The sequence below is a fragment of the Lactiplantibacillus garii genome (genome assembly GCF_003885105.1).
Classification (GTDB): Bacteria; Bacillota; Bacilli; order Lactobacillales; family Lactobacillaceae; genus Lactiplantibacillus; species Lactiplantibacillus garii.
In genome coordinates this window covers 1-57,671 of sequence record NZ_QWZQ01000009.1, presented here as the reverse complement: position 1 = coordinate 57,671, position 57,671 = coordinate 1, and the positions used below count along the sequence as shown (strand labels likewise).

Below are 57,671 nucleotides of genomic sequence, written 5' to 3'. Positions count from 1 at the left end.
GCGCGCCACTGGGAGTATTTTTGTGATGGGTGAGGTGGCTGGTGCTTTGGAAGCCGGCTATCCGGACCATAATGACGCCGTTATCGTTAGCGCGCTGACCACGGTACCCCGCGTGCGGGTTGGTGAATTGTTAGAACTTGTGGATGCCGATAAAACGGTAGCTGGTACAAACGTTGTTTATATTAACGACATTCAAGCGTTAGATTACCAACCATTGGATCAATTAAAACGGGTACGACCGAAGTTGTTTACTCGGAATGGAGGACATATTTGATGGGAAAAGCAATTGTCATCACTTCTGGCAAGGGCGGTGTTGGTAAAACAACGACCACGGCCAATTTGGGAACGGCCTTAGCCTTGATGGGCAAAAAGGTTTGCCTAGTTGACTTAGATATTGGGTTACGTAACCTGGACGTGATCTTAGGGCTCGATAACCGGATTCTGTACGATATCGTAGACGTCGCTCAGGGCCGGGCCCAGTTGCGTCAAGCTCTGGTTAAGGATAAGCGCTTCGACGACTTACTATTCCTATTACCAGCGGCACAAAACGCGGATAAGAACACGCTAAACCCTGATCAGGTTCGTTCGATTGTTGACGAATTAAAGCCCGATTTTGATTACGTTTTACTGGACTGTCCAGCCGGAATCGAACAGGGCTTTATGAACGCGATTGCGGGGGCCGACGCGGCAATTATCGTGTCAACACCCGAAATCTCAGCCATTCGTGACGCGGACCGGGTCGTTGGTTTGTTAGAACAATATCCGTTGAACGAAGCCCCCCGACTGGTGATTAACCGGATTCGGCGGCGGATGATGCAGGACGGTGAAACCATGGATATTGACGAAATTACGCACCATTTGTCAATTGATTTACTGGGGATCGTCTTTGACGATGACGCCGTGATTCGGACGTCGAATAACGGGGAACCAATCGTGTTGGACCCTAAAAATTCCGCTTCACAAGGCTACCGGAACATTGCCCGGCGGCTTGAAGGCGAAACGGTACCGCTGATGAATATTGAAGTTCAGAAACCAGGAATGTGGTCCCGAATCACCGGAATTTTTCACCGAAACAAGTAAAAAAGACTTGACGGTGCCGTTAAATTCGATTATTATGAGAACAACATTAAAAAACAAGGAACAGAAGAGTAGTTGACGTTAAGATGTCCAGCGAGCTGTCGGTGGTGGAAAGACGGTCCTTAACGTGAACGAACCACATCTGCGAGTTGAGTGGCTGAAATCATAGTAAGCCGTTCCGGTTGGCCTCGTTATTGGCGGAGTTTAGTGATAAACTCGTTGAGTTCAATGGTGTGAGCCATTGATAAATATGAGGTGGCACCGCGATGAAATCGTCCTCTTAGGCTTTAGGCCTAAGGACGATTTTTTTATTATCACTAAACTCCCTGAGGCAGTGACTGTGAGGTCACTGCGAAGTGAGGTGGCACCGCGCGTAGACGTCCTCTTAAGATCATTGGATCTTAAGGGGATTTTTTTGTTGCCAAAAATAGGAGGGAAAGCACATGCACTATATTTTAGAGATTTTGCCATCGTTAGTAGCCGGCGCCGGAATGACGCTAAAGATTTTTATTTGGACTTTGATTGGATCGTTGCCGTTGGGGTTAGTGGTTAGTTTGGGACTGATTTCCAATTTCAAACCGTTGCAGTGGTTGCTGCATTTTTACGTTTGGTTAATGCGGGGGACACCGTTACTGTTACAACTGATTTTTGTTTTTTACGGTTTACCGCTGGTTGGAATTGTTTTTCCGCGTTACTACGCCGCGTTGTTCGCGTTTATCTTAAACTACGCCGCGTACTTCGCCGAAATTTTCCGTGGCGGCTTACAGTCCATTGATGATGGTCAGTATGAAAGTGCCCGGGTATTACGGTTAAGCTATGGTCAGACCATTCGTAAAATCGTCATTCCCCAAGTCATCAAAATTGTGTTACCTTCCGTTGGGAACGAAGTCATTAATTTAGTTAAGGATTCTTCGTTAGTTTACGTGATTGGCTTGGGCGACTTGCTCCGGGCCGGAAACGTGGCAACGGCGCGTGACGTAACGTTAGTTCCACTAGTTCTTGTCGGGGTCATTTACCTGTTGTTAACGGCGGTCACCACGTTTATCCTGGGTCGCATTGAAAAGCACTACAGTTACTGGAAATAGGGAGGTCACAATATGTTAGAACTCAAAAACATTACGAAAAGTTTTGGTGACAAAACAATTATTAACAAGTTAAATTTAACCGTTAAAGACGGTGAAATTTTAAGTATCGTAGGGCCTTCCGGAGCTGGTAAAACGACGTTGCTACGGTGTATTACCGGGCTCGAGAAGGTAAACGCCGGTGAATTCTTCATTGACGGACAGGCCTTTGATCCGTATACCAACCGCACCAACGAGAGTGTAATCGGGGTTGTTTTTCAAAACTTCGAACTGTTTCCAAATTTAACGGTGATGCAAAACATTACCTTAGCACCAACAATGGTGTTGAAACAGTCCCAAGCTGAAGCGCAAAAACAAGCCAACGAACTGTTGACCCGTTTGGCCTTAGCTGATCACGCTGACCAGTACCCGTACGAGCTCTCAGGTGGGCAAAAACAACGGGTGGCCATTGCGCGGGCTTTGGCTATGAAGCCCAACGTCCTGTGTTATGACGAACCCACTTCGGCGCTGGATCCGAACCTTCGGCAGGAAGTTGAAAAGTTGATCATGGGCTTAAAAGCGGACGGCATGACTCAAATTGTGGTCACCCACGATTTGACGTTTGCGGAAAACATCGCGGACGAAATGTTCCACGTTGAACCGAACAATTCGAAGTAGGGGGTGCGGCGATTGAGAGTTAAAAAACGATTAATTTCATTAAGCTTATTACTAGTCATGCTAATCGGACTGGCCGGCACCCTCAGTGGTTGTGGGGAGTCCGTTACCAAGCGGGCCGATACGCAGGATACGTGGTCAACGATTAAAAAACGCGGCACCGTGGTCGTTGGGCTAGACGATAGCTTTGTTCCGATGGGGTTCCGGGAAAAATCTGGTAAGTTGGTCGGTTACGATATTGACCTGGCCCGGGCCGTTTTTAAACTTTACGGGATCAAAATTAGCTTTCAGACCATTGACTGGTCGATGAACGCGACCGAGCTTCGTAACGGGACGATTGATTTAATTTGGAACGGCTACACGAAGAACCCGCAACGGGAAAAAGTTGTGGCGTTTAGCAATACTTACTTAAAGAATAAACAAATTTTAGTTTCACTCAAGAAAAATAAGATCAATTCCTTTAACGACATGACCGGTAAAACCTTAGGGGTTCAATCCGGATCGTCGGGTTACGAATCGTTGGAGAATAACCCGAAACTTTTAAAGGATAAAATCGCCAAAAAGACGCCGGTACAGTACGATACCTTTACCAACGCGTTTTTGGATTTAAACGCCGGTCGGATCCAAGGGTTGTTGATCGATAGTGTGTACGCGAACTACTACATTAAACACGAAGCTAACTCAGCCGACTACAACGAAACGCAGGGAAACTTTAAATCCGAAGACTTTGCGGTCGGAATGCGTAAGGGTGATAAGACCATGCGCCGCAAAATCAATGCTGGTTTGAAAGAATTGAAGCGTAACGGGACCCTCGCCAAAATTAATAAGAAATGGTTTGGGAACCAAAAGGTGGAAAATTAAGCAAGCGTTCTATAAAGGTGTGAGCCAAAAGTCGTTTAGCTTGTAAGTATTACCGTGAATTTGGCAATTATTTCTGGCTTTAAAGTGTCGACGAATTTACGTTAAGCGGGACCAACTGACTCTTGGCACCATCGCTAAGGAACAGTAAGGCGCATAAATTACTCAGTTTATTTTGAGTAATTTATGCGCCTTAAAGCTGCCTTACAAATACTCGTCCGGGAGGCGGAGCGCTAGGTACAGGTAGACCCAGAAAAGGAGACTGCCACCGAAGAAAAAGATGAGGCGAACGACGGTTGACGAGATTCCCAAGGTTTCGGCAATGCCCCCGCAGACCCCGTAAAAGACCCGGTCGTCTTGTGATTTATGTAAAGCCATTTGCTTGCTCCTCCAATCATCAATGCGTTAGTCAGACGGTTCATTAGACAGCGCGGCCCCCGCGGTGTCTAACTGATTCATGCTCATTATAGCAAACTTAGCCAGCATTAGTGAAACCGTTTTCAAAAGCCGCGTGCTAAATAAAAATTAACACCCGGACAATTAAGGCCCGGGTGTTAATTTTAACTCCCTATTGGGGAGGGGTTATTTAAAAAACTCGTCGTAGAGGGCGACGACGGCTTGGTCAGCGTCGCGGTCGTGAATACCAAACATAATGGAAATTTCACTGGCACCCTGGTTAACCATGATCAATTTAATGTTGTGATCAGCAAGGGCGGTCGCCGCGCGGGACATGATTCCGACGCGGTTACGCATGCTTTCACCAACCAGCATCAAGATTGAGTAATCGTGGGTGAAGTAAATCTCATCCGGGTGGATCGCAGCCGAAATTTCGGCCACCAACGTTTTTTCAAGTTCCGGGGTGAGTTGGTGTTCATCAAAAATAATCGTTAAGTCATCGATCCCGGAAGGCATGTGTTCATAACTAATGTGGTGGGTCTCAAGGATCGTTAAAATTTTACGTCCCAGCCCGACTTCCTTGTTCAGTAAATATTTGCGGAGGTAGAGCGAGCAAAAACTAGACGAACTAGCAATCCCGGTGACCGGGTAATGGGGGTTGGGTTCGCGCGTAGACTTGATCAGGGTACCCGGTGCTTCCGGGTGATTCGTGTTTTTGACGTTCACGGTGATGTCGCCCTGAATGGCCGGAATTAACGCCTCGTCGTGGAAAACGGAAAAACCGGCGTAAGAAAGTTCACGCATTTCCCGGAACGTCATTTCTGAAATGGCGGCCGGTTGTTCGACTAGCGACGGGTTAACGGCGTAGATGGCGTCAACGTCGGTGAAGTTTTCGTAGAGGTCGGCGTGAACGCCACGGGCAACGATGGCCCCGGTAATGTCGGAACCACCACGGGAAAACGTACAAATTTGACCGTTACGGTTGTAGGCAAAGAAACCGGGAATCACCAGGATTTGATCGGTATCGGCCCACCGTGCCAGCTGGTCGTAACTGCTAGCAATGATCTGAGCATCATCGGGCACGTCGGTAACGACCATGCCGGCATCTTTCGGATCAAGGTAGCGGGCGTTTAAGCCGGACTGCTGAAAGACCGCCGCAACGAGTTGGGCGTTTAGGCGTTCCCCGTGGGCTTTAAAGGTTGCCATGAGGTACGTATTGTCCGCGTACGTTTGGTTTGGTAAGTTCCGAATCGTTTCAAAAATCGGGGTCAGCTGGTCCTCTGCGACGTTAAACCCGTGGCCAATTTCCGCGTAACGCTCAATAATGGCCTGAACAACGGCGGTGGTATCCTGATGGTGAATGGTCTGACGAGCATACTGGATAAGCAAATCGGTGACCTTGGTATCGCCATCGAAACGTTTCCCGGGTGCCGAGACGATCACGTATTTACGTTGGTCATCAGCTTCGACGATCGACAGGACTTTTTGCAGTTGGGTACTGCTGGCTAACGAACTGCCACCAAATTTAATTACTTTCACATTAAATCGCTCCTCAATTTGTCAATAATGAAAAGAATAGCAGACAAACCCTGAGTTTGCAACGGTAATCGCTCCTCACGGGAATCTAATTTTTGCCTGGAAATGACCTTGATTTATTAAAATTTACAATCAATAGGACGGAAAGTTGCGTCAAACCGGGCTTTCGCTTATTATTTATTACATATGCAAGGAGGATTTGAATTGCAAACTCAGTTAGCAAAAGGGGTTCAATTGACGACGGTTGTGAGTCATCAATTTAAAACCAATCAAATTATCGTGAATTTCCGGGCACCGCTGCGGCGGGACACCATCACGAAGCGGGCGTTACTTTCCAACTTATTGGAAACGAGTGCCGCGGATTATCCGGATCAGCGGGCACTAGCGAACGCGTTAGCGGCCATGTACGGTGCGGCGTTCGGTGCGGGAGTTAGTCGCAAAGGACCGACTCACAACTTACGCTTAGCGTTAACGGTGGCCAACGAACAGTATTTAACGACTGATCAGCCACTGACCCACGAAGCCATTCAATTTTTACAAAACGTTATTTTAAAACCATTGGTTACTGGTGACCAGTTTGATCAACCCACGTTTGACCGGCAAGTGACCAATCTAAAGGCCGCCATTAAATCGGTTGCGGACGATAAGCAGTATTACGCTGCCCAACGGTTAAACGCGGCGTTGTTCCAAGATGAACCGGCGCAACAAGTGCCGAGCTACGGGACCGTGGCGGACTTGGAAACGATTACGGCCAAGGAATTGTTTACCTATTATCAGTCCCTGCTTAAAGACGACCAAATTGACATCATTGTCATGGGCGATGTCGATGAGGCGGCCGTCCTGGCACAGTGGCAGGCGGTGGGCTTTACCGACCGTTTAACGGCGCGCCCCAAGCCGTTCTACCGCCATCAAAACCGGCGCCAATACGTTGAAAACAGCGAGATTCAAGCTTTGAGTCAAGCTAAACTGAACTTAGGGTATGACTTGCCCGTCTTTTACCGCGGGGATCACTATTACGCGGCGCTCGTGTTTAACGAATTATTCGGTGGGTCACCACTGTCGAAACTGTTTATGAACGTCCGTGAAAAGGCTAGTTTGGCCTATTACGCCAGCAGCTCGTTGGACACTTTTAGGGGCGTGATGAAAGTGCAGGCGGGGATCGATAGCAAAAAGCACGACCAAGTTTTGGCAATTATTGGGGAACAGTTAACGGCCATTCAAAATGGTGATTTTACCGACGAACTGGTTGATCAGTTGAAGTTAGGCTTGATCAACGACTTTGAATCCAGTTTGGATAGCCAACGGACCTTTGCAATTCAAGCATTGATCGACGATTTGACGCAACAGAGCCTACCGGACGCCGAATGGTTACAAAGGATCCAGGCGGTGACTAGGGAGCAGATTATCGAAGTATCTAAGATGGTAACCCTAAACGACGGGTTCTTCTTGAGTGGGGCGCAAACATGCAAGTAAAAAAATATGAGCAATTTAACGAAAGCTGTTTCCAAACGAAGCTGAGCAACGGGTTGACCGTGACCATGCTTCCTAAGGCCGGCTTTCATAAAACTTACGCAACCTTCACGACCAACTACGGTTCGATTGACAATACGTTTGTTCCGGCTGGTGGGGATGAGTTGCACCGGTTTCCGGACGGTATCGCACACTTTTTGGAACACAAAATGTTTGAAAAGGCCGACCACGACGCATTTCAAACGTTTGGGGAATACGGTGCCAGTGCCAACGCCTTTACGAGTTTTACTAAAACAAGCTACTTGTTTTCAGCGACCCGCAATCTGAAGGAGAACCTGGAAACGTTACTTGATTTTGTACAGGACCCGTACTTTACGACGCAAACCGTCGAGAAGGAAAAGGGAATTATTGGCCAAGAAATTGAAATGTATAACGACGACCCCAGTTGGCGGTTATACTTTGGCATGATTGGTAACTTGTACCCGAACCACCCATTACAGTACGACATTGCGGGGACCACGCAGTCCATTGCTAAAATTACCGCTGAGGACTTGTACGCGGCTTACCGGACGTTTTATCATCCCGAGAACATGACCCTGTTTATTGTCGGTAAACTGGACCCCGACGAAGTTTTAAGTTGGATCGAAGCAAACCAATCCGCTAAGACGTTTGCCGATTTTAAACCCATTGAACGTAAGATTCCGGCCACCGCCGAAGACGGGCACGATATCATCCCTTACCGGACCATTGAAATGCCGGTTAGCCGGGCCAAGTCAATTGTAGGGGTCAAGGGCCTACAGCCAATTACGGCCGGAATGCCAGCCCTGAAGTACCGTGCGGCCGTGAACGTATTACTCGAGATGTTATTTGGTGATACGTCCCAGAATTATTTGCGGTTGTACGACGCGGGCGTTATTGACGATACCTTTGGCTACGACTTTGAACTTCAAAGTGGGTTTAACTTCCTAACCTTTAGCGGGGAAAGCGATGATCCGGCGAAGTTTGACGCGGCGGTTATTGACGTCTTGGAAAATTGGCAAACGGCCATTACTGGTCAAGAAGACTTACTGGCCCTAGTCAAAAAAGAAATGATCGGCCGGGTCGTTTTCATGACTAATTCGCTTGAAGCGATTGCTAACCGGTACGATCAACGGTTATTTGGTTCGGTAACTTTATTTGACGAACCGGAAGTGCTTAACCAGTTAACCTTAGCGGACGTGGAATCCGTTGCGGGCCAGTTATTGAAGTCCCAAGCAATCAGCGAGTACCAGATTCGGCCCCAAGCGGAAGAATTAAAGAAATCTGAAAATTAATGGTACGGCGACGGTTTACTAAAGTGGCTGTGATATACTAAGATTCGTAAGATTATGAAAATAGACTTAGGGTGGAGAAAAGGTCAATGAGTGAAAATAGTGAAGAAAAAAGTACGATCGGCGCACGCCTAAAGGCGGCCCGCATCGCCAAAAGTTTAACAATTGACGATTTGCAACAAATTACTAAGATTCAAAAACGGTATTTGATTGCGATTGAAGACGAACAGTTTGACAAGTTGCCAGGCGATTTTTACGTCCGCGCGTTTGTGAAACAGTACGCCGACACCGTTGATTTGGACGGTAATTCTTTACTGGAAGAATACAGTGACGAATTACCCACCACGCACGCGGAAACTTACGTCCAAAACGTAGATGAAGTTCAACTGACCCGCAGCGCGAGCCGCGAGGACCCTAACACGCCAGCCGGCCGAGTTCGTAACTACCTACCAACGATCATCGTAACGGCAATCGTCGTGATCATTCTACTTTTCATTTGGTTCATGGCTGCCCGGACGCACACCACGTCTAGTTCGGCAACCGCAACCAGTTCGTCGGTTGAAGTTTCCAGTTCGAAAAAGTCCAGCAGTAAAGCTAGTTCTAAAGCAAGCAGTAGTGCTAAATCTAGTTCGAAGAAGACGACGACTAACAAACAAACCATCAAGGCTAACGGTAGCAGCGACACGGCCTACACGTTAACTAACGGTGCAACGAAGAACAAGGTGGTCATTAAGTCGACTAAGGCGGCCTGGACGTCCGTAACAACGAACGGGAGTCAAACTTGGCAAGGAACCTTGACGGCAAACGGCTCACACACCGTCACGTTACCAAGTAACGCGTCCACGGTTAAGTTCCAATTTGGTAACGCGGTTGCGACGTCGGTTACGATCAACGGGAAGAAGTTTAACTTTAACCCGAATAATAGTACGTCCCAAGTCCGGACGATTACGTTAACCATTAAATAGACCGTGACGGAGGAGTATTATCGTGAATTTACCCAATAAGTTAACCGTTTTTCGTATTATTCTGATTCCCGTGTTTATCCTGATTATGGTATTACCATTAAGTTGGGGACAAGTTGTGTGGGCGGGGACGACCATTCCCGTAACGCAGGTCGTGGCGACGGTCATTTTTGCAGTGGCTTCGTTGACCGACTTGGCGGACGGTAAAATTGCCCGTTCCCAACACCTGGTGACCAACTTTGGTAAGTTTGCTGATCCGTTAGCGGATAAAATGTTGGTTATGACGGCCTTTATTATTTTGGTGCGGTTAAACGCGGCGCCGGACTGGGTTGTGGCCATTATCATGTGTCGGGAATTGGCCGTGACCGGGTTACGGTTATTGATCGTTGAAAACAATGGTAAGGTCATGGCAGCAGCCATGCCGGGCAAGATTAAGACTACGACTCAAATGATTGCCATTATCTTTTTGTTATTAAACAACGTGTTGTTTGCGGCGATCCACGTGCCGTTTGCGCTGATTATGTTGTACGTCTGCCTATTCTTTGTCATTTACTCGGGCATCGATTATTTTGTCCAGAATCGGGATGTTTTTTCAGACGGATTTAAATAGACTAAGTAAACAGCGTGTGCCAAAAGTCGGTTAGCTGGTGAGCATTAACGGCGGATGGCGAATAATCCTGGGCTTGGATTGTTTGACATACGGGGTTAAGCGGAGCCCGCTGACTTTTGACACCCGTTTAGGCAATAATTATTCAGAGATGGAAAGAGGCTGTGACTTTTGTCACAGCCTCTTGATTTTTATTAAGCAGAACAAACAGGCTTTTGACACCCGTTTCGGCACCACGGACGAGCAAAATGGCGCTCGTCTTTGTGCAAATTTAAGTCGTGAAGCTGAGCTTTAACCGTTTTGGCCCATACTCTTTTTACGGCAACCTTTTTAATGGGCGCTCAAATTTTTTTCGTATATACTTAGTGTAGACGCTGGTCGCAAGCTAGTCGGACTAACGCCGATACTGAACATAGTCTGATGATGGCTATGAGGAGGCTTTTAATTATAATGCAAGCAGAAATTATTGCGGTCGGTACCGAGATCTTACTCGGGCAGATCACCAATACCAACAGTACCCACATTGCACAGGGGTTAGCTGAATTAGGCATTGATAGTTATTACCAAACGGTTGTTGGGGACAACCCCAAACGCTTAGCAACCGTGATTGAAATTGCGGCCCAACGTAACGACCTGGTCATTTTGGCCGGGGGACTCGGGCCGACGAAGGATGATTTAACAAAACAAACGTTAGCTCAATATTTAAACGTGCCGTTGGTGGAAGACGCCGCGGCCATGCGAGTCATTACCAACCGCTTTGAACAAACGGGCAAAGTCATGACGGCTAATAACCGGTTGCAGGCACTGTATCCGCAGGGCGCAACGCCGCTCACTAACCATAACGGATTAGCGGTCGGGGCCTTTTACCAGTCTCCGGATTCAGCCGACTTTTTGCTGTTACCCGGGCCACCCCGTGAAATGACGATGATGTTTGATACGGAGGCTAAGCCTAAATTACAAGCGGCTTACGGCCAACAATCCCAAATCTATTCACGCGTCTTACGCTTCTTTGGCATCGGTGAATCTCAACTAGTTACCGAATTACAGGCCATGATCGATGAACAGGGAAGTGTGACGATTGCGCCGTACGCCAAGACGAACGAGGTCACGTTGCGTATTAGTGCTCAGGCTGATACGCAGGCGGCGGCCAAGGCGGCCCTTGACCACGTTGAAACGCAAATTAAGGCTAAGGTGGGCCCTTATTTTTATGGTTACGGCGACGATAACTCGTTGGCCAAAGTTGTCATCAACGCGATGATTAAGGCTAAGCTCAGCATTACCGCCGCGGAAAGTTTAACAGCCGGTGAATTTCAGAGTACGATTGGCGGCGTGCCCGGGGTTTCCGCCATCTTCCCCGGGGGCTTTGTCACCTACGCTAACGCGGCCAAGCACCAGTTAGTAAACGTGCCCCAAGCTACGATTGACCAAGACGGCGTTGTGTCGGAAGCGACGGCGATTGCCATGGCGGACGGTGCCCGGGCCCAACTGGGGACGGATGCGGCGTTGAGCTTCACCGGCGTGGCCGGACCGGACGCACTTGAGGATCAGCCGGCTGGTACGGTTTGGATTGGCCTAGCTTACCGGGATCAACCGACGATTGGTAAGCTATACCACTTTGCCGGTGATCGGCAAAAGATTCGTGAACGGAGTGTGTTGGTCGGTTTGGACTTGTTGCGGCACGCGCTAATGGCTGATCACCAGCTTTAAAAATAATACGAACTTTTGTTCGCTTTTTGCTTGCATTTCTTAGTTTGAACCGCTATGATATTAAGAGTGAAAACGAGCACCAAAGGAGGAAATAATTTGGCTGATGCACGGCAAGCGGCACTCGATGCTGCTTTAAAGAAGATTGAAAAAAACTTTGGTAAGGGCTCCATTATGCGGATGGGCGATGCGGCTCAAACCCAAATCTCCACCGTTTCAAGTGGGTCATTAGCCTTAGACGATGCGTTAGGCGTAGGGGGCTATCCCCGGGGCCGAATCGTTGAAATCTACGGTCCAGAAAGTTCCGGTAAGACGACCGTCGCGTTACACGCCGTTGCGGAAGTTCAAAAGCAGGGTGGTACCGCAGCGTATATTGATGCGGAAAACGCGTTAGATCCAGTTTACGCGGAACACCTCGGTGTTAACATCGACGACCTGTTACTCTCCCAGCCCGATACTGGTGAACAGGGACTTGAAATTGCGGACGCTTTGGTTTCAAGTGGCGCCGTGGACATTTTAGTAGTCGATTCAGTGGCGGCCTTAGTTCCGCGGGCTGAAATCGAAGGTGAAATGGGTGACGCCCACGTGGGGCTACAAGCCCGGTTGATGTCACAAGCGTTACGGAAACTTTCCGGGACGCTAAACAAGACGAAGACGATTGCGTTATTTATCAACCAAATTCGTGAAAAGGTCGGGGTGATGTTTGGTAACCCCGAAACCACGCCTGGTGGCCGGGCCTTGAAGTTCTACGCTACGATTCGCCTAGAAGTTCGGCGGGCGGAACAAATCAAGGACGGGACCGATATCATCGGGAACCGTGTGCGGATTAAAGTGGTTAAGAACAAGGTAGCGCCGCCATTTAAACGGGCCGAAGTTGACATCATGTATGGTCAAGGAATCTCGCAGACCGGTGAAATTGTCGACATGGCTGCCGATAAGGACATCGTTAAGAAGAGTGGTTCTTGGTACTCATACGGTGATGACCGGATTGGTCAGGGACGTGAAAATGCCAAGAAGTACTTGGTTGAACATCCTGACGTGATGGCGGAAATTCGCCAGAAAGTTCGTGACGCGTACGGTATGGACGCGGCTAGTGATGCCGAGGATGAAACGGCGGACAGCCAAGCGGATCCGACCGCGTTGGACTTGGGTGACGATCAAAACGATAAATAAAGATTCAGAAACGCCTAAAGCGGTTGCTTTAGGCGTTTTTATCATTTAAAACGGCGCTAATGCCCGTAGTCTTACCGGTTCACATAGGACTTTAAGTTGACACTCCCCCCCGCAAACATTAGAATAACAAGTGTGTAAATAATCAAAATATAACATCTGAAAATTTGTAGTTGATTTTATGTTAACTGGATTTTGGTGATGCGGAGGTGGAAACATGAATGTTTTCGGTATAATCCTCGCAGTCATCGCAATTGTTGTCGGTTATGGGATTGGTTACTATGTTCGTAAGAATGTCCACGAAAAGGAATTGGACGTAGCTAAGAACACCGCCGAAGGTATTATTTCTGAGGCCAAACGGTCTGCGGAGACTCATAAAAAGGAAAAAATCCTGGAAGCTAAAGAGGAGAGTCACCGTTACCGGACCGAAGTTGAAAATGAATTGAAGCAACGACGGAACGAAGTGCAAAAGCAAGAGGACCGTTTGCTCCAACGTGAAGAAACTTTGGATCACAAAGAAAATACTTTTGAAAAACGCGAAGACGTTCTGGGCAAGAAGGAAGATAAAATTGCCAGTGAACAAAAACGCGTTGAACAGCAGCAACAAAGTGCAGCTTCACTAATCACGCAACGTCAAGCTGAGTTAGAAAAGGTCGCGGCTTTGTCGCAAGACCAAGCACGTGAACAGATTTTAACCCAAACGCGGGAACAATTAACGCATGAACGGGCCGTAATGATCAAAGAAAATACGGACGAAGTGAAAGCGCAATCTGAAAAAGAAGCCAAAAACTTAATTGTCCAAGCGATTCAACAAAGTGCGGCCGATATGGTCTCCGAAACCACCGTTTCAGTGGTTTCTTTACCAAATGACGACATGAAGGGCCGGATTATCGGACGGGAAGGTCGAAACATTCGAACGTTAGAAACGTTAACGGGAATCGATTTAATTATTGATGATACTCCCGAAGCGGTCGTTTTGAGTGGCTTTGATCCGATTCGTCGTGAGATCGCAAAAATCGCGCTGGAAAAACTGATTCAAGACGGCCGGATTCATCCGGCACGGATTGAAGAAATGGTTGAAAAGGCACGTAAAGAAATGGATGAAAAAATCCGTGAGACCGGTGAACAAACCGTCTTTGATCTCGGGTTACACGGGATGCATCCCGACCTGATCAAGTTAGTCGGCCGGTTGAATTATCGGACCAGTTATGGTCAAAATGTTTTAAATCACTCAATTGAAGTTGCGAAGTTGGCGGGCGTTTTGGCCGCTGAACTTGGTGAAGATGTTACACTCGCGAAACGCGCAGGATTATTACACGATATTGGTAAAGCCGTCGATCATGAGGTCGAAGGATCACACGTTGAAATTGGCGTGGAATTAACAACGAAGTACAAGGAAAGTCCAGTTGTAATCAATACGATCGCGTCCCATCACGGGGACGTTGAAGCAAAATCGATTATTGCCGTACTGGTTGCCACGGCTGATTCAATTTCAGCCGCCCGGCCAGGTGCTCGGAGCGAGTCGCTGGAGAATTACATTCACCGACTTGAAAAACTTGAAGCGATTGCTAACGATGAAACGGGTGTCAAGAAGAGTTACGCCATCCAAGCTGGTCGTGAAATTCGAGTTATCGTTAAGCCAAACGAGATTTCTGATTTACAGGCAACCGTTTTGGCTCACGATATTAAAAAGCAAATTGAAAATGAACTTGAATATCCCGGACACATTAAAGTTACCGTTATTCGGGAAGTTCGAGCAGTTGACTACGCTAAGTAAACGAGTAAGTCTGGGAAAAGTTTCCCAGGCTTATTTTTTCGATTAGCGCCGTGTAAAAATGGATGACTATCGGGATATTGCGTGTGAATTTTGAAAGAACGTACGTAAAATTCAGGCCGGTTTTCTGGCGTAAATAATGCTAAAATAGTTGGTATAACGTTAAACAAGGGAGCAATCTATGCGAATTTTATTTGTCGGGGACGTCATGGGTAACGTTGGCCAAACCGCCGTTGCCACGTACTTACCTAAATTAAAGCGGCGCTACAAGCCGCAAGTGACCATCGTTAATGGTGAAAACGCCACGCGGGGCCGGGGCATTAGTCAGGAAGTTTATAAGGATTTTCTGAGTGCTGGCGCGGACGTGATTACGATGGGCAACCATACTTGGGACAATAACGAGATTTTTGATTTTATCGGTGGGGCCAAAAAGCTGGTGCGACCACTGAATTTTCCGCCGGCGACGACTCCCGGTCAGGGCTATACCGTTGTGAAGGTGAACACGGTCAAATTAGCCGTGATCAACTTGCAGGGCAACGTCTTTATGGGACAGAATTTAGCCGACCCGTTTACGACCGTTCAACCGCTGATTGCGGAACTTCGCCAGACGACGCCGAACATCTTTATTGATTTTCACGCCGAAACCACTAGTGAAAAAGAAGCCTTGGCCTGGTATTTAGACGGTCAAGTTAGCGCGGTCGTAGGGACCCACACCCACGTTCAGACGAGTGATGAACGGGTGTTACCGCAGGGCACGGCCTTTTTAAGTGACGTCGGATTTACCGGCCCGTATAATGGCATTTTGGGGATGACCCGGGAAAACGTCATCCAACGGTTTTTGGAACAGATGCCGACGCGCTTTAACGTTCAGGAAGATAGTCCGGCCGTGTTATCCGGTTGCGTTATTGACGTGAACGAAAAGACCGGCCACGCGCAAAAGATTCAACGAATTTTGATTAATCCCGACCACCCGTATTTTGATGATTAAAGTTTGGAATAAGAAAGTAGGAATGATTCGTGCCACAAAAAACTAAAGATACGCCAATGATGCGTCAATATTTTGCCGTTAAAAATCAATATCCCGATGCGTTTTTGTTTTATCGACTCGGTGACTTTTACGAGATGTTTTTTGATGACGCCATCAAGGGAGCACAGTTACTCGAACTGACCCTGACGACGCGGAATCATTCGGCGGAGAACCCCATTCCCATGTGCGGCGTGCCGCACCGCGCGGTCCAAAATTACATCGACATCCTGGTTGACAAGGGCTACAAGGTTGCCATTTGTGAACAGATGGAGGATCCCAAGCTTGCCAAGGGCATGGTTAAACGGGAGGTTATTCAGCTCGTCACTCCGGGGACGACGCTTGAACGCGGTGCTGAGCAAGCGAAGTCGAATAACTACTTAACGGCCCTGATCCAAAAGGGGTCGCAACTGGGGTTTGCGTACGCCGACTTGTCAACGGGTGAACTAAAGACCAGCCTGCTGACGACTAACGACGCGCTGGTTAACGAATTGACCAGTTTGCAAACTAAAGAAATCGTGGTCGATGATTCGGTTTCAGCCGAATTACGCGAACAAATTAAAACCTTAGGCATTTTGATTTCTGAGCAGAATCAGGTGGAACCCCAGGCCGAGTTAAGTTATTTAACACAGGATTTGACCGTCGACTTGGAAAAACAAGTGGTGGAACACTTGTTAATGTACATTACGGTTACCCAGAAACGGAGCCTGGCCCACTTACAAAAAGCGGTGGCTTACGAACCGTCGTACTTTTTAAAATTGGACCACAATTCCAAGTATAATTTGGAGTTAATGAAGTCTATCCGGACGGGTAAAAAACAGGGAACCTTGTTATGGTTACTTGATGAGACTAAAACGGCGATGGGGGGCCGGTTACTAAAGCAGTGGCTGGACCGCCCACTGATCGTTAAGGCGGACATCGAAACCCGTCAAAATAAAGTGGCGGCTTTACTTGACCACTATTTTGAACGGAGTAACTTACAAGAAGAACTCGTTAAAGTGTACGACCTGGAACGGTTAGCGGGGCGCGTCGCGTTTGGGAGCGTCAACGGTCGCGACTTGATCCAGTTAAAAACGTCGTTACGTCAAATTCCTAAGATTCGCTATATCTTATCGGAATTAGATCCCAAAATTTTTGATGCGGAAGTGCGTCAATTGGACCCCGTGGAAGACGTAGCCAATCTAATTGATCAGGCGATCGTTGAGGAAGCGCCGTTATCCGTAACGGATGGTGGCGTCATTAAGGACGGTTACGATGCGCAACTGGATAAGTACCGTGACGCGATGAATAACGGGAAAAAATGGATCGCGGAATTAGAAGCTAAGGAGCGGCAGGTTACCGGTATCAAGAACCTAAAAATTGGGTTCAACCGGGTCTTTGGTTACTACATCGAAGTCACAAAAGCGAACTTGGCACAGTTACCGAGTGACCGCTATGAACGTAAACAAACGTTGACCAACGCCGAACGTTTCAGTACTCCTGAGCTCAAAGAACACGAGGCCTTAATATTAGAGGCTGAGAGCCATTCTACTCAGTTGGAGTACCAACTCTTCACCAAGGTCCGCGAAACCGTTAAGGGAGCCATTAAACGGCTCCAAACGTTGGCTAAGGCGGTGGCTGCCATTGACGTCTTACAAAGCTTTGCGGTCGTTAGTGAGGACTACCACTTCGTGCGGCCGACGTTAACTAAGTCCCACGATTTACAAATTGAAGACGGGCGTCATCCGGTGGTTGAAAAGGTCATGGGCAACCAGAGTTACGTTCCTAACGACGTTAAGATGGCACCGGATGAGACCGTACTGTTGATCACCGGACCAAACATGTCCGGGAAGAGTACCTACATGCGGCAACTGGCTTTGACCGTGATCATGGCCCAAATTGGGTGTTTTGTCCCGGCTAAGGCGGCGAAATTACCAATTTTTGACCAGATTTTTACGCGGATTGGGGCGACTGACGACCTGATCTCCGGTCAAAGTACCTTCATGGTTGAGATGCAGGAAGCTAACAACGCGTTGCAGCACGCGACGGCCAATAGTTTAGTCTTGTTTGATGAAATTGGTCGCGGAACGGCAACTTACGACGGGATGGCGTTAGCGCAAGCCATCATTGAGTTTGTGCATAACCACATTCACGCTAAAACGTTGTTTTCAACGCACTACCATGAGCTGACCGCCCTTGATCAAGAATTAACGGGATTGCGTAACGTGCACGTGGGGGCGACTGAACAAAACGGTGAACTGGTCTTTCTGCACAAAGTAGAGGCGGGGGCCGCGGACAAGTCCTACGGGGTCCACGTGGCGAAGTTAGCCGGAATGCCGGCCGACCTATTAAAACGTGCCACGACGATCCTGACTAGTTTGGAGAGTCAAACGAGTACGGTATCGACGACGGCCGATTCGTTGGCGGCAAGTGCCGCGACGTACCCGACGACTCCGGTGAGTGCGCAGTCACAATCCGCCGTAGCCGCAACGCCAGCGGAACCCGAACCGGAACCAGTGGAACAGCAACCAAAAGCCAGCGCGGCAACCGACGAACAGTTGTCGTTGTTTGCCGAACCAACCGTTGCGGACGCTAAGGGTGAAAAAGTGTTGGGACAACTCAAGAACTTAAACCTGATGGCGATGACACCGATGGACGTGATGAATCAGCTCTACAAATGGCAGCAAAAGCTTAATAAATAGATTTAAATTTTAACGGAAAGGCCGATGGTGATGGGAAAAATTCATGAGTTATCCACCGTATTAGCGGACCAAATTGCTGCGGGTGAAGTTGTGGAACGGCCCGCCTCGGTCGTCAAAGAATTAGTTGAGAATGCCCTGGACGCTCACGCAAGTCAAATTGACGTTTTAGTATTAGAATCCGGAGTTCAATCGATCCGGGTCATTGATAACGGTGACGGGATTGCCGAAGAGGACGTGCTGACCGCTTTTAAGCGCCATGCCACTAGTAAAATCACGTCGCGTGAGGACTTGTTTCGGGTGCATTCGCTTGGGTTTCGGGGTGAAGCCCTGCCAAGTATCGCCTCGGTGGCCGACGTCGTGATGGCAACGAGTACTGGGAGCAGTGGAACGAGTATTCATTACCGTGGTGGCAAACTGTTGCACCAGGCGCCAGCGCCGTTACGCCAAGGTACCGACATTACCGTGACCGACCTGTTTTTCAACACCCCGGCCCGGTTAAAGTATTTAAAATCACCGCAAACGGAGCTCGCCAACATTTTAGACGTGGTGAACCGGTTAGCGCTGAGTTACCCAGACGTCGCTTTTCGGTTGGTTCATAATGCTAAGGAGCTGCTAAAAACGGCGGGACGCGGTGATTTGCAACAAGTCATCGCGGGCATCTACGGGGTCCAAAACGCCCGTAAAATGGTCGCAATTGCGGGTCAAACCGATGACTTTCAATTAAAGGGCTACGTGGCCTTGCCCGAACTGACCCGCGCAAACCGGCAGTACATGACGGTGCTGATCAACGGTCGGGCAATCAAAAACCGACAGTTGACCAAGGCCGTGATCAAGGGTTACGGGTCCAAGTTAATGGTGGGCCGGTATCCCATCGCGGTGATCGATTTACGAATGGACCCGTTGCTCGTTGACGTGAACGTCCACCCGACGAAGCAGGAGGTTCGTTTAAGCAAGGAAGCGGAGCTGGCCAAGCTCATTAGTACGACCATTACCGCCCGGTTAGCGGACGGTAACTTAATTCCATCCGCACTGACTAACTTAGGCAGCCACCGGCGTGAACGGCTGAGTACCGACCAGTTGGCGATTGATTTAAACGCGGCGTCGTCACAGTACCACGTCGCTAGTGCCAGTCCGCAGGCAGTGGAACACTTTGCGGCGTCGTTGGTCGCAACGGGGTCTTCGGCGACCACTGCACGTAAAACTGCTTCTGCGGAGGAAACTAGCACCCCGTTAAGCAGCGGGGCGGAAGCCCCCTCTGAAGCGGCAGCGGCAACGGCAACCACTGCCGCGGGGCCGGAACCCCGGCAAATTATGATCAGTGACCGCCACGATTTACAAGCCCGTGACGTGACGGCGTTTGATCAGAAGTACCAACGCGAAACGCCGGCGTTGCCGTTTGGCCAAGTCGCCGATTCCGCCGCGCCGGCAGTGGCCCCGCAGATGAAGGCAACGAGTGAAGCGCCGGGTACCGAACGGTTTCCACAATTGCGCTACCTCGGGCAGATGCACGGGACCTACTTATTAGCGGAAGCTGATGACGGGATGTACATTTTGGATCAACACGCCGCGCAGGAGCGGATCAACTACGAGTACTACCGGCAAGCCATTGGCGAAGTTAGCGCGGACCAGCAAAATTTACTAGTCCCCATCGTGTTGGACTACCCAACGAGCGATGTTTTAAAAATCAAAGAAAAGTTACCGCTGTTAGCGGAACTCGGCTTACACTTAGAACCGTTTGGCGGTAACAGTTTTATCATCCATTCCCACCCGACTTGGTTTAAAGCGGGCCAGGAGGAGGATACCATCAAAGAAATGGTGGACTGGTGCTTACAGGATGATAAGTTAACCGTGGCCCAATTTCGGGAAAAGTCGGCCATTATGATGTCGTGTAAACGGGCCATCAAGGCGAACCACCACCTTGATGATCAACAGGCGCGGGCCTTACTCGCTAAGTTACCGACGTGTGAGAATCCGTTTAACTGTCCCCACGGTCGGCCGGTAACGGTCCACTTTACTAACTCTGACATGGAACGGATGTTTAAACGAATTCAGGATAGTCACGAATCCCCATTGCACGGCTAAAAGTGAATTAAAGAAGGCATCAAAGGTCACTTGTTGTGGAAGCATCAACGGACAAACCTGACTTTTGAAAACTTGTTACAACCCATCAAGCCCATAAATTGCTCAGTTTAGTTTGAGTGATTTATGGGCTTGAAAGTTTTACTCGCGGTCGTTGTTTATTCTTTAAGATTTTGATGAAGAGCGCGGTTCCCGCAAAGATTAATGGTAAAATTAGGGCATTGTTTTTTCGGTTGGTCATGGCCAACCGTTCGGATTAAGTGATGGGGCTTACCAAGCGTTGTAAGACGAAAAAAGGGGAACGAATTTGTGATTAAAGGACGTAAAATACCGTTAGTTGTCTGGTATAGCATCATGTTTGTCGTCATTGCGACAATTAGTTATAGCGGACTTTTTTTGGCGGGGCGGACACTCATCTGGGAAGTGGACGGAATCGCCCAGCATTTTCCAATCTTACTGGAATTTCAAAAGATATTACGGGGCGGTTCACAGGGTCTGTTTAGTTGGTCGTGGAATCTCGGCTTGGGGGCCGACCAACTCACGACTTTCGCCTACTACGTTGTAGGGGACCCGTTTAACTACCTAGTGGCACTGATTCCAACGGCGCACCTCGAATGGGGGTACCAAGCCCTCATCTTGTTACGGCTGTACTGTGTGGGGTTAGCCTTCTTAGCTTTCAGTCGGCTATTTCACTTTAGCCGCCTTAGTCAGCTGATTGGGACGCTGACGTACACGTTTACTGCGTATACGTTTTATGTGGGGATGCACCACCCGTTTTTTCTGCTCCCGATGATCTGGTTTCCGTTACTATGTTGGGCCATCGAACGGGTCCTACGTGGTCGGGGATGGTTGCCGTTAAGTGTGATGACGGCCATCGTGATTATGAGCAACTTTTACTTCGCCTACCTGTTGGCACTGGGGAGTTTGATCTACGCGCTGGTGCGTTTTTGGTCCAGAAAACGAGCCCACGCGCCGATGCGCTCGTTTGGACAGCTATTTTGGCGGTTATTAGTAGCCGTTTTACTGGGTGTCGGCATGGCCGGAATCATTTTGGTACCAACGTTACTCGCGATGCTTCATGCTACCCGGGCGAGTTTTAACTTTGCAAACGGTCTGTGGACGTACCCCATTAACTACTACGTTAACCTGCCCAACCGGTTACTCACAAATGGGGGCAGCGTCCAGTATTGGATTACCTTAGGGCTCAGCGGCATTAGCTTCATCAGCATGATTTACACGTTACGGCACTTTAAACGCTACTGGGTATTGAACTGGGTGTTGATCGTGATGACCATCGGAATCTTGCTACCCAGTTTTGCGGCCGTTTTTAACGTTTTTTCGACACCGTCTAACCGCTGGCTATTACTCGCGACGTTAGTCTTTGCGTACGCAACGATGGAACTAGTGGATCACTTGGCTGATTTGACAGCGGCCGATTTAAAGTGGATCGCTGGGGTTAGCTTTGGGTGGTTAGTCCTACTGTGGTTAGTTAACGGCTTTTACCTCAACATTCGCAAGCACGACTTGGCGACCTATTTCATTTTATTAGCGTTAGTCGGGTTGTTGCTGGCGAAGAATAGTCTGCACTTAACTGGACGGCAATTTAATGGGCTGTTGCTTGCGCTGGTGACGTTGAACTTGGTCAATAACGGTTTGGGCTGGCTCAGTACCAATACCAACGCGAACAGTACCGAACAGATCCGCCAGGGAACGGCAATGAAGTGGGTCAAGGGTTACCTTGACGGTGCGCAACAAGGGTTACCACGAACGGGGGCCTTTTATCGGACGGCCCTGGTGCCGGATTATTACACGATGCGTTCCGCGGAAAGTGACGTCCCAATGGTGTTGGGCACCCATACGGTGGGGTCGTACTTTTCCGTCCAAAACGCGGACGTGGGCCGTTTAAGTCAAACTTTAGGCAACTCCGAATACGCGATGAATTCACCGTTAGGGACGCTGAACGGCCGGACGACCTTTAATAATTTACTGGGTGTGCAGTACTTGTTTGCCCGCGAAGACCAGTTAAAGGGGCACGCGTTACCGGCCGGGTACGACGTGGTGCGGACGAAAAGCGGTGAACCGCGAGTTTACGCGGATCAGTTTATTTACGGCTTAAGTAACCATACCGGTACGGTCCTATTAAAGTCTAAGGACGCCTTACCGTTAGTTTATACCCAGACGCGGCGGCTTAACGCAACCCAGTTTAAGCAACTGAGCGCGGTGGATAAGGAACAGGCCCTCTTACAAGGTGTCCTGACGTCGGGGAGCGCACGCGGGGTTCAAACGGTCAGTCCGCAAAAAATTGGTCAGCGCGTGGCGTACACGGTCCAAGCCGACGATACGGCGGTACTTGATAGTACCGACAAAGTTATTATTTACCGGAATCAACACGCAACGGGAACGTCCAATGGTTTGAGCAGTGCGCTGCCCGCCAAAACCGTGAAATTAACGGCAAAGCAGCGGCAACAGTTGACCCCGGCGACCGGGATGACCGCACCCAGTCAAAAACTGCTCGGCCTGATTCAGGCTAATCAGCAACTATTACAGCGCAACGCTCAGACCAACGTCCACGGCTTAAAATCAATGGTCAGTGACGTACAGGGCCACCAAATCCCGTATCAACTGACGATCAAGCACCCGCAACGGTACCGTAATACGGAGTTGTACCTCGTACTTGACGGGATTTCTTACGACCGCTCGTCAATTCAAAACGAACTGTTGACGAGTCAAAATACGACCGTCTTTACGGACCGGCCGTATACCAAAGTTGATACGCTCAACGACGTACGTGACGGGTTAAAGGGCAACTTGAGTGCGAGCGGGTATTCTTTAACGGCCCAGACGGTTGATAACCTGGTTAGTTTTAATCAGCTGGGGACGACCAACATGTCCGATTACGAGCTTCGAACTAAGGCGGTTATCAACTTGGGTTACAGTCACTCGGCGCGCAAGACGATTGGGTTAAACTTTACGAGTATCAAGGGACTGCATTTTAAATCCGCCCGGCTAGTTGCGGTGCCGTTTGGCCGGCGTTATCACCAGCAAACACGGCGGCTACAAAAGCAGGGGTTGCAGCACTTGAAAGTGACGGATAATCAGGTCACCGGTACTACCACGACGACTGCCGCGGCGAGTGTTTTAACAACGTCGATTCCGTATTCCAGTGGCTGGCATTTACAAGTGGACGGTAAGGCCGTAGCGACTCAGGTCGTTGACCAGGCCTTCGTGGGCGCCCGGTTAAGCGCGGGATGCCACGTCATCAAGCTAACTTACCAAACTCCGGGACTGACAGTGGGGCGGTGGTTAACGGTGGTTTGTGCTTTGACGACACTGGGACTTGCCAGTTGGTGGGGTTGGAAGAAGTGGCGCTAACGAATCACGGCTAACTGTGCCGGGGCTAAATTTGCATAAAACGCCTAGTTATCAATAAGTGACGGGTCCCATGAACGTAAAACTAAAGCGAGCAACCGCCTGACGATCGGGTGGTTGCTCGCTTTAGTATTTTGGGTGTTAGCTATTGATTGGTTAGTTGTTGAATCAGGTGTTCCGGGACTTGGGGCTGGGTCTTAAACTTAGTCCATTCACTGTCCGCCACGAGCATCACCAGTGGTGTGCTGGTCGTGGTTAACCAAGTTTTACGGGGGGCAACGGGCGCCATCGTTTCGGTAATGTCGGCGTTAACCTCCGCTTCAGTTACTTGCCAAAGCCGGTGGGTAACACCCTGTGCGTCGGTAAACTCACAGGTTTTAGGAAAATGGCCGACCCAGTCGTCGATCAACATTTCGATAACCGGCTGCTTGGGGTACAACACCGTGTTGATGCCGCCGGGAAGCATGGTCGTAACGCTGAGTTGTTCGGGCCAGCTAGCAATTAATCGCCACTGGTGAATGCCGTTGTGGGTCAGTTCATACCAGTAGTAACCGGCGCTGGGCTGTACCCGTTCGTCCGCGGACGTCCATTGGTGGTCGTTAGTGGTGAGCTTGTGAAGTCCCGCCTCGGTGGGTAAAACGGCGGTAAAGGGCTTGATTTCCATAAATTGAACGCCTCCTGAACACTGAGCATAGCACGTTTATAACGGTTACGGCAAGAATTTGCGTGAAAAAGGGCTTTTCTGAAGGTGGTGCTATAAAGCCCGGGTAGAAATGTGGTACAATTTAGCAAGCAAACATACGTTTTATTTAAAGGAGTTTTTCGTTCGTGTATGAATATTTTCTCGGCCAGATTGCCGATGTGACACCCAGCTTCGTGGTGATTGAAGTGAGTGGCATTGGCTATAAAGTCTTGACGGCCAATCCGTACCGTTACCAAGTCGGTGACGCGCAAGTTAAGATGTACATTCACCAAGCCGTTAGTGAAAACGGCATGAGTTTGTTTGGGTTTTACGACGCCGACGAAAAGGCGCTGTTCGAAAAACTACTCAACGTCTCCGGAATTGGTCCGAAGTCGGCACTCGCAATTTTAGCCAATAACGACCATTCGGGTTTGATCCAGGCAATCAACCAGGAAAACGCAACTTATTTAACCAGTTTTCCGGGGGTTGGTAAAAAGACCGCGCAACAAATTGTGCTGGATCTGAAGGGTAAATTAAACGACTTGAACGTTGACGTTACCGGGCAAACCGAACTCGACGTTACGGCACCGGCCGTCGATGACGCCTTAGCCGACGCGTTGGCGGCCTTAGAAGCGCTCGGTTATTCGCAGCGTGAGGTTAAAAAGATTACGAAAAAGTTGGAAGCCTATAGCCAGAGTAAGCCGGCTGATACCAACGCGTTGTTAAGTGAAGGCTTACGGTTATTGACCAAGTAAGGGAGGAATCATTGATGGACGACGATGACAAGTTATTATCCGGCGATAAGGCTGATGATGCCGAAGCTTCGATTGAAAAATCACTGCGTCCGCAAACTTTAGCCCAGTACATCGGTCAAGACCAGGTCAAACACGAACTGGGGGTTTACATTGAGGCCGCGCGTAAACGGGAGGAATCCCTAGACCACGTGCTGCTGTTTGGACCGCCCGGTTTAGGGAAAACGACCTTGGCAATGGTGATTGCTAACGAAATGCAGGTCCACATTCGAACAACGAGCGGCCCGGCCATTGAAAAGCCGGGTGATCTAGTGGCCCTCTTGAACGAACTGGAACCGGGTGATATCTTATTTATTGATGAGATCCACCGGTTACCAAAAATCGTGGAGGAAATGCTCTATTCCGCGATGGAAGACTTTTACGTCGACATCGTGGTTGGACAGGGACCAACCGCGCACCCGGTGCACTTCCCGTTGCCGCCGTTTACTCTGATTGGGGCAACGACGCGGGCCGGGATGCTTTCGGCACCGTTACGGGACCGGTTTGGAATCGTCGAGCACATGGAGTATTACGTGGTCGCCGACTTAGAGGACATCGTCAAGCGGACAGCGGATATTTTTCAGACGAGTATCAAACCGTCCGGCGCGCACGAAATTGCGCGCCGGTCACGGGGAACGCCCCGGATCGCGAACCGGTTGTTTAAGCGGATTCGGGATTTCGCGGAAGTTGCTGATCAGGACGCGATTGACGAGATGATCGTTAACCGGTCACTGACTTACTTGCGGGTTGATCAGGACGGGTTAGACGAAACGGATAACAAACTGTTACGGACGATGATCGAATACTACGACGGTGGTCCGGTTGGCTTAGCAACAATTGCGGCCAACATTGGCGAAGAAACCGATACGATCGCCGAAGTGGTGGAACCGTATTTACTACAAATTGGTTTTTTGAAACGCACACAACGTGGCCGGGTCGTTACGATCAAGGGCTACCAACACTTAGGGTTAGCGTACCCGTCAAATAACTAAAGATAAGGGGTTGCAACATGAGCTTAACACTTGAAGATTTCGACTATGATTTACCACACGAACTGATTGCCCAAACACCAATTAAGCAGCGGGACACGTCCCGGTTATTGGAATTAGACCGGCAAACTGGTGAAATGCAGGACAAACACTTTTACGATATTATCGACCAGTTAAACCCCGGTGACGCGGTTGTCATGAATAACTCGCGGGTTATGCCGGCACGGTTATACGGGGTCAAGCCTGAAACCGGTGGTCACGCCGAAGTGCTGTTATTGCACAACACAGAGGGTGACGAGTGGGAAACGTTGATGAAACCCGCTAAACGGGCCCACGTTGGGACGGTTATTTCGTTTGGCGACGGGAAGTTGACCGCAACCGTGACTGCCGAAAAAGAGGATGGAATTCGGTTGATTGAATTCCATTACGATGGTATTTTCATGGAGATCTTGGAAAGCCTGGGCGAAACGCCATTACCGCCGTACATCAAAGAAAAGTTGGATGATCCGGACCGTTACCAGACGGTTTATGCGAAGGAAAACGGTTCGGCGGCCGCACCCACGGCCGGGTTGCACTGGACCAAGGACTTGTTACAAAAAGTTCAGGATAAGGGCGTCAAGTTGGTCTACTTAACTTTACACGTTGGGTTGGGGACGTTCCGACCGGTTGAAGAGGATAACATCGAAGACCATAAGATGCACAGTGAATTTTACCGGTTGGACGAAGCCGCGGCTAAAACGTTAAACGACGTTCGGGCCAATGGTGGCCGAATTATTGCGACCGGAACGACTTCGATCCGAACGTTGGAAACGATTGGGACCAAGTTTGACGGCGAAATTAAGCCGGATTCGGGTTGGACCGACATTTTCATTAAGCCGGGCTACCAGTGGAAAGTGGTGGACGCCTTCATCACGAACTTCCACTTACCTAAGTCGACCCTGGTCATGTTAGTGGCCGCCTTCACTGGCCGTGACATGATCTTAAACGCCTACCAGCACGCCATTGACGAACGTTACCGCTTCTTTAGTTTTGGGGACGCCATGTTCATTCATTAAAATAAATGACGAGGTTAAGCGGAGCCCGCTGACTTTTGAAACCCGTTTCGACAATAATTGTTCGGAGATAATGCAGAGGCTGTGACTTTTGTCACAGCCTCTTTCTAAATGGGGCGCTAAAGCGGTCCCGCTGGTGAGGGCGTGCGTTTCGTGCTATGATATTCAGAGTTTAGCAACAGTTTTAACGGAGGAAATGATATGGAACCGGCAATTAAATACCGATTAATTAAAACAGAAAAACATACGGGGGCTCGGCTGGGTGAATTGATCACCCCCCACGGGACCTTCCCAACACCAATGTTCATGCCCGTTGGTACTCAAGCAAGTGTCAAATCGTTGGCGCCCGAAGAACTAGACGCGATGGGCGCTGGTGTGATCTTGTCTAATACTTACCACTTATGGTTGCGCCCTGGTGAACAAATCGTAAAAGAAGCCGGTGGTCTGCATCAATTTATGAATTGGAAAAAGGGGATCCTGACCGATTCCGGTGGTTTCCAGGTCTTTTCACTCGCCAAGAACCGGGATATTACCGAAGAAGGGGTCCACTTTAAGAACCATTTAAACGGGTCAAAAATGTTCTTGTCACCAGAAAAGGCCATTCAAATTGAAAACGATCTGGGTCCCGACATTATGATGAGTTTAGACGAATGCCCGCCGTTTTTTGAGAGTTATGACTATGTTAGTAAGTCGGTTGCCCGAACTAGTCGGTGGGCGGAGCGGGGCTTAAAGGCCCACCAGCATCCCGATTACCAAGGCCTATTTGGTATCGTTCAGGGGGCTGGTTTTAAGGACCTGCGGGAACAAAGCGCCAAGGACCTAGTTAGTCTGGACTTCCCCGGGTATTCCATTGGGGGCTTGTCCGTAGGGGAATCTAAGGCTGAAATGAACCACGTTTTGGACTTCACGACCCCGTTACTCCCCGAAAATAAGCCGCGGTATTTAATGGGAGTCGGCTCGGCCGACGCGTTGATCGACGGGGCCATTCGGGGTGTTGATATGTTTGATTGCGTGTTGCCGACTCGGATTGCCCGGAACGGAACTTGTATGACGTCACACGGACGTTTAGTGGTGAAAAACGCGGCGTACGCCCACGATTTTGGCCCGCTGGATGATAATTGCGACTGTTACACGTGTCGTAACTTTAGTCGGGCTTACATTCGCCACTTGATCAAGGCGGATGAGACCTTTGGGTTACGGTTAACCAGTTACCATAACCTGTACTTCTTGTTACACCTGATGAAGCAAGTTCGCCAGGCGATTCAAGATGACAATCTGCTAGAATTCCGCCAAGACTTTTTTGAAATGTACGGGTTTAACCAGAAAAATCCCAAAAACTTCTAGGGTTACTAGTAATTTTGGGTGTAATTTGTTAAAGTTAAAGATAGTCAAACATTGAATAGATTAGGAGCGATTTTTAAATGGGTCAAATGACATCAATTCTGTTTATCGTGGTCATGTTCGCGTTCTTGTACTTCTTCATGATTCGTCCACAGCGTAAACAGCAACAACAACACCAAAGTATGTTAAGTAAAATCAAGCGGGGCGACAAGGTCACCACGATTGGCCGTTTGCACGGGGTCGTTGATGAAGTCAACGAAGCCGACAAGACGGTTACGCTTGACTGCGACGGCATCTTCTTAGTCTTTGATTTAAACGCAATTGCCAAAATTGCACCAGCCGAAGACGCCAAGACCGAAGCACCTAAGTCGGCCACCGACGGGACTGCCACGACTAGTGAAGCCGATAGCAGTGCCGATGATAGCAGCGCTGCAAGTGCTGATAGTCAGGCCGACGATTCCGAAGCTAAATAGGACCACGTGAAAAAATCCAGTCTGTTAGGGCTGGATTTTTTTGTGCGCGCACAGACTACAAACGAAACGTATGTTCGTGTATAATGTAATCAACAAGGGAGGGAACGGTCATGGCCCAGTCGATTATTGAAGCACCGATCCGGATTGATAGTAGTCGTAAAATCATTCACGTGGACATGGATGCTTTTTACGCGTCAATTGAAGAACGGGAACACGAAGCTTATAAGACCCAGCCGCTGGTGATTGCCCACGATCCCCGGCAAACCGGTGGCCGGGGAGTGGTAACGACCGCCAATTACGTTGCCCGTCAGTTTGGCGTCCACTCGGCCATGCCGGCTGCTAAGGCACTGGAACTTTGTCCCCAAGCAGTTTTTAAAACGCCGAACTTTCCACTCTATCGACAAGTTTCCGCGCAAATTCACCGGATTTTTCACGAGTATACCGACATGATCGAACCGATTGCGTTTGACGAAGCATACTTAGACGTGACTCATAATAAAAAACACCTGCACAGTGCGGTGCAGTTAGCCCACGAGTTGCAACAAGAAATTTGGCAACGGACGCACCTAACCTGCTCCACTGGGATCTCGTACAATAAATTTATTGCTAAATTAGCCTCTGATTACCGGAAGCCTGCCGGGGTAACGATCGTATTACCACGGGACGCGGAGCCGTTTTTACTCCGCGAGCCAATTGAAAAGTTTCGGGGAGTTGGGAAGAAGACCGTCCCCAAGATGCATGATTTGGGAATCAAAACGGGTCAGGACTTGTTTGACCAGTCGGAGCTGGATTTAATCAAAAACTTTGGTAAGTTGGGTTACATTTTATACCGGCGGGTCCGGGGAAGTGACGACCGGCCGGTGGAGTACCAGCGTGAACGTAAGTCCATCGGGAAGGAACGCACCTTTGGGCCGTTTTTAACGACCCAGGTTGAGGTTACTGAACATTTAAAAACGCTGGCTCAGATGGTTGCCGAGACGATGACGGCCCACCAACGGCACGGTAAGACCCTAGTTTTAAAGTTACGCTACGGGGACTTTGTGACCATTACTAAGCGGCGCTCCTTCGGGGAGTTTTTACCGAATGATCCGGTGGTCTTTGACCGTTATGCCGAAGAAATTTTTGACGACGTGGTGGATGATCATTTTGACACGGGAATCCGGTTACTCGGAATCACGTTAACGGGCTTAGCCCCACTGGCGTTTGAGAACCTGACGTTACCGCTTTACCCGAATGAACACTAATTCATTTGGCGAATGCCGCATTGTTCGGTATACTGGAGTACTGTGACAGCTTTTCAGCCACCAGTAAATTCAGAAATGGGAAGGATCATTATGACCGTCCAAACAGAAATTTTAAATTTAATTAAACAAGCAAAAACGATTATTATTCACCGCCACCAACGCCCAGACCCGGATGCCATCGGTAGTCAACTCGGGTTGGCCGACATCCTCAAGACGAGTTTTCCGGATAAAAAGGTGTTGACACCGGGAAAGCAGTACCACGGTTTTGACTGGTTAGGTCAGATGGATACCGTTACCGAAGAAAATTACCACGACGCCCTCGTCATGGTATTGGATACGGCTAACCAGCCCCGGATTGACGGTGAATTTTACGAAAAGGGTCAACGGTTAGTTAAAATTGACCACCACCCGAACGACGACGCGTTTGGTGACCCGCAGTGGGTGGACGTGGACGCTTCTAGTACGAGTGAAATGATTTATAACTGGTACGCCCAAGTCGGCGCTGACTTGACGTTAACGGCCAACGCTGCCCGGTTACTTTATGCTGGTATTGTGGGTGATACCGGGCGCTTCTTATACTCGGCAACTAAACCTAGTACCATGCGGGCTGCTGCGGCGCTGATGGAAGCCGGGGCCGATGCCACCGCCGTCAACCGCATTGAGGATACGATTACGTTGCCCGTAGCCCGATTATCGGCTTACGTGTACGAACACTTGACCCAAATGGATTCGGGTGCCGCGTACGTCATCTTAACGAACGACCTCATGGATTCGTTTGAAATCGGGGATGCCAGCACGGCGGGCGTTGTCCCGTTACCCGGTCGAATTGACACCGTGAAGTGTTGGGCAATTTTTGTACAGCAAAAGGAAGGCGACTTCCGGATTCGATTACGGTCGAAGGGCCCGGCTATTAACGAACTTGCCAAGCAACACGGCGGTGGCGGTCACGCCATGGCTAGTGGGGCTAAAGCGGCTAACCAGCAAGAAATCGAGGCCGTTGTCCGGGAACTGGACCAAGTTGCCAGTCATTATGAGAAAGAGGTTTAAGTATGACCGCAAGTTTTGAAGATTTTAAATTGCAGCCGTTTTTGATGCAGGCGTTAGCCGACATTAATTTTCGGAAGCCAACGACGGTGCAAGCAAAGTTGATTCCGGTGATTGCCGATGGTCGCAGTGTGATTGGGCAATCCGCAACGGGGAGTGGGAAAACCCATACTTTCCTGTTGCCGATGATCAACCAGTTAAACCCCGACGAACGCCGGGTCCAAGACGTGATCACGACACCTAGCCGGGAACTGGCTTACCAGATCCAGACCGCGGCCAAGCAGTTGATCAAGCACAGCCCCAAGGCGATTCACATTGGGTTGTACGTTGGCGGGACTGATAAGCAGGAACAGATCGACAAGTTACACCGCCACCAGCCACAACTCGTTATCGGGACGCCGGGCCGTATCTTGGATTTAATGCGGTCACAGGCGTTGGACGTTCATACGGCGGGCCAGTTAGTGGTCGATGAAGCCGATATGACGTTGGACCTCGGGTTCTTAAACGTGGTTGATCAGATTGCTGGTCGGATGCCGGCCGACTTACAAATGTTGGTCTTTTCGGCGACCATGCCCCAAAAACTAACACCGTTTTTGAAGAAGTACATGAATAATCCGGTGATGGAAGAAATTCCGGTCGAGTCAGTGATTAGCCCGACGATTGATAACTGGTTAATTTCAACGAAGAGTCACGATAAGAACAGTATCATTTACCGCTTGCTGACCATTGGGGAACCCTACTTAGTGTTGATTTTTGCCAACACTAAGGAACGGGTCCAGGAACTGACCCACTACTTGCGTCAACAGGGGTTAACGGTAGCGATGATTCACGGTGACATTCAACCACGGGAACGGAAACGCGTCATGCGTGACGTGCAACAGTTAAAGTACCAGTTTGTAGTGGCGACCGATCTAGCGGCCCGTGGCATTGATATTCAAGGCGTCTCGCACGTCATTAACGACGATATTCCGAACGACTTGGAATTCTTCATTCACCGGGTGGGCCGGACGGGCCGTAACGGAATGCCGGGAACGGCCATCACCCTTTATAGTCCGGGAGAAGAGCAGAAGGTCAGTGCGGTGGAAGCCATGGGTATTAAGTTCAAGCCCAAAGCCATTCGTGATGGTGAAATTGTGGATTCCTACGACCGCAACCGCCGGGCGAACCGCGGGCCTAAGCAGGAAAAGCTGGACCCAACTTTAATTGGTTACGTCAAAAAATCCAAGAAAAAAATCAAACCGGGCTATAAGCGCCGAATTCGCAAAAAGATCAGTGACAAGGCTCGGATGGACCGCCGAATCGAACAACGGGCAGCGATGCGCCAAGCACGTAAGGATCGTAAGTCCTAGTTCGGGTCGCGCTATTGACACCGTAACGATGGTGCCATATACTTTTCAAAGTAAGGACATGTTTAAACCGTGCGTCGGTCTAGAAACACTTTGGTTGCTGGAAAAAGTGCGGTACGGTTTAAATGCTACCTGTGATCAATGACTAGCAAACTAGTCCGTTTCTCAGCGTTAATGAGCTTAAGAGGTAAACGAACACATCGTTGCAAGCAAAGTGGTACCGCGTTAACAGCGTCTTTGCTAGCAACGGTGTTTTTTTGCCTTTAAGACATAAATTAGAGAGGGTGCCAAATTTAATGAAGAAGTTAAGCAGTAGTGAAATTCGGCAAATGTACCTGGACTTTTTCCACGAAAAGGGCCATACGATCGTTCCTAGTGCGTCGTTAGTTCCGGTGGATGATCCGACTTTACTGTGGATCAACTCCGGGGTTGCCACGATGAAAAAGTATTTTGACGGTTCCGTTGTTCCAGAAAACCCGCGGATGACCAGTTCACAAAAGAGTATTCGGACCAACGATATTGAAAACGTTGGTCGGACCGCCCGGCACCACACGTTATTTGAAATGTTGGGGAACTTTTCGGTCGGGGACTACTTCAAGAAAGAAGCCATTACCTGGGCTTGGGAACTTTTAACGTCTCCCAAATGGTTTGGTTGGGATCCGGAAAAATTGTTTATGACGGTTTACCCGAAAGATACCGACGCCGCTAAGTTCTGGGAAGAAGCCGGGGTCAAACCCGACCACATCGTTAAAGTTGAAGATAACTTTTGGGATATTGGTCAGGGCCCATCCGGTCCCGATTCCGAAATTTTTTACGACCGTGGCGAAGCGTTTAATAACTTGGCCGACGATGATCCCGAAAATTATCCTGGTGGTGAAAACGAACGCTACCTTGAAGTCTGGAACATCGTGTTCTCACAGTTTAACCATACGCCGGAAGGAACTTACGAACCCCTTCCCCGGAAAAACATTGATACGGGGATGGGCCTTGAACGGGTCGTTTCAATTTTCCAAAACGCGCCAACCAACTTTGAAACCGACTTATTCTTGCCAATCATTCGTAAGACGGAAGAGTTAAGTGATGGCAAAAAATACGGCGCCAACGCTCAAGACGACGTCTCGTTTAAAGTGATCGCCGACCACGCGCGGGCCATTACCTTTGCCATTTCTGACGGGGCCCTACCTTCCAACGAAGGCCGGGGTTACGTTATTCGCCGGTTGATCCGGCGGGCAATCTTACACGGCCAAAAGTTAGGCTTAAAGGAAGCCTTTCTTGATAAGCTGGTGCCAATTGTCGGTGAAATCATGCAGTCACACTACCCCGACGTGTTGAAGAACGCACCGTACATTGAAAAAATCGTGGCGTCCGAAGAAAGTCGCTTTAACGAAACGTTAAACGACGGGCTGAACTTATTAAACAATTTGATTGCCGAAACTAAAAAGGCCGGTAGTGATACCTTACCCGGCGTCGACGCCTTTAAACTGTACGATACGTACGGGTTCCCGTTTGAATTGACTAAGGAATACGCGGGCGACGAAAAGCTGAAGGTCGACGAAGCCGGCTTTGAAGTTGAAATGAAGGCGCAACGTGACCGGGCCCGCAATGCCCGGGGTAACGCTAAGTCCATGGGTGTGCAACGGAGTTTGTTGATTGATATTAAGACGCCGAGTGAATACGTTGGTTACGATGAATTGACCAACGTTCAGGGCGTCCTAAACGATATTATCGTTGACGAAAAGCTCGTTGATGACGTTCAAAGCGGGACGGCCGAAATGATTTTCAGCAAGACGCCGTTCTACGCGGAAATGGGTGGTCAAGTTGCCGACCGTGGGGTTATTTTAGACGCTAACGGTGAGACGGTTGCTAAGGTAACCGACGTGCAAAACGCGCCGAATAAGCAACACCTGCACACGGTGGAAGTGTTGAAGCCGATGCACAAGGACCAGACGTACACCATGAACGTGGATTTAGCCTTTCACGCAAAGGTCGAAAAGAACCATACCGCGACCCACTTACTGGATCAAGCATTACGGGACGTTTTAGGTGAACACACTCAACAGGCCGGTTCATTGGTTGAACCCGACTACTTACGGTTTGACTTCACCCACTTCGGTCAGGTGACCGCTGAAGAACTGGCCAAAGTTGAACAGATCGTTAACGATAAGATCTGGGCGGCCCTGCCAGTTTCGGCCATTCAAACCGATCAGGAAACCGGTCACAAGATGGGCGCCATTGCCGTCTTTACTCAGAAGTACGGGAAAATCGTGCGAGTCGTGTCAATTGGCGACTACTCCATTGAATTTGATGGTGGGACCCACGTGAAGAACAGTAGTGAGCTCGGCTTGTTCAAGATTGTTTCCGAAGCTGGTGTGGGTGCCGGGGTACGCCGGATTGAGGCCGTTACTTCCAAGGAAGCGTTCGAACTGTTATCCGGTGAAGAACAGAGCTTAAAGGCCATTGCCGCGCAGGTCAAGGCACCGAAGCTGAGCGACGTGCCGGAACGGGTCAGCCAGTTGCAAGCGGACTTGAAAGCCGAACAACAAAAGAGTGCTAAGTTGGAAAGTCGGCTAGCCAAACAACAGGCTGGTGCGGTCTTTGAACAAGTCGACGACGTTAACGGGACGACGCTAATTGCCCAACAAGTGGAAGTTTCCGGGATGGATCAACTCCGTCAATTAGCGGATACTTGGAAAGCTAAGCAATACTCCGACGTGCTGGTCTTAGGGACCGCCATTGGCGAGAAGGTCAACTTACTAGTCGCCGTTAGCGATGCCAAGGTCAAAGCGGGCTTAAAGGCCGGCGACTTGATCAAAGCCATTGCCCCGAAAGTCGGTGGCGGTGGTGGTGGCCGACCAACCCTGGCCCAAGCTGGGGGTAAAAAACCGGCCGGGTTACCAGACGCACTGAAGGCCGCGCACGACTGGTTGAACGAGCAGTAAGTAGCCAAAATTAAACTTACGGGCGGGACAAAACTGGGGTGTCAGCTTAAACTGCTGACTCCGTTAGTTTACGTCTGTGCGTAATTCAAATGCCGTAATTAGTCCTGATTTTGGGAATAATTACGGCATTTACGTTATAGTCGGACTAACTTAGCGTGGCGCATTTTGTGACTGGTCTGGCTGGCTGATTGTAATTTGGAAACCAGTGACGAATACTTGCAAAATTGGTAGAATATCTTTACCATTTAGCAACGAGAGCGGGCGTTTGTTCAAAGGTCTTCTTGGCGGTAGTATCCGAAAACTAGTTAGATGGGATGGTGTAATGGTGGTTGCGGTTACAAGGCCGGTATTAACCGGTTTTGCTAATCGTTTTATTACGAATGTGTTACATCAGAATGGATTGATTGTACTTCATATGGCCATTTAGTAAAATAGATTAGAAGCGGAAACTAGCGGGAGGTGCTTTATATGAGTTCATTAGACAAAACAATGTACTTTGACTTCGATAATGACAACGTTAAGGATGTCCACGACACGTTAACGACGGTTTATGAAGCGTTACAAGAAAAGGGCTATAACCCGATTAACCAGATTGTGGGTTATTTGCTATCTGGTGATCCGGCCTATATCCCGCGCTTAAACGATGCCCGGAATTTAATTCGTAAGCATCAACGCGACGAAATTATCGAAGAGCTGGTCAAGTCTTACTTGAAGGCGGATAAGGATGTTAATGCATGAAGTTAATGGGGTTAGATGTTGGTTCTAGAACGGTGGGCGTAGCGGTCAGCGATATTTTTGGTTGGACTGCGCAGAGCGTTGAAATTGTTCGTATCAACGAAGACGAGGAGGAGTTCGGAATCGACCGGATTGCCGAACTCGTTAAGGAGCACGAGACAACTGGTTTCGTGTTGGGGTTGCCGAAGAACATGAACAACTCGTTGGGACCACGGGCCGAAGCGTCCAAACATTATGGCGACTTATTAACGGAACGCTTCCACTTACCGGTGGATTTTGAAGACGAGCGTTTAACGACGGTCGAAGCCGACCGTATGTTGGTGGAAGAAGCCAACGTTTCACGCAAAAAGCGTAAAAAGGTGATCGATAAGTTAGCAGCAAGTTTGATTTTGCAGAACTACCTTGATCGCCACGGCAAACTCACACAAGAATAGCGAGGAACTAACATGAGCCAAAACCAAAGTAAAGATAACGATGTGATTACCTTAGTCGACGACGACGGTAACGAAACCTTATTCAATATTTTATTCACGTTTGATTCCAAAGATTTTGGTCATTCGTACATTTTGCTGTACCCAGCTGACGCGGCGGCCGACGATGAAGTCGACATTCAAGCCTACATTTTTGATCCTGAAGATGGCGATAACGGCGAATTACAACTGATCGAATCCGATGAAGAGTGGGATATGGTTGAACAAGTGTTAAATACTTTCTTAGCCGATGACGGCGGTATGCAGTAAGGCTAGTTAATAAACGGAAAAGCTCGTAGCCACGAATGGTCTACGAGCTTTTTTTGCGCTTCGGGTTTGAATAATAGCGTTATTTAAGTATAAGATCAAAGCCCCCCGTTGCGACCGGACTATAAGCCGAAGAATGATTTATAAACGAAGATCCCGATAATCCCACCAACGATGGGGGCGACGACTGGAACCCAACTATATTCCCAGTGGGAGCTCCCCTTGTTCGGAACGGGGAGTAACGCGTGAACTAACCGGGGACCGAGATCCCGGGCCGGATTAAGTGCCGGTCCGGTGGGCCCCCCGAGGGAAATGACCATCGCGGCAATCAATAACCCAACCCCAATGTTGGCAATGTCGACGTTTTGATGGAAAAACATGCCCCGGTACAGTCCCATCGCACCAAATAATAACACCGCCGTACCGACCATTTCAGTGATAAAACCGTTGAGCTGACTATCGGCTTCGTCACTGGTAGCAAACGTGCCGAGCACGCAGTTGGGGTCGGTCGTACTCTTGTAGTGGGGCCAGTAAACGATCAAAATCAGGATCTGTCCCGCCATCGCGCCTAAAAATTGCCAGAGCAAGTAGGGCGTGACGTGTGACCACGGAAAAATACCCGCGCAGGCCTGCGCGAGGGTCACCGCCGGATTCAAATGGTTCCCCGAAATCGAGCCAAACATCATTGCTGGCAACATGACCCCCAAACCATACCCTGAAGCGACTAGTAACCAGCCCCCGTTAGCGAGCCCCGGATCATCGTTACCAGTTGTATTCTTCAGAAATGCATTGGCGACAGCCCCGTTACCAAGTACGACTAAGATTAACGTGCCAAAAAACTCCGCTGCGTAGCGTGCATCCCATGAACCTGTCATCTGCTAATCCTCCTTTTTTAGCATTGTGTTTATCAGCTTTGACAAATTGAACTATAACAGATATTTATAATTATGTAAACGCTTTCTTTAGCGAGCTAGCGCCTTTTATTTCCATTTTTAAGTCCGGTTAGAAAACTGGCATTAAGAACGGGGTTTGTCGGGAGAGTGGGTAAAATGCAGCCACGGGTTAACTGCTAGTTGGCGTTTGATTCTATGGTTAGCATAAACGCTGCTATCATGCTAAAATGTTAGGTGTTACTGAAAGGAAGCGGGATGTTGATGACTGCGAATAAGCGGCGCTTTAAAGCGGAAATTGATGGTCACACCTATACGATCATCGGCACGGCGTCCGACCGTCACATGCAAACGGTGACGCGGATGATGAACGAACAAATTAAACAATTAAAAAAATTAGCTCCTGACCTTTCTGATCAAGAAGTGGCGACGTTGCTCGCCTTTAACGCGATCTCGGATCAGGTGGATAAGCAAGCAGAATTATTGAAGATGCAAACGGATGATGCCGACAAATAACTGCATCATCTTTTTTTTGCAACCTTCGTAATTGAATCGAAGCTTCGGAGGTATGTAAGTGAATCCTAAAGTATTAAACACCTTAGAATATCAGCAAATTAAACAGCGGCTGGCGCCGTACTTAGTTTCGGCAGCTGGACAAAAAGAATTGAATGGGTTGCAACCGCAAAGTGACGTGGCGGCGGTACAGCGCGCGCTTGACGAGACTAACGACGGGGCGGAAGTCTACCGGTTAAAGGGGGGCATTCCGATTGCCCGTTTGGCGGACATTGCGCCGCACATGAAGCGGTTAGCAATCGGCGCCACGCTAAACGGAAGTGAACTGGGACAAGTTGGCCGGGTTCTAAAAACAACCCGGGCCATTACCCGCTTTTTTGACGAGCTATTAGAAGACGCGCCCGAAAATGACATTCGGCACCTGTTTGACGAAGTTCAAGAACTAGTGACCCTTCCGGACGTGACCAAACGACTCGCGACGGCAATTGAAGGTGACGGCCACATTACCGACGACGCGTCCCCCAAGTTGAGTAGTATTCGCAGCAATATTAGTCGGACCGAGGGTGAAATTCGCGCCAAGATGGAACACTTTACCCGTGGCCGGGACGCTAAGTATTTAAGTGATCCAATTATTACCATTAGAAATGATCGTTACGTTATTCCGGTTAAGGCGGAAAATCGTTCCCGGTTTGGGGGCATCGTTCACGACCAGAGTGCCAGTGGTCAAACGCTGTTTATTGAACCCCAAGCCGTCATGGCCTTAAACGACCGCTTACGCCAAAATCAAGTGGCCGAAAAACAGGAAGAGCAGCGTATCTTGGAAGAACTGTCTAACCTGATTGCGCCGTACCAGGATGAAATCCTGCAAAACGCACAAATTTTAGGCCATTTTGATTTTATTAACGCCAAGGCGCGTTACGCCCACGATATGCGGGCCAGTGAACCGGCCATTTCAACGGATAACCAGGTTTACTTACGGCAGGCCCGGCACCCGCTGATCGACCCGAAAAAGGTCGTTGCAAACGATATCGCACTGGGAACCGATTATCAAGCCATCGTCATCACCGGGCCCAACACCGGTGGGAAAACCATCACTTTAAAGACGTTGGGTTTATTGCAGTTGATGGGCCAGTCCGGTCTATTTATCCCGGTTGAAGCCGGTAGCCGCATTGGAATCTACGATGAAATTTTTGCCGACATTGGTGACGAACAGTCGATTGAACAAAACTTGAGTACTTTTTCATCCCACATGGAAAATATCGAAAGTTTCCTGAAAAAAATTGACCAGCGTAGTTTAGTCTTAGTCGACGAACTCGGGGCTGGGACCGATCCTCAGGAAGGGGCGGCGTTAGCCATTGCCATCCTGGATGCGATTGGGGCTAAGGGGACGCAGGTCGTTGCGACGACCCATTACCCGGAACTAAAAGCATACGGATTTAACCGGCCGGACACAATTAATGCCAGCATGGAGTTCGATGAAGCCACGCTGAAACCGACCTACAAGTTATTAGTTGGCATTCCTGGTCGCAGTAACGCGTTGGACATTGCGCAACGCTTGGGAATTCCCCAGAGTATCGTGGATCAGGCCCGGTCACTGACCGACTCGGATAGCCAGGACCTAAACGCCATGATTGCCGATTTGGTTGCAAAACGTAAGCAGGTTGAAGACGAGCAACGGCACTTAACGGATGAATTGGCGGATTCCGACCAACTGCATCGGGAACTGAAGAGTGAGTTTAACGCTTATCAACAACGTAAGGACCAGCTGATTGAAGATGCCAAGGTTCAAGCCAACGCCATCGTTGAAAAGAGCAAAACTAAGGCGGATGCCATTATTAGTGATTTGCGGAAAAAACAGTTGGCTAGTGGTCACAGCGTTGTGAAGGAAAACGAACTGATCGATGCTAAGGGCGCGTTAAACGCCTTGGAGCAGCAACCTAAGTTGAAGAAAAACCGGATTTTACGGCGGGCTAAGGCCCAACAGGACTTCCACGAAGGTGACGACGTGATGGTCAAATCCTACGGGCAACGGGGTGTGTTGGTCCAGAAGATGGGTAAACACGCTTGGGAAGTCCAATTAGGAATCTTAAAGATGAAAATTGCGGACGCGGACATGGAGCGGGTCAAACCGGAAGCCGAACCTAAACGGGCCCGGGCAACCGTGCAGAGTGCGCACGCCAGCCACGTTTCCCCGAACCTAGATTTACGCGGGGTCCGTTATGAGGACGCGATGACCCAGGTCGACCGCTACATTGACGCGGCGCTACTGGCGGGCTATCCGTCCGTCACCATCGTCCACGGGAAGGGAACCGGGGCGTTACGGCAGGGTATCACCGATTACTTGAAGACCAACCGGCAGGTCAAATCCTTCCACTTCGCTGCACCTAACCACGGTGGTAACGGGGCAACCGAAGTTCAATTTAAGTAGTCCGGTCAACTGTAAAAAACATTCAATTGTGAACGAATTGTTTGTGTTCAGCGGTTGAACTGGTTATACTTACTTATAGTAACGAAATATTATTTAGGAGGCCGATTGAAATGGTCGCAGCAACTACTGATAAAACTTTTACAACGGATACTGCCACGGGCGTCACGTTAACTGATTTCTGGGCAACTTGGTGTGGTCCTTGTCGGATGCAATCACCAGTCGTTGAACAATTAGCTGATGAAATGGGTGACAAGGTCACTTTTAATAAAATGGACGTCGATGCGAACCCCGAAACGGCCAGCAGCTTTGGCATCATGAGTATTCCCACGTTACTCGTTAAAAAAGACGGTGAAGTAGTCGACACCCTGGTCGGTTACCATTCAAAAGAACAAATTAAGCAAAAACTTGATCAGTACCTTTAAGATTCGGCATTTGGATTTTAGGGACTAAAAAAGACGGCCAGCGATGGTCGTCTTTTTTTAAGCTTCTGATTCGGGGGTGGCGTCTTCAGTGGGGTGCTCGTCAACTTGGGGATGCACGATTTCAAGTGGCGTTGCGGGATCGTGGTTGGTCAGTGGTTGGTTATGGTCCACTGTGACCGCAATGCGCAATCGCATCCGGTTTTGGAAAGTGATCTCGGCTTCACTCACACAACCAGAGTGTTGGACCGCTTGTTCAGCTAAAAATCCCGTTTCAAGCATAAAATCGGGGTCTTTGACGGTGGCACTGCGCCGTGCGACCGGTTCACCGGTCAGTTCGTAAGTAATCAGATCGTTAGTTGCCTTTACGAGGACGAGGTGCCCCCAACCAGCTTGTTCAAAGAAAGTGACTAGGTCCTCAGTTGAACCAGTTGGAAACTGCCGCGCCAAGTCTTTCCCAGCCCAGTAGAGGATTCCGCTACGCTCGTCTCCGAGTAGGTTTGGTATTAAGGCATCCCGCAAGACTTCCACGCTTAAAATGGAAGCCTTGATCGAGTTACCCGCAAATTGAGAATAAAAGGCGTTCGTCATAATAGTTCCTTTCCATGCAAAAAATCGTGGTATGGTCACCACTTTATAATAGATATTATACCTTGTTTCCGTTCGAATGCGGGATTTTTTAAAGTATATGAACCGAAACTTTACAAATAGATTACAATTGGTTCGGCTTGAAATCACTTTTAAAAAAGAACATAATGTAGTTTCAGAATTCAGCGAACGGAGATTTTGAAAATGTCAGATGAACATGCAATTGGCTTCATGGATTCGGGAGTTGGCGGGTTGACCGTAGTCAAACAGGCCTTAAAGCAGCTTCCACGTGAGACGGTGTACTTCGTGGGCGACCAGGCGCGCTTACCGTACGGCCCACGACCAACTGAACAGGTGCGTGAGTTTTCTTGGCAAATGGCTAACTTTTTATTGCGGAAAAAAATCAAAATGTTGGTCATCGCATGTAATACGGCGACGGCGGCCGCACTGCCGGATTTGAAGGCGAAGTTACCGATCCCGGTCATTGGGGTGATTGCACCCGGTTCCCGGGCGGCGATTAAGGCGTCTAAGAGTCACCGGATCGGAGTCATCGCGACCGAGGGAACCATTAAGAGTGATGCCTACCGTCAGGCGATTTTACGGCAGGACCCGTCGGTGACGGTGATTTCTAAAGCTTGTCCCAAATTTGTCCCGTTAGTCGAGTCAAATGAGTACCATTCGGCGGTGGCTAAACGGGTCGTGGCGGCAACTTTAAAGGATTTTAAGTCCCAAAACATTGATACGATGGTGATGGGCTGTACCCACTACCCACTACTGCGACCGTTGATCCAAAACGTGATGGGGTCCCACGTGACCTTGATTGATTCCGGAGCGGAAACGGTCAACGACGTTTCATCCATGTTGGCGTACTTAGACATTGCCAACACCAGTGCGACGAAGGCGTATCCGGATGAGTACTTTACGACCGGTTCACCGGACCAGTTTACTGCGATTGCGGCTGATTGGTTAGAATTACCAAACTTTAAAGCGACCCACATTGACTTAGGAAGTGAACAGAATGGCTAAACCACAAACGCTGATCATTGCGACGAATAATCCCAATAAGGCCCGTGAATTTGCTGCGATGTTTGAGCAGTACGCAATTGACATTAAAACGCTGGCCGATTTCCCGGCAATTCCGGCGATTAAGGAAACCGGGATCACCTTTGAAGAAAACGCCACTAAGAAGGCCCAAACGGTCGTTGATGCGACCGGTTTGCCGGCCATTGCGGACGATTCCGGGTTGATGGTGGACGCACTCCACGGTGATCCGGGGGTCTTTTCCGCCCGGTACGCGGGTGACCACAACGACGCGGCTAATAACGCAAAGTTGTTAGCTAATTTAGGCGGGGTGCCACCCGAAAAACGGACGGCGACTTTCCATACGACCCTGGTCGCCATTAAACCCGATGGGGCGAAGCTAGTGGTGAACGGCGAGTTACCTGGGCGGATTCTGACCACCCCGCGCGGGGACAACGGTTTTGGTTACGACCCGTTATTCTGGTCAGAGCAGTACCAAAAATCCTTAGCAGAATTGACACCGGAACAGAAGAACGCTATCAGTCACCGCGGCGACGCGTTGCGCAAGCTGATGCAAAAATTTGATGAATGGTGGGCACAATAATGCAATGTTTAGTGGTTAGCGATAGCCATGGCGATCGCGATATTTTAGTTCAACTTTTAAACGCGTATCGGGGAAAGGTCGACGCTTTTTTTCACTGTGGCGACTCCGAGTTACAACACGATGACCCGGTTTTTGATAATATGTACGTTGTTCGTGGCAACATGGATTTTGATGGTCAGTTACCAGAGGAACAGCATCCTACCGTTAGCGGTGTGCCGGTCTATATGACTCACGGCCACCTGGTAGGGGTAAACCTCGGACTTGACCATTTGCTAGCGAACGCCGAAGCGGTCAGTGCACAGTTAGCCTTCTTCGGCCATACGCACCAGTTAGGCGTGGAACGGCACGGTGGGATCTTAATGCTGAACCCTGGTAGCATTAGCTTTCCCCGTGGAGAATTTACACGGATCGGTGGCACTTACGCCATCGTAACCACGGCAGAAAAGGCTATTGACGTACAGTATTATGACCGTCAGATGCAGGCCGTTCCCGAGTTAAAATTTCACTTTTCCAACTAAAAGATTGTTAAAATTCGTTCAGACAGCTTAACTTAAGAGCGTTTTCAGGTAGAATAGGACTATGTACCTGTGACGAGGAGGCGTTTGAATGTTAATTCAACCAGTTGCGGATTTGTTGTCACGCAATGCCGACCACTATTTGATTCCGGCCGACATCGTAGCCAACGTCCAAACTGATAATAATCTGTATCACGCGTTTTTAGTCCTGACCAAAATCAAGTATTCCAAGATTCCGGTTCTCGACCACGCGGGCCACTTTAAAGGCTTGATATCGTTACCTTTGATCACCGAGCAGATGTTAGGCTTTGACCAGTTGAACACCGATATCCTGATGGAAAAACGGGTCAGTGACGTGATGGAAACTAAAGTGAAAACGGTGCCGAACGTGGACAACGTTGAAGCGACGTTACACTTAATGATTGATAATCCGTTCGTCCCGGTCGTGGATCAAGCCGGGATGTTTAAGGGAATCGTGACGCGCCGTGAATACATGAAGAGTTTTAACTTCTTGACCCATGAAATTGGGAAACAGTATGATATGATTGAAAAGGATTTTTCCGTTAGTGAAAAAGCCAAATGAAAATTATGGAGGGTCTCCGATGGCAAAATTAGATGCACAATCAATTATTAACTACATTGGCAGTGCCAAGAAAAAAACACCCGTTAAAGTCTACGTGAAGGGCCAACTTGACCAACTGAACGTCCCAGCTGGAATTAAAACTTTTTTCAGCGGTAACGCGGGCGTATTGTTCGGTGATTGGGCCGACGTTGAACCGTTTTTAAAGGCCAACGCTGACCACATCGAAGATTACGAATTAGAAAACAATGCGCGTAACTCAGCGGTTCCGATGGCGGACTTAAAGCAATATAACGCGCGGATCGAACCCGGTGCCGTTATTCGTGACCAAGTTTTAATTGGCGATAACGCCGTGGTTATGATGGGGGCCGTGATTAACATTGGTGCCGAAATTGGTGAAGGTTCAATGATCGACATGGGGGCCATCTTAGGTGGTCGAGCCATCGTTGGTAAAAACTGTCACATTGGTGCTGGTACCGTGTTAGCCGGCGTGGTAGAACCACCTTCGGCAAAACCCGTTCAAATCGACGATGACGTTTTAATCGGCGCCAACGCAGCCGTTTTGGAAGGCGTTCACGTTGGTAAGGGTGCCGTCGTTGCGGCCGGTGCCATTGTAATTAGTGACGTTGAACCGAACACCGTTGTGGGTGGGGTACCTGCTCGCAAGTTGAAGGACATCGACGATAAAACCAAGAGTAAAACTGAACTAATGAGTGAATTACGGAACCTTTAATTCTGGGGAGGGATAAATAATGGCATTACGGGCAACCGAATTAATTCCGATTTATCGACATCTTCACCAGATTCCCGAACTCGGTTTAGAAGAACACGAAACGCAGGCCTACCTGCTATCAATTATCGCGCAGATGCCGCAAGACCACTTAACCGTTAAAAAGATTCCGTCGCTGGATACGGCCATCTTGGTTAAAGTTAGTGGGTTGAAGCACGATTACCGGATCGGTTACCGGACCGACATTGATGGGCTCCCGGTCACCGAAAAAACCGGTTTACCGTTTGCATCGACCCATCCCGGGAAGATGCACGCCTGCGGACACGACATTCACATGTCCGTGGCGCTGGGAATCCTGAGTTATTTCGCGGAACACCAGCCTACGACCGACATGGTCTTCATGTTCCAACCGGCCGAAGAAAACGCCTCAGGTGGCAAACGGCTTTATGAAAGCGGCGCTTTGGACGCTGACTGGATGCCGGATGAGATCTTCGCGTTTCACGACAATCCCAACCTCCCAACCGGCGCCATTGGCTGTCGTATGGGGACGTTGTTTGCCGGAACTTGTGAGATTCACGCCCACCTGAACGGTAAGAGTGGTCACGCGGCTTATCCGCACCAAGCGAACGACATGGTTGTTGCCGGTGCGGCCCTGGTTCAACAATTGCAAACGATCGTTTCCCGTAACGTGGACCCCATCCAAAGCGGCGTGGTCACTTTGGGGCACTTCACGGCCGGTACGATCGGTAACGTCATTGCGGGTGAAGCCCAAATTGACGGGACCATCCGGGCGTTGACCCAGGACATGAATGAACACATTCAAAAACGGGTCCGCACGATTACCGAAGGGGTTGCGTTAGCCTACGATTGCAACATCGATTTAAAGCTCAACCAGGGTGGTTATTACCCGGTTGAGAACAACGACACCATTACGGCCGACTTCATCGATTACATGCAAAAAGCGGACGACGTTAACTTCATCGAAACGCAACCAGCCATGACAGGGGAAGACTTTGGTTTCTTAATTCACCAAATCCCCGGAACAATGTTTTGGCTCGGTGTTGACAGCCCATACTCGCTACACTCCGAAAGCATGGTACCGCACACCGATGCCATCATGAGCGGCGTCGACGCGATGACCGGCTTTCTGACGCACCGCAACGCACTTAGAAAATAACTGTTAAGCATCGTTGATTTTATCAACGATGTTTTTTTGTTCCGTTATTCTTGAAAGCACGTTACCCAGCCATGACACTCATTCCGTTATTAAATATAGACGATATGAATATCAGCTGTTTCAGAGGACTAAAACCTACGCTACTAACTTTGAACAGTTGGATCAAACTAAACTAGTTGACCTAGCTTGTTTCAAATTCCACCTATCGATTCCAAGTTAGGTCGCACTTTCCAGTCTTCCGGTCGGCGTGGACTGGCCCAAAAATCGGTGGGCACAAGCTTGAGCCCATAACCCAGGTCTCAACCATTGGCCCTTCACTAGGCCGGGAAAAGACCCCGACCAAGTGAAATTTCACCGCTGGGGCCATCCACGCGCTCCCTCCAGGCTTTAACTAGTCGTTGGCGGGTGTTAAACATTAATTTGCTTAGTCTTAATGGCACGTTGCTTGGAATACTTAGTTTTAAATGCCAACCGGATTGTTTTTCGCTAAATAACAATTAATTATTTTTAATCAATTGCGTCTAAAACTCAAAATATCCATAACATTGCATAAAAATAGTCAGTACATTGGAAAAGACAATTCCCAATGTACCAACTATTTTGAATAAACAATCCCAAAAACTATTTGAGTTAGAACACCCATCCTGACGCCAGCCGCTGCGGGTCACTCCTCAATGACTGTTAAGATTAAAATATTAATCCTAACTGGTTGTGCAACCGCTAGGCATCTCACATGAGACGGGAAAATAGCCAGTAAGTTGGACGTGGTGCGCCAACTTACTGGCTATTTGTGTGATAAGTTTTAATTGGGTCCTGAAGCAGTGTAACCCAGCATTCACAGGTGGTTATTAATGGGTACTGTTGATGTTTAACCGGGGCGAGGGAAGTTCAATTCCCGCGGCTTTGGCAGCGGCGAGGTAGGCTGCTAAAAAGTCCCGTTGAATTGCGAACTGCATGCCGTTTTTGACGTAGAACTGCGTACGAAAAACTAGTGTCCCATCGCTTTGAGTGGTGACCCCTTGAATGTCCGGCTCACCGATGATGTCTGGATACTTGGGAACTAACTGTTTGTTGGTGGTGCGGACCGCGTCGGTTAACGTTTTGATGGCAGTGTGTGGTTCGATATAGAGGTCGATCAAGACCCGCATGTCATTACGGGATTGGTTGCTGATAATTAAAATTTTACGGTTGGGAATGAAGTTAAGCGTACCGTCAGGACTAGTGACTTGGGTGGTTCGGAGACCAATTGCGGAAACCGTTCCTTCGATGGATTCAATTTTAACCGAGTCACCCACGTCAATTTGATCTTCGAGTAAAATGAAGAAGCCGGTCACAATGTCACTGACAAATCCTTGGGCACCTAACCCTAACGCGACACTGAAAATCCCGGCGGAAGCAATCAGGGTGCCAACTGGGACGCCTAAGACGGAGAGAACCGCGTAGATCCCGAAGAACATGATAATGTAGTGGTAAATGTTCAGCGTCAGCGTAAAAATGGTTGAAATACGGTTATTGGCCGTATCACTGGTGCTGGCGTTGGATAAAAAGACGTGGTGGATCAATCGTTTACCAAGGCGATCAATCACCCAAAATAAAAGAATAAAAAGAATAATTTCAATAATCTTACCACCAATGTTGATGATAATTTGTTGCCAGTCGATTTTTTGAGCCAGTTTGACCCACACCGAGACCTGTTTAGTCGGGGCGTCGATGGCAAGTGCGAGTGGAGAAAACATAAATTCACCTTCATATAAAATTGTCTGTTCACTAGTTTAGCAGATTTTGGCACGCGCACCAAGTTCCCGACGAACGGGAAGTTTAGTTAACTCGCTTCTCACGGGGGTGTAAGCACTTTTTTAATTGCAGTATAATTAAGACAATGCTATGCTAGTTCTAATGTTAAAGGCAGTTGAAGGAGGAATTTTAAAATGATTACACACATTGCGGGGATCATTGCCGCCATTGCGTTTTTGCTCTTAGTCGTCTTCATCGGGATTTTCTTGATGCGGATCACAAAAACCATGGGGGAAGTCAACCGAAGCTTGAACGCCATCACGGACGACGTGGATGCCCTATCCCATCAAACTGAACAAATCATGTCGAATGCGAACGAATTACTGAAAGATGTGAACGGTAAAGTTGCCACGATCGACCCAGCGTTTCAAGCGATGGGCGACCTCGGACAAAGCGTTTCTGATTTGAACAATGCGACCCGGGAATTAACGTCTAAGATTGGTAAGACGAACGAAAAGCGGAGTAAGTTCGCCAGTGCAAGCAAGGTTGGAAAAGCCGCCTTCGATGTCTACCGGAACCGGCGTTCGAAGAATAACGATAATAATGATAGTGAGGAGTCTTAACATGTCGAAAAAAGGATTCTTATTTGGTTTAGCAGTCGGCGGTGCCGTAATCGCGACAATTGCAAATAAAATGGATGCGGATAAAAAGGCCGAATTAAAGGCAAAAGCCCAACAAGGAATTGCGGACTTTAAAGATCGCGCGATTGACTACGCTTTTTACGCCAACGACGCGGCTGAAGATTTTAAGGCCGATGCAAGCAAGTACTTTGAAGATGCTAAGGGCAAGGTCAGTGAGTTTGCTGATCAGTATCAGGCCGCTAAGGAAACCGATGGCGGTAACTTCAGCTCCAACTTAGATCAAGCAACCGACAGTCTCCGCTCAGAACTTGCCAAAGTAGAAGACGACCAGGGTGATGAAGATGATATCGTGATTGACAGCGCCGCAGCTTTTGGCGATGATGATCAGGACGTTGAAAAGGCGACCGATACCCCGGACAGTGCCGAAGAACCGTCGGCCAGTGCGGCTAGTGAAGCCCCAACGGACGACGAGCACCCTGCAAAGTAATTTAGTCAGTTGATTTAGCGAGGCTGGGCTTACCCGGCCTTTTTTGTTTGGAAGGAGTTTAACATGATGTATTCGATTGGGACGGTTGCAAAAAAGACCGGTATCTCAAGTTATACGCTACGGTATTATGATAAGGCGGGACTGACCCCGTTTGTGAAACGGGATGCTCAGGGCCGGCGGGTCTTTAACGATGACGACCTGGATTCGTTAGCCTTAATTCGGTGTTTAAAACAAACCGGGATGCCCTTGGAAGATATTCGCCAGTTCATTAGCTGGTGTGAAGCGGGGGATCAAACCTTGTCCGAACGTTTAGCGATGTTTGAAACCCAGCGTGAGGCGGTCGTTGCGCAGATACATGAGTCGTTAAAGAATTTACAGAAGGTCAACCATAAAATTGATACTTACCGGCAAGCTTGTCAGGCTGGGAGTGAGGCCGCGGTGGACTGTGACGTGATCTCTAAACGGTCGTCGGCCGAATTACTTAAACAGGTTGCGGCCTACGAAATTAAACACCCGTTGTAAAAAAATAAATAGATTGACTTGACTTAGAGTTAGCTCTAAGACCTATCCTTTAGAAGATGACGAAAACGTCAGCGACTAAGGGATTTTTTAGTTGCCGACGTTGTTGTAACTAAGGAGGAATAATTTTATGAAACAAGTTAAATTTGGTGGTACTAACCAGAGTGTTTCGGCAGTGGCGCTGGGAATTATGCGGATGGTGCGCTTGGACGTGCAACAGGCCGCTAATATTTTGAGTACGGTCCACGACCAGGGAATCAATTTCATTGATAGTGCCGATATTTATGGTAACGGACAATCCGAAACGATTTTCGGGCAGGCCCTGAAACAATCTGGCTTAAATCGGGACGATTTCTTCATCCAGTCTAAGGGTGGGATCGTGTTGGATCCGGCTAAGAGCAGTGGGGAAGTGGTGCTCGGTCAACGTTACGACTTTTCCAAGCAGCACCTCATCGAAGCGGTCGACGGTATTTTACAGCGGATGCAAGTGGATTACTTGGATTCGTTTCTGTTGCACCGTCCCGACGCATTGATGGAACCGGAAGAAGTTGCGGCGGCCTTTGATGAGTTGCAAGCTGCCGGGAAAGTTCGTCACTTTGGGGTGTCAAACTTTAACCCGATGCAAGTTGAACTGGTACAAGCGGCCCTGAACCAAAAATTAATGGTCAACCAGTTACAGTTTGGCGTCATGCACACCGGGCCAATTGAATTTGGGTTACACACCAACATGCAGGACGCTTCCAGCATTAACCGCGATGGTGAAATCATTGAATATTCACGGTTACACCGGATGACGATTCAAGCCTGGTCGCCATACCAGTACGGGATGTTTGCGGGTACCTTTATTGACAACCCGAAGTTTCCCGAACTGAACGCTAAGTTACAAGCGTTAGCCGACAAGTACGCGGTCACCAAAAACGCCATTGCGACTGCATGGATTCTACGGCACCCGGCCCACATGCAAGTTATTTTAGGGTCCATGAACCCGCAACACCTGACGGAAAGCATCGCCGGAACTACCGTTGACCTGACTAAACAGGAATGGTACGACGTATACTTCGCCGCTGGCAACGATTTACCGTAAACCGTTTAAAGAACGCCACTAAAAAACCGTCGTCGTTTGAGTAAATGCTCAGACGGCGACGGTTTTTGGATGAAATTAGAGGTCTAAAATTTTGAGATCTTTAGAAGTGTGGGTGAACGGCTTAAAGCCTTCCTTAGTAACGACCCCACAGTCTTCGATCCGGACACCGGCAACGCCCGGAATGTAGATTCCGGGTTCAATTGAGAAGCACATGCCTTCAACTAACGGCATGTGGTTACCAGCCATGATGGACGGAAATTCGTGGTCGGTTTGGCCGATTCCGTGGCCGAGGCGGTGAATGAAGTATTCGCCGTAGCCCGCCTTGGTAATGACGTCGCGGGCGAGTTTATCGACGTCTTCGGCGGCCATTCCGGGTTTAACGGCGGCTTGGGCGGTCAGTTGAGCTTCCAAACAAACGTCGTAAATTTCCTTTTGTTTGTCGGTTGGCTGACCGTAAGCAATGGTCCGTGAAGCGTCGGAAGCGTAACCCTTATACATGACGCCGAGGTCAAACAATACGAGTTCGTTCGGTTTCACTTGCGTTTCGTTAGTGGCACCGTGCGGATTGGCCGCGTGTTCGCCAGCTTGAACCAGGGTTCCAAAACTCATTTCCATGATTCCTTTTTGCATTAAGGCGTATTGGAGTTCGGCGGCAATTTGTTGTTCCGTGCGGCCGGCTTTAACGGCGGCAAAGCCGTGTTCAAACGCAAAGTCGGCCCATTCGCCGGCAACGTTAAGCTTTTCCAATTCATCGGCCGTTTTTACTAACCGTAACTGTTGAATGTAAGGGGACAGGTCCTTGTCAAAGTGTGCGGCCGGGAACTGTTCTTTTAAGGCCGTGTACCGGTCCAAAGTGAGGTTGCCTTCTTCCAGCGCCCAAACTTTGGGGTCGGTTAACTGTTCGTGAATGTGGTCCGCAATCAACGCGTACGGATCTTCATGGTCCAAGTAACCAAAGACTTTGTAAGGCCAGCCCATTTCTTTAATGGCTTCAACTTCTAAGGCCGGAGCAAACAGGAAGGGTTCGGCGTCCGCAAAAATAAATAGTGCGAGCGTCCGTTCGTACGGGTTACTCTCAAATCCGGTTAAATATGAAATCGTGTGAAAATTGCTGACGTAAGTTACGTCGACGTGGTTATCCACGGTCCATTGACGAACTTGTTGCAGCTTAGTGTAATCTGCCACTTCAATCACTCCTTGAAAGATAGGTTTAGTTGTTGATATAGTCCAGTATAGCGCTGTTCCTTAAAAAAAGCTGAGAATTATGAGCTGAAAATAATATTATCTTCGTTGTAAAATCTTGATTTTTGAAAACAAGTACGGTATTATTTTCATGAAAGCGATTTCAATTAGTATCTTAAGTTGCATCAGGACCATTATTTTGCTATATTGGTTGATGTTGCATGAAAACGAATGAAAACATATCATATCAGTTAAGAAAGGGCTATTATATATGGAAAAACAGACAGTAACGATTTATGACGTTGCCCGGGAAGCAGCGGTTTCAATGGCGACGGTTTCACGGGTGGTTAACGGGAATCCGAACGTTAAACCAGCGACGCGGAAAAAGGTTTTGGCGGTTATTGAACGCTTAGACTACCGGCCAAACGCGGTTGCCCGGGGGCTTGCAAGTAAACGCTCAACGACCGTTGGGGTCATTATTCCCGACGTGACCAACATTTACTTTGCCTCACTTGCCCGTGGGATTGACGACATTGCGATGATGTACAAGTACAACATTATTTTAACCAACTCCGACGATGCTGGCGAACAAGAAGTTAACGTGCTGAACACCTTAATGGCTAAGCAAGTTGACGGTATCATTTTCATGGGGAACCACATCGACGACAAGTTACGGGCCGAATTTAAACGGGCTAAGGCACCGGTCGTTTTAGCTGGTACGGTTGATCCTGAAGGGGATACACCGAGCGTTAATATCGACTACGCGGCCGCCGTTGAAGAAGCCGTGACTAATTTGATCAAACGCGGTCACAAGAAGATTGCCCTGGCGTTAGGGTCATTATCACAGTCGATCAACGCGGAATACCGGTTAACGGGTTACAAGCGGGCCCTCAACAAGGCCAAGTTACCGTACGACGATGCACTGGTTTACGAAGCGGGCTACTCCTATGATGCCGGGACCAAGTTACAACCGGTCATTGCGGATAGTGGTGCGACGGCCGTCTTCGTTGGTGACGACGAAATGGCTGCCGGCATTATCAATGCCAGCATGGAATCCGGCATCAACGTGCCAAACGATTTGGAAGTTGTTACGAGTAACGATACCATCGTCACGCAGATCACCCGGCCAGCCATTACCTCCATTACGCAACCACTGTACGATATTGGTGCCGTGGCAATGCGGATGTTGACTAAACTGATGAATGATAAGGAACTTGACGAAAAGACGGTTACGTTACCATACGGCATCGTTCGCCGGGCTTCGACTAAGTCGGCCGACTAATTTAATTTTTGACGCTAAGCTGGTTTTCTCCACGGCGGTGGGGGGCTACTTAGCGTTATACTAGGTTTGGAACTTCGGTTCTGAACCTTTTTTGTTCGGACCGTTTAGAGAGGATGGATTAAATGGCAAAATTAGTATTACCGGCGTGCCCCGGAAAAGTGCGCTTGGGCTTAAAGGCCTCTGATCAGCCCGAGCAGTTGTTGAACCGGTTGCAATACCGGCCGGACGTTTTTGAATTCTTTACGAGTCCCGCGGATTTTGAACCGGCGGCGTTCAAGGAACTAAAAACGGCCGTTAAATTTGTGCAGGCTAACGTGACGACTAAGGTAATCATCCACCACCCGATGAATTATCAGGGGCTGCATTTGGACCAGTTATTGGACCCTCAACGGCAACCGGAAGCCTACCAATTTTTGCAATCGTCGACGGCTCAACTTTTAGATTTGGCGAACGATTTGGACGTCCGGGTCTTAGTACACGGTGGTTACGGGGGGAGTGAACTCTTGGACCAGTACCCGTCAGTCAGTGAAGCACGGACGGTGGTCTTCAGTCGTTTGGATGAGCTGGTACGTCAGGCTAACGGTCACGTCATCATCGAAAATGGGATTACACCGAGTTTTATGTACGGTGATCCGCAGTTGGACGAAATGATTATTCAACACCACTTACCGTTGGTTTGCGATTTGAGCCACGTCTTTATCGGGTTACACGGTGACATGGGCCTAACGATGCTGGCGTTAAAACGACTACGACCGCTGATCCAGCACTACCATCTGGTGGATTCGCTCGGACAGCAACACGATAGCCTGCCGTTAGGACACGGATTGATTGATTGGCAGCGTGTTTTACCGATGCTGAACCCGAAAGCCACCATGATTTATGAAGTGCCGGACGAGACCGATGCCACCTGTGCGAACATGCTCAGCAGCTACCACTACTTGCGGAACATGGAGACCCGTTTGATCGAAGGGGGCCGTCACGGTGAGTAAGTTAGTCGTCCACGTCGACGAGCCGGCCAAGGTTGGCATGGCGATTGGCAACGTCCGCAACTTTTTAGCGTTGCGAGCGATGAGTACGGTGGTGATCGTCGTTAACGGTCCCGCCATTACGACGCTGGCCGATGGCAAATGGGCACCATTATTGACGACATTACCACAAGTGGAACTGGACGCTTGTCATAACGCGATGGCGAGTCACCAATTAACGGCGGCGGACTTACCAGCGGGAGTTACGGTGGTTCCCGCCGGCGTGGTCCGTTTGGTGGAATTGCAGGAACAAGGGTACGCGTATTTAAAACCCTAAAATAAAATAATTTATGAGCTACAAACCAACGAGTGTCAATGGTTTGTAGCTTTTTTAATGAAAACGTTTTAAAAACTAATTAACGATAATGACTTATTGTTATATAATTAATTTGATTTAAAAATACTAAGGGGGATTTTCACTTATGTTGGAAAAAAGTAGTGTTCTTAAGTTTGGCACGACCGCGTTAGCAGCCGTTGTCATGGTGGGTGGCAGTATTGCCGCTCAACCGATCAGTGCCCAAGCGGCAACCTATTATCACCGGACCAAGACGGCCAAGGTCAGCAAAGCTGCTTACTACTCCACGAGCAGTGCGAAGACTTATAAGTTTGTTGGGACGACTAAGAAGTTCAAGTTTAAGTCCAACCATAACTTAGCCAATTACAAGAAGACCACTTGGACGCGCAGTTCAAAGACGTACGTGACGAAGCACGGTAAGAAATACTTATACTACTACGTGACTAACTCTAAGAACGGTGCTAAGGGTTGGGTCTGGCACAAATACCTGAAAGCTGGGCGTAATTATCAAATGACCGCCGCAAAGAAAATGACGGCTACAAATTACGTTCAAGCTAAGTCCGGAAAAGTTTATCAATTAAATACAGATCTTAACAACGCCGTGTTCAGTAAGGGCGTTAAGTTAAGTAAGACGGCAACCTATGAAGCGACCCAGCAACGGAGCTTTTATAAGAAGGGGAAGACTTACAAGTATTACTACGTCACCGGTACGAACGGTACCGAAGGCTGGGTATGGAGCAACTACTTGAAGGCTGGAACTTACACCGCGCCAACTGACAAACCCGCAACGACGGAACCAACGGAACCGAACACTGATACGACTAAGCCGTACGACGGGACCGTCGTTGTAAAGGCCGTTACGCAGACCATCAACGAGACGCGCAAAGCTAACGGTGAAGCGGAATTAACTAACGATGCGACGTTACAACACATGGCTGAAACCCGTGCCTTACAGTTGAAAGCCGACTCAAAGGTCACCGTTAACGATTTAGCCAAGAGCATTGGCATTGGTGATTACTTCACTGGTGAAGTTACCACTAACGGCGGCTTCGTTGCTAGTGACGACGCTAACGCTAGTTTATTGACGGATAACTTACGGCGTTCGTCCGCTGACTGGGCTACGTTGACGGATAAGACCAACACCAAGGTTGGGATTACGGCGTACAAGCAAGCTGGTAACCTTTACTTAGTCATTGAACTAGGCAAGGACCAAGTTGTGACCCCCGCTGTAACTAAATAAATTGTTAATTAATGATTGGCTCGGCAGTACACCTTGACTGCCGAGCCTTTTTTGATGCCCTCGTTGTATCAAGCTTGCCAAGTTAGTTGCGCAGGGTGGGGATGGTGTAAAAACATAAAATTAAGGGAAAAGCACCAATAAGTGAGTAGTAGCCGGATATGCAATGATTGGGCGGTTGATGGTCGGCGACTGCCAGTGTGGAGTTTTAATTGCTGATTAGTACTAGATTTATTCAATAATAGCGGTATCATCTAATTGAACCATAATTTTATTTATTAAAGGGGATATTTGTTATGAACTTGGTTACCAAGTTAGGGGTCGTAACGTTAGCAGCAATCACGGTTGCACCGTTAGCAACTAGCACCATCAGTCCGGTCAATGCACAAGCCAAAACTGTAAAAAAAGCTAAGAAGGTCAGCAAGAAGAAAGCTAAAACCTATAAGATTAGCAAGAAAGTTCTACGTAGCAAAAAGAACATTATGGTGTTTAATAAGAGTGTCATTGTTGAGCAAAATAAAGCTAATAATCTTCGAATTATCGATTCTGCCTCTGCAGATTCAAACGCTATTGATTATAAAGTTACTGGTCAAAAGGTAAAAGGTAAAACCATGACTATGAAGTTGACGCCTAAGCTGAGCAAAAGAGAGAAAAAGTATGGTTTAGCTAAGGGTGCTGGAATGGTTAAAATTACTCGAACTGGTAAGAATAGTTATAAGATGCCAATTTATTCTGGTAACGGCGGAACGCGAGTTAACGGTAACAAAGTCCAGTTTCAAAATCAGTGGTGGAAAGAAAAGAGAACTACTTATAAGGGTAAATTGACTAGTTTAAAGACACTTAAAACAGCCAATAACAAAACAGCCACCAGTAATTCCAATGCCATAGCAATGAAATTCTACTCATTCTACTAAGTTTAGAATTGATAGTTATTTACGATTAAAGAGGAGATACCCGACATGAATTTAGTTACTAAATTAGGAGTTGTGACGCTTGCCACAATCACAGTTGTGCCGTTAGCCAGTGTAGTAAATCCCTCGGTCGCACAGGCTAAAACGGTCAAAAGGGCTAAGAAAGTTAACAAGAAAAAGGCGAAGACTTACAAGATCAGTAAAAACTTGCTACGGTCAAAGAAAAAATATTTGATTAAACAATATACCGCCGAAGACATGGGAATAACGCTACACCAACAATCTGCCAAGAAGCTGTTCATGGTTTGTGATAATGGGATGTATACGAGCAGTTTAAATTACAAGATTACTAAACAAACTGCCAAGGGTAACACACTCACGTTTAAACTAAAGACGTTACTAAATAAGAATCAAAAAGGTTATAATTTTGCTAGTGGCTCAGGTACTCTCAAAGTTGTTCGAACCGGTAAAAATAGTTACAAGATTCCGACGATTTATCGGGGCGATAATAACGCCTGGCGTATAAATAATCATAAGTTTAGTCATATTGAAGAAAATATCAAACCTAAAAAGTCTAGAATTAGTGGGCTGAAAATGATCAGTGCAAAAAAGGCTGGTCACTATGTTAAATATGAATTGAAACATCAATTGCTAAAGTAAAAAGGAGTTTACTTGAAAACTTTT

54 protein-coding genes and 1 other annotated feature (1 of these 55 running past the window's edge) are annotated in these 57,671 nt (G+C 48.6%); of the genes, 47 read left to right on the top strand and 7 right to left on the bottom strand.

Annotated elements, in window-relative coordinates; translation table 11 throughout:
- The 5 genes from D1831_RS04100 to D1831_RS04080 form a co-directional block, all read left to right on the top strand.
- Positions 1-274, top strand: partial view of a septum site-determining protein MinC gene (locus tag D1831_RS04100; RefSeq protein WP_125071657.1) — the end only. The gene continues 395 nt to the left of window position 1, outside the view; only the last 274 of its 669 coding nucleotides appear in the window; its start codon lies beyond the left edge, outside the window; its stop codon occupies positions 272-274.
- A complete protein-coding gene (gene minD / locus D1831_RS04095) occupies positions 274-1,080 on the top strand; it encodes a septum site-determining protein MinD (protein WP_125071656.1) in 807 nt (268 codons plus the stop codon). The genes D1831_RS04100 and minD overlap by 1 nt, the downstream gene beginning before the upstream one ends.
- 47 nt (positions 1,081-1,127) lie before the next feature.
- Positions 1,128-1,360 (top strand) — a binding site (T-box leader).
- Between the two features lie 160 nt (positions 1,361-1,520).
- Complete coding sequence (locus D1831_RS04090; RefSeq protein ID WP_125071655.1) at positions 1,521-2,162, top strand: amino acid ABC transporter permease; 642 nt, start codon at positions 1,521-1,523, stop codon at positions 2,160-2,162.
- A 12-nt stretch (positions 2,163-2,174) separates the two neighbouring features.
- Positions 2,175-2,816 carry an amino acid ABC transporter ATP-binding protein gene (locus D1831_RS04085; RefSeq protein ID WP_125071654.1) on the top strand — a complete coding sequence of 214 codons (642 nt, stop codon included), beginning with the start codon at positions 2,175-2,177 and terminating at the stop codon, positions 2,814-2,816.
- 57 nt (positions 2,817-2,873) lie between these two features.
- Positions 2,874-3,674, top strand: coding sequence for an amino acid ABC transporter substrate-binding protein (locus D1831_RS04080; RefSeq protein ID WP_125071672.1), 801 nt, complete (start codon positions 2,874-2,876; stop codon positions 3,672-3,674).
- Between the two features lie 201 nt (positions 3,675-3,875).
- Here D1831_RS04080 and D1831_RS04075 read toward each other — a convergent pair whose 3' ends face one another.
- Positions 3,876-4,049 carry a PspC domain-containing protein gene (locus D1831_RS04075; RefSeq protein WP_125071653.1) on the bottom strand — a complete coding sequence of 58 codons (174 nt, stop codon included), beginning with the start codon at positions 4,047-4,049 and terminating at the stop codon, positions 3,876-3,878.
- Positions 4,050-4,253: 204 nt separating this feature from the next.
- Complete coding sequence (locus tag D1831_RS04070; protein ID WP_125071652.1) at positions 4,254-5,606, bottom strand: aspartate kinase; 1,353 nt, start codon at positions 5,604-5,606, stop codon at positions 4,254-4,256.
- 201 nt (positions 5,607-5,807) lie between these two features.
- On the opposite strand from D1831_RS04070, the gene yfmF reads away from it, so the two are divergent.
- The 11 genes from yfmF (at position 5,808) to D1831_RS04015 (ending at position 23,756) form a co-directional block, all read left to right on the top strand.
- Positions 5,808-7,076 (top strand): EF-P 5-aminopentanol modification-associated protein YfmF, encoded by a 1,269-nt coding sequence (yfmF, locus tag D1831_RS04065; protein ID WP_225422768.1) that lies wholly within the window; start codon positions 5,808-5,810, stop codon positions 7,074-7,076.
- Positions 7,067-8,386 (top strand): EF-P 5-aminopentanol modification-associated protein YfmH, encoded by a 1,320-nt coding sequence (gene yfmH / locus D1831_RS04060; protein WP_125071650.1) that lies wholly within the window; start codon positions 7,067-7,069, stop codon positions 8,384-8,386. The genes yfmF and yfmH overlap by 10 nt, the downstream gene beginning before the upstream one ends.
- An 86-nt stretch (positions 8,387-8,472) precedes the next feature.
- Positions 8,473-9,348 carry a helix-turn-helix domain-containing protein gene (locus D1831_RS04055; protein ID WP_125071649.1) on the top strand — a complete coding sequence of 292 codons (876 nt, stop codon included), beginning with the start codon at positions 8,473-8,475 and terminating at the stop codon, positions 9,346-9,348.
- Positions 9,349-9,370: 22 nt separating this feature from the next.
- Complete coding sequence (pgsA, locus tag D1831_RS04050; protein ID WP_125071648.1) at positions 9,371-9,955, top strand: CDP-diacylglycerol--glycerol-3-phosphate 3-phosphatidyltransferase; 585 nt, start codon at positions 9,371-9,373, stop codon at positions 9,953-9,955.
- A gap of 447 nt (positions 9,956-10,402) precedes the next feature.
- On the top strand, positions 10,403-11,659 hold the full coding sequence (locus tag D1831_RS04045) for a competence/damage-inducible protein A (protein WP_125071647.1): 1,257 nt from the start codon (positions 10,403-10,405) through the stop codon (positions 11,657-11,659).
- A gap of 96 nt (positions 11,660-11,755) precedes the next feature.
- A complete protein-coding gene (gene recA, locus D1831_RS04040; RefSeq protein ID WP_125071646.1) occupies positions 11,756-12,829 on the top strand; it encodes a recombinase RecA in 1,074 nt (357 codons plus the stop codon).
- Positions 12,830-13,043: 214 nt separating this feature from the next.
- On the top strand, positions 13,044-14,603 hold the full coding sequence (gene rny, locus D1831_RS04035) for a ribonuclease Y (RefSeq protein WP_125071645.1): 1,560 nt from the start codon (positions 13,044-13,046) through the stop codon (positions 14,601-14,603).
- A 178-nt stretch (positions 14,604-14,781) separates the two neighbouring features.
- A complete protein-coding gene (locus tag D1831_RS04030) occupies positions 14,782-15,588 on the top strand; it encodes a TIGR00282 family metallophosphoesterase (RefSeq protein ID WP_125071644.1) in 807 nt (268 codons plus the stop codon).
- 29 nt (positions 15,589-15,617) lie between these two features.
- The gene (mutS, locus tag D1831_RS04025) at positions 15,618-18,305 is read left to right on the top strand and encodes a DNA mismatch repair protein MutS (RefSeq protein ID WP_125071643.1); all 2,688 of its coding nucleotides are present in this window, start codon (positions 15,618-15,620) and stop codon (positions 18,303-18,305) included.
- 30 nt (positions 18,306-18,335) lie between these two features.
- Positions 18,336-20,387: a DNA mismatch repair endonuclease MutL gene (gene mutL / locus D1831_RS04020; RefSeq protein WP_125071642.1), complete on the top strand. Its 2,052-nt coding sequence runs from the start codon at positions 18,336-18,338 to the stop codon at positions 20,385-20,387.
- 306 nt (positions 20,388-20,693) lie between these two features.
- Positions 20,694-23,756, top strand: a complete 3,063-nt coding sequence (locus D1831_RS04015; RefSeq protein ID WP_125071641.1) for a YfhO family protein — start codon at positions 20,694-20,696, stop codon at positions 23,754-23,756.
- A 142-nt stretch (positions 23,757-23,898) separates the two neighbouring features.
- On the opposite strand, the gene D1831_RS04010 is transcribed toward D1831_RS04015, so the two are convergent.
- Positions 23,899-24,417: a DUF1015 family protein gene (locus tag D1831_RS04010; protein ID WP_125071640.1), complete on the bottom strand. Its 519-nt coding sequence runs from the start codon at positions 24,415-24,417 to the stop codon at positions 23,899-23,901.
- 164 nt (positions 24,418-24,581) lie between these two features.
- Here D1831_RS04010 and ruvA point away from each other — a divergent pair, with 164 nt between their 5' ends.
- The 12 genes from ruvA to D1831_RS03950 all read left to right on the top strand — a co-directional run bounded on the left by ruvA (position 24,582) and on the right by D1831_RS03950 (position 37,129).
- Complete coding sequence (gene ruvA, locus D1831_RS04005) at positions 24,582-25,190, top strand: Holliday junction branch migration protein RuvA (protein ID WP_125071639.1); 609 nt, start codon at positions 24,582-24,584, stop codon at positions 25,188-25,190.
- A 14-nt stretch (positions 25,191-25,204) separates the two neighbouring features.
- Complete coding sequence (ruvB, locus tag D1831_RS04000) at positions 25,205-26,218, top strand: Holliday junction branch migration DNA helicase RuvB (RefSeq protein ID WP_125071638.1); 1,014 nt, start codon at positions 25,205-25,207, stop codon at positions 26,216-26,218.
- A gap of 17 nt (positions 26,219-26,235) precedes the next feature.
- A complete protein-coding gene (gene queA, locus D1831_RS03995; RefSeq protein ID WP_125071637.1) occupies positions 26,236-27,270 on the top strand; it encodes a tRNA preQ1(34) S-adenosylmethionine ribosyltransferase-isomerase QueA in 1,035 nt (344 codons plus the stop codon).
- Positions 27,271-27,468: 198 nt separating this feature from the next.
- Complete coding sequence (tgt, locus tag D1831_RS03990; RefSeq protein WP_125071636.1) at positions 27,469-28,611, top strand: tRNA guanosine(34) transglycosylase Tgt; 1,143 nt, start codon at positions 27,469-27,471, stop codon at positions 28,609-28,611.
- Between the two features lie 77 nt (positions 28,612-28,688).
- On the top strand, positions 28,689-29,081 hold the full coding sequence (yajC, locus tag D1831_RS03985) for a preprotein translocase subunit YajC (protein ID WP_125071635.1): 393 nt from the start codon (positions 28,689-28,691) through the stop codon (positions 29,079-29,081).
- A 110-nt stretch (positions 29,082-29,191) separates the two neighbouring features.
- Positions 29,192-30,325 (top strand): DNA polymerase IV, encoded by a 1,134-nt coding sequence (dinB, locus tag D1831_RS03980; protein ID WP_125071634.1) that lies wholly within the window; start codon positions 29,192-29,194, stop codon positions 30,323-30,325.
- A gap of 90 nt (positions 30,326-30,415) precedes the next feature.
- Complete coding sequence (locus tag D1831_RS03975; RefSeq protein ID WP_125071633.1) at positions 30,416-31,372, top strand: DHH family phosphoesterase; 957 nt, start codon at positions 30,416-30,418, stop codon at positions 31,370-31,372.
- 2 nt (positions 31,373-31,374) lie between these two features.
- On the top strand, positions 31,375-32,718 hold the full coding sequence (locus D1831_RS03970) for a DEAD/DEAH box helicase (protein WP_125071632.1): 1,344 nt from the start codon (positions 31,375-31,377) through the stop codon (positions 32,716-32,718).
- Positions 32,719-33,011: 293 nt separating this feature from the next.
- On the top strand, positions 33,012-35,654 hold the full coding sequence (gene alaS, locus D1831_RS03965; RefSeq protein ID WP_125071631.1) for an alanine--tRNA ligase: 2,643 nt from the start codon (positions 33,012-33,014) through the stop codon (positions 35,652-35,654).
- Between the two features lie 468 nt (positions 35,655-36,122).
- Positions 36,123-36,392, top strand: a complete 270-nt coding sequence (locus D1831_RS03960) for an IreB family regulatory phosphoprotein (protein WP_057707622.1) — start codon at positions 36,123-36,125, stop codon at positions 36,390-36,392.
- Positions 36,389-36,823: a Holliday junction resolvase RuvX gene (gene ruvX, locus D1831_RS03955; protein ID WP_125071630.1), complete on the top strand. Its 435-nt coding sequence runs from the start codon at positions 36,389-36,391 to the stop codon at positions 36,821-36,823. The genes D1831_RS03960 and ruvX overlap by 4 nt, the downstream gene beginning before the upstream one ends.
- A 12-nt stretch (positions 36,824-36,835) precedes the next feature.
- Positions 36,836-37,129, top strand: a complete 294-nt coding sequence (locus tag D1831_RS03950; protein ID WP_125071629.1) for a DUF1292 domain-containing protein — start codon at positions 36,836-36,838, stop codon at positions 37,127-37,129.
- Between the two features lie 119 nt (positions 37,130-37,248).
- On the opposite strand, the gene D1831_RS03945 is transcribed toward D1831_RS03950, so the two are convergent.
- On the bottom strand, positions 37,249-38,001 hold the full coding sequence (locus D1831_RS03945) for an MIP/aquaporin family protein (protein WP_125071628.1): 753 nt from the start codon (positions 37,999-38,001) through the stop codon (positions 37,249-37,251).
- Between the two features lie 279 nt (positions 38,002-38,280).
- Here D1831_RS03945 and zapA point away from each other — a divergent pair, with 279 nt between their 5' ends.
- From zapA to trxA, 3 genes are all read left to right on the top strand, one after another.
- Positions 38,281-38,532 carry a cell division protein ZapA gene (zapA, locus tag D1831_RS03940; RefSeq protein WP_125071627.1) on the top strand — a complete coding sequence of 84 codons (252 nt, stop codon included), beginning with the start codon at positions 38,281-38,283 and terminating at the stop codon, positions 38,530-38,532.
- 58 nt (positions 38,533-38,590) lie between these two features.
- On the top strand, positions 38,591-40,957 hold the full coding sequence (locus D1831_RS03935) for an endonuclease MutS2 (protein WP_125071626.1): 2,367 nt from the start codon (positions 38,591-38,593) through the stop codon (positions 40,955-40,957).
- A gap of 110 nt (positions 40,958-41,067) precedes the next feature.
- Positions 41,068-41,379, top strand: coding sequence for a thioredoxin (trxA, locus tag D1831_RS03930; RefSeq protein ID WP_057707617.1), 312 nt, complete (start codon positions 41,068-41,070; stop codon positions 41,377-41,379).
- Between the two features lie 57 nt (positions 41,380-41,436).
- Here trxA and D1831_RS03925 read toward each other — a convergent pair whose 3' ends face one another.
- The gene (locus tag D1831_RS03925) at positions 41,437-41,967 is read right to left on the bottom strand and encodes a YslB family protein (protein WP_225422767.1); all 531 of its coding nucleotides are present in this window, start codon (positions 41,965-41,967) and stop codon (positions 41,437-41,439) included.
- Between the two features lie 201 nt (positions 41,968-42,168).
- Between D1831_RS03925 and racE the strand changes: the two genes are divergently transcribed.
- From racE to D1831_RS03895, 6 genes are all read left to right on the top strand, one after another.
- Positions 42,169-42,990, top strand: a complete 822-nt coding sequence (racE, locus tag D1831_RS03920; RefSeq protein ID WP_125071625.1) for a glutamate racemase — start codon at positions 42,169-42,171, stop codon at positions 42,988-42,990.
- Complete coding sequence (locus tag D1831_RS03915; RefSeq protein ID WP_125071624.1) at positions 42,983-43,588, top strand: XTP/dITP diphosphatase; 606 nt, start codon at positions 42,983-42,985, stop codon at positions 43,586-43,588. The genes racE and D1831_RS03915 overlap by 8 nt, the downstream gene beginning before the upstream one ends.
- Positions 43,588-44,106 (top strand): metallophosphoesterase, encoded by a 519-nt coding sequence (locus tag D1831_RS03910; RefSeq protein ID WP_125071623.1) that lies wholly within the window; start codon positions 43,588-43,590, stop codon positions 44,104-44,106. The genes D1831_RS03915 and D1831_RS03910 overlap by 1 nt, the downstream gene beginning before the upstream one ends.
- Before the next feature lie 88 nt (positions 44,107-44,194).
- Positions 44,195-44,686 carry a cyclic-di-AMP-binding protein CbpB gene (gene cbpB / locus D1831_RS03905; RefSeq protein WP_125071622.1) on the top strand — a complete coding sequence of 164 codons (492 nt, stop codon included), beginning with the start codon at positions 44,195-44,197 and terminating at the stop codon, positions 44,684-44,686.
- A gap of 19 nt (positions 44,687-44,705) precedes the next feature.
- Entirely contained in the window at positions 44,706-45,416 is a 711-nt protein-coding gene (gene dapD, locus D1831_RS03900) for a 2,3,4,5-tetrahydropyridine-2,6-dicarboxylate N-acetyltransferase (RefSeq protein ID WP_125071621.1), read from the top strand.
- 19 nt (positions 45,417-45,435) lie between these two features.
- A complete protein-coding gene (locus D1831_RS03895) occupies positions 45,436-46,590 on the top strand; it encodes an N-acetyldiaminopimelate deacetylase (protein WP_125071620.1) in 1,155 nt (384 codons plus the stop codon).
- A gap of 848 nt (positions 46,591-47,438) precedes the next feature.
- Here the strand turns inward: D1831_RS03895 and D1831_RS03890 are convergent.
- Positions 47,439-48,326: a mechanosensitive ion channel family protein gene (locus D1831_RS03890; RefSeq protein WP_125071619.1), complete on the bottom strand. Its 888-nt coding sequence runs from the start codon at positions 48,324-48,326 to the stop codon at positions 47,439-47,441.
- A gap of 192 nt (positions 48,327-48,518) precedes the next feature.
- Between D1831_RS03890 and D1831_RS03885 the strand changes: the two genes are divergently transcribed.
- The 4 genes from D1831_RS03885 (at position 48,519) to D1831_RS03870 (ending at position 51,055) form a co-directional block, all read left to right on the top strand.
- Positions 48,519-48,947, top strand: coding sequence for a DUF948 domain-containing protein (locus D1831_RS03885; protein ID WP_125071618.1), 429 nt, complete (start codon positions 48,519-48,521; stop codon positions 48,945-48,947).
- 1 nt (position 48,948) lies between these two features.
- Entirely contained in the window at positions 48,949-49,452 is a 504-nt protein-coding gene (locus D1831_RS03880; protein ID WP_125071617.1) for a YtxH domain-containing protein, read from the top strand.
- A 63-nt stretch (positions 49,453-49,515) separates the two neighbouring features.
- Entirely contained in the window at positions 49,516-49,974 is a 459-nt protein-coding gene (locus D1831_RS03875; RefSeq protein WP_225422766.1) for a MerR family transcriptional regulator, read from the top strand.
- Between the two features lie 127 nt (positions 49,975-50,101).
- Entirely contained in the window at positions 50,102-51,055 is a 954-nt protein-coding gene (locus D1831_RS03870; RefSeq protein ID WP_125071616.1) for an aldo/keto reductase, read from the top strand.
- 75 nt (positions 51,056-51,130) lie between these two features.
- Here the strand turns inward: D1831_RS03870 and D1831_RS03865 are convergent, their stop codons facing one another.
- Entirely contained in the window at positions 51,131-52,240 is a 1,110-nt protein-coding gene (locus D1831_RS03865; RefSeq protein ID WP_125071615.1) for a M24 family metallopeptidase, read from the bottom strand.
- Positions 52,241-52,508: 268 nt separating this feature from the next.
- Between D1831_RS03865 and ccpA the strand changes: the two genes are divergently transcribed.
- The 6 genes from ccpA to D1831_RS03835 all read left to right on the top strand — a co-directional run bounded on the left by ccpA (position 52,509) and on the right by D1831_RS03835 (position 57,647).
- Complete coding sequence (gene ccpA, locus D1831_RS03860; RefSeq protein WP_125071614.1) at positions 52,509-53,519, top strand: catabolite control protein A; 1,011 nt, start codon at positions 52,509-52,511, stop codon at positions 53,517-53,519.
- Positions 53,520-53,641: 122 nt separating this feature from the next.
- The gene (locus D1831_RS03855; RefSeq protein ID WP_125071613.1) at positions 53,642-54,508 is read left to right on the top strand and encodes a sugar phosphate isomerase/epimerase family protein; all 867 of its coding nucleotides are present in this window, start codon (positions 53,642-53,644) and stop codon (positions 54,506-54,508) included.
- On the top strand, positions 54,501-54,821 hold the full coding sequence (locus D1831_RS03850; RefSeq protein WP_125071612.1) for a DsrE family protein: 321 nt from the start codon (positions 54,501-54,503) through the stop codon (positions 54,819-54,821). Before D1831_RS03855 ends, D1831_RS03850 begins: the two co-directional genes overlap by 8 nt.
- 145 nt (positions 54,822-54,966) lie before the next feature.
- Positions 54,967-56,079 carry a CAP domain-containing protein gene (locus D1831_RS03845; RefSeq protein WP_125071611.1) on the top strand — a complete coding sequence of 371 codons (1,113 nt, stop codon included), beginning with the start codon at positions 54,967-54,969 and terminating at the stop codon, positions 56,077-56,079.
- Positions 56,080-56,372: 293 nt separating this feature from the next.
- Positions 56,373-56,990, top strand: coding sequence for a hypothetical protein (locus D1831_RS03840; RefSeq protein ID WP_125071610.1), 618 nt, complete (start codon positions 56,373-56,375; stop codon positions 56,988-56,990).
- A gap of 45 nt (positions 56,991-57,035) precedes the next feature.
- A complete protein-coding gene (locus tag D1831_RS03835) occupies positions 57,036-57,647 on the top strand; it encodes a hypothetical protein (RefSeq protein WP_125071609.1) in 612 nt (203 codons plus the stop codon).
- The last annotated feature ends 24 nt before the right edge of the window (positions 57,648-57,671 follow it).

Excerpts from the sequence above, each read along its gene's own strand:
- minD (WP_125071656.1), top strand. The coding sequence starts at position 274 with ATGGGAAAAGCAATTGTCATCACTTCTGGCAAGGGCGGTGTTGGTAAA.
- D1831_RS04090 (WP_125071655.1), top strand. The coding sequence starts at position 1,521 with ATGCACTATATTTTAGAGATTTTGCCATCGTTAGTAGCCGGCGCCGGA.
- D1831_RS04085 (WP_125071654.1), top strand. The coding sequence starts at position 2,175 with ATGTTAGAACTCAAAAACATTACGAAAAGTTTTGGTGACAAAACAATT.
- D1831_RS04080 (WP_125071672.1), top strand. The coding sequence starts at position 2,874 with ATGCTAATCGGACTGGCCGGCACCCTCAGTGGTTGTGGGGAGTCCGTT.
- D1831_RS04075 (WP_125071653.1), bottom strand. The coding sequence starts at position 4,049 with ATGGCTTTACATAAATCACAAGACGACCGGGTCTTTTACGGGGTCTGC.
- yfmH (WP_125071650.1), top strand. The coding sequence starts at position 7,067 with ATGCAAGTAAAAAAATATGAGCAATTTAACGAAAGCTGTTTCCAAACG.
- D1831_RS04055 (WP_125071649.1), top strand. The coding sequence starts at position 8,473 with ATGAGTGAAAATAGTGAAGAAAAAAGTACGATCGGCGCACGCCTAAAG.
- D1831_RS04045 (WP_125071647.1), top strand. The coding sequence starts at position 10,403 with ATGCAAGCAGAAATTATTGCGGTCGGTACCGAGATCTTACTCGGGCAG.
- rny (WP_125071645.1), top strand. The coding sequence starts at position 13,044 with ATGAATGTTTTCGGTATAATCCTCGCAGTCATCGCAATTGTTGTCGGT.
- D1831_RS04030 (WP_125071644.1), top strand. The coding sequence starts at position 14,782 with ATGCGAATTTTATTTGTCGGGGACGTCATGGGTAACGTTGGCCAAACC.
- mutL (WP_125071642.1), top strand. The coding sequence starts at position 18,336 with ATGGGAAAAATTCATGAGTTATCCACCGTATTAGCGGACCAAATTGCT.
- D1831_RS04010 (WP_125071640.1), bottom strand. The coding sequence starts at position 24,417 with ATGGAAATCAAGCCCTTTACCGCCGTTTTACCCACCGAGGCGGGACTT.
- ruvB (WP_125071638.1), top strand. The coding sequence starts at position 25,205 with ATGGACGACGATGACAAGTTATTATCCGGCGATAAGGCTGATGATGCC.
- queA (WP_125071637.1), top strand. The coding sequence starts at position 26,236 with ATGAGCTTAACACTTGAAGATTTCGACTATGATTTACCACACGAACTG.
- tgt (WP_125071636.1), top strand. The coding sequence starts at position 27,469 with ATGGAACCGGCAATTAAATACCGATTAATTAAAACAGAAAAACATACG.
- yajC (WP_125071635.1), top strand. The coding sequence starts at position 28,689 with ATGGGTCAAATGACATCAATTCTGTTTATCGTGGTCATGTTCGCGTTC.
- dinB (WP_125071634.1), top strand. The coding sequence starts at position 29,192 with ATGGCCCAGTCGATTATTGAAGCACCGATCCGGATTGATAGTAGTCGT.
- D1831_RS03975 (WP_125071633.1), top strand. The coding sequence starts at position 30,416 with ATGACCGTCCAAACAGAAATTTTAAATTTAATTAAACAAGCAAAAACG.
- D1831_RS03970 (WP_125071632.1), top strand. The coding sequence starts at position 31,375 with ATGACCGCAAGTTTTGAAGATTTTAAATTGCAGCCGTTTTTGATGCAG.
- alaS (WP_125071631.1), top strand. The coding sequence starts at position 33,012 with ATGAAGAAGTTAAGCAGTAGTGAAATTCGGCAAATGTACCTGGACTTT.
- D1831_RS03960 (WP_057707622.1), top strand. The coding sequence starts at position 36,123 with ATGAGTTCATTAGACAAAACAATGTACTTTGACTTCGATAATGACAAC.
- ruvX (WP_125071630.1), top strand. The coding sequence starts at position 36,389 with ATGAAGTTAATGGGGTTAGATGTTGGTTCTAGAACGGTGGGCGTAGCG.
- D1831_RS03950 (WP_125071629.1), top strand. The coding sequence starts at position 36,836 with ATGAGCCAAAACCAAAGTAAAGATAACGATGTGATTACCTTAGTCGAC.
- D1831_RS03945 (WP_125071628.1), bottom strand. The coding sequence starts at position 38,001 with ATGACAGGTTCATGGGATGCACGCTACGCAGCGGAGTTTTTTGGCACG.
- zapA (WP_125071627.1), top strand. The coding sequence starts at position 38,281 with ATGACTGCGAATAAGCGGCGCTTTAAAGCGGAAATTGATGGTCACACC.
- trxA (WP_057707617.1), top strand. The coding sequence starts at position 41,068 with ATGGTCGCAGCAACTACTGATAAAACTTTTACAACGGATACTGCCACG.
- D1831_RS03925 (WP_225422767.1), bottom strand. The coding sequence starts at position 41,967 with ATGACGAACGCCTTTTATTCTCAATTTGCGGGTAACTCGATCAAGGCT.
- racE (WP_125071625.1), top strand. The coding sequence starts at position 42,169 with ATGTCAGATGAACATGCAATTGGCTTCATGGATTCGGGAGTTGGCGGG.
- D1831_RS03915 (WP_125071624.1), top strand. The coding sequence starts at position 42,983 with ATGGCTAAACCACAAACGCTGATCATTGCGACGAATAATCCCAATAAG.
- D1831_RS03910 (WP_125071623.1), top strand. The coding sequence starts at position 43,588 with ATGCAATGTTTAGTGGTTAGCGATAGCCATGGCGATCGCGATATTTTA.
- cbpB (WP_125071622.1), top strand. The coding sequence starts at position 44,195 with ATGTTAATTCAACCAGTTGCGGATTTGTTGTCACGCAATGCCGACCAC.
- dapD (WP_125071621.1), top strand. The coding sequence starts at position 44,706 with ATGGCAAAATTAGATGCACAATCAATTATTAACTACATTGGCAGTGCC.
- D1831_RS03895 (WP_125071620.1), top strand. The coding sequence starts at position 45,436 with ATGGCATTACGGGCAACCGAATTAATTCCGATTTATCGACATCTTCAC.
- D1831_RS03890 (WP_125071619.1), bottom strand. The coding sequence starts at position 48,326 with ATGTTTTCTCCACTCGCACTTGCCATCGACGCCCCGACTAAACAGGTC.
- D1831_RS03885 (WP_125071618.1), top strand. The coding sequence starts at position 48,519 with ATGATTACACACATTGCGGGGATCATTGCCGCCATTGCGTTTTTGCTC.
- D1831_RS03880 (WP_125071617.1), top strand. The coding sequence starts at position 48,949 with ATGTCGAAAAAAGGATTCTTATTTGGTTTAGCAGTCGGCGGTGCCGTA.
- D1831_RS03875 (WP_225422766.1), top strand. The coding sequence starts at position 49,516 with ATGATGTATTCGATTGGGACGGTTGCAAAAAAGACCGGTATCTCAAGT.
- D1831_RS03870 (WP_125071616.1), top strand. The coding sequence starts at position 50,102 with ATGAAACAAGTTAAATTTGGTGGTACTAACCAGAGTGTTTCGGCAGTG.
- ccpA (WP_125071614.1), top strand. The coding sequence starts at position 52,509 with ATGGAAAAACAGACAGTAACGATTTATGACGTTGCCCGGGAAGCAGCG.
- D1831_RS03855 (WP_125071613.1), top strand. The coding sequence starts at position 53,642 with ATGGCAAAATTAGTATTACCGGCGTGCCCCGGAAAAGTGCGCTTGGGC.
- D1831_RS03845 (WP_125071611.1), top strand. The coding sequence starts at position 54,967 with ATGTTGGAAAAAAGTAGTGTTCTTAAGTTTGGCACGACCGCGTTAGCA.
- D1831_RS03840 (WP_125071610.1), top strand. The coding sequence starts at position 56,373 with ATGAACTTGGTTACCAAGTTAGGGGTCGTAACGTTAGCAGCAATCACG.
- D1831_RS03835 (WP_125071609.1), top strand. The coding sequence starts at position 57,036 with ATGAATTTAGTTACTAAATTAGGAGTTGTGACGCTTGCCACAATCACA.